Below are 56,257 nucleotides of genomic sequence, written 5' to 3'. Positions count from 1 at the left end.
GACAGAGTTGTCTACACGCCTTCACTTAGGAGATAAACATGAGCATTAAACCCCCATTGCCGCCTTTTACCCGCGAATCCGCTATCGAGAAGGTGCGGCTGGCGGAGGATGCCTGGAATAGCCGCGATCCCGAACGTGTATCGCAGGTGTATTCCCTCGATACCCACTGGCGTAACCGCGCGGAATTTGTCGATGGGCGCGCGGCGGTGGTCGGCTTTTTGCAACGCAAGTGGGCGAAAGAACTGGAGTATCGGCTGATTAAGGAGCTGTGGGCGTTTGACGGCGCGCGCATCGCGGTGCGTTTTGCCTATGAATGGCGCGACGATTCCGGCAACTGGTATCGCAGCTTCGGCAATGAGAACTGGGAGTTCAATCAGGAGGGGCTGATGATCAACCGTCACGCCTGCATCAACGACATGCCGATCCGCGAACAGGATCGGCGTTTTCATTGGCCGCTCGGCCGGCGCCCGGACGATGTCCCGGCCCTGAGCGATTTCGGTTTTTGAATCTGATGGGATGCTGCGATGGCCTTTTGAGAGCAAAAGCGCACCGATCGACAAAGGGGAATTTGTAGAAAAGCCTTCCCGCTTCTAGACTTAGGGAACAACAAATGCACTCCAAGAGGACAAGCTATGACGAAGAAGTTGGTTTTGGCCGTCGGCACTGCGGCGGTATTCTCCATTCTTGCCGGTTGTACCACCTATGATCGCGCAGCCAGCTATGTCAATGAGCCGGTGGTCAGCGATGTCAAAGTAGGGATGACCAAGCAGCAGGTGCGGGCTATCGCGGGTCCACCGTCAACCACTGCCACACTGGTTCATGCGCAGGGCACCTGCGACACCTATGCGGTGGCGCCGCGCGACGGCAAGGTGCAAACCTACTTTGTCAGCTACAACGACACGGGCCATGTCATGAACAAGGGCTATCAAACCTGTTCAGACTACGATTCTCAGCCGAAATAATCGCGTTTCGGCCGACCAAAAAAGCCTCGCTTGCGCGGGGCTTTTCATTTTTTAAGCGTTTAAGGCCTGAAGTTTAGGCAACTGCACCGGTTGTGCCATTTTTTTGCATCAAAACGATAGACATTTCATAACGGTATCGCTAATATCAGCGCCCATTGGAAGGATGGCCGAGTGGTTTAAGGCAACGGTCTTGAAAACCGTCGAGTGTAACAGCTCCCAGAGTTCGAATCTCTGTCCTTCCGCCAAATTCAGCCGGCTTAGCTCAGTAGGTAGAGCAACTGACTTGTAATCAGTAGGTCACCAGTTCGATTCCGGTAGCCGGCACCATGACAGAGGCCCCAGCAGCGATGCTGGGGCTTTTTGTTATGGTATTGGTGCGCTAGAAAAGTGCACACTGCAGCAGTGTGCGCTTCGAATAGCATCGATATTAACATTAACCAACCGATAATCGGATGGGGGAGGCACCGCGTCAATCCCATTAGCCAAGGGCTGAACGTTTGCATATACTGGCGGAAATATAGCCGGTGGGCGAGTCCGGCTATCAGACAGGGTTCAAATATCAGTGACCAGCCACTGATCCGCTTCTTCGAACATCTCTTCCAACATTCGGTTCAGCTTCTCACGATCGCTTTTGCTGGCGTCGGAGTTCAGGCCGTTGGCCTGCATCGGCTTCACGCGCACCTCCGCCTCCGGGAACAGCACATGCACGCGTTTTTCCAGCTCGTTGCGAATAATCTCGGCGGCGTTGGGTAGCCCAGCGACGTTGCGCTTGTCGTACACTAATTCTACAAACATGACTCACCTGTAAACACTGATTTAATGTACAGTATTCTGGCCTGAGGAAGGCGGGTTGGCAAGAGGGGGGCGCAATTTTGCATAAGGCGTTTATTCTTACTTGCGCAGCGGGCTGCCAAGCCTGCCACTGAATCTTTTCTTTACGTCTGGCCAGTGGTCTGCATTTTCCTCGCTCACTTCGTGCGTGAATATTCAAAGGGCACGATTATCCTCCGCAACCTACATTTTTCTCCCTTACTAATCAGTATGTAAGGCGGTGGCGTCGGGCTGGGGGCTCCCTGGTGTTGGGGGCCCGACGCCACCTTTCTGGTCGCCGTTCTTGGCATAATATCGATCAATGCAGGTATGCGCCGGAACTCGGCGCTACGGGCGCTGACGCAGCTTCTTCGCGTTCTGACAGAGAAAAATCCCGAGTATTGGCCAATGGTCGCTCGAAGAGCGATGAATAAAGCACTCATCTCATTTCCTTTAAAATTATCGAACCGGGATGCGGTTTGCTCTCCAGGTTGGCTTCTGTGCGTTAAATTGCTGCGGGGTTAATGTTTAGCATTTTGGGTTTCTCCCGCGTCGGCTATGGCGTGAATGCGATGAAGATATCCCGGGCGTTGTAAAGCGCCTCTGATGTTTGATGAACGGGCATATGAGTTAGCCTGTGCAGACAGCATTTTTATAAGTAAATTGAATCATTTAAAAGGCAGCCAGTCATGTTCGGCAAGACCGGTGATTTACAATAAAATTATTATATTACAATGTATTATATTTATATTTCGTATACAAAAGGCCCCGAGTCATTGTCATAGCCACCCTAGAAGTGGTTTAATGTTTTTAATTCACTTTAATGACACTAAAGTATAGGTTTAAAACATTATAATGCAACCAAACAACATTAAAATATCAGAAGAAAATGGTATGTCATTGAAAATGATAGGTGAAAACCTTACTTACCTCATGCGCATGCACGGGATTGACGCCAGTCGGTTGAGCAGCGAAACAGGGATAGGTATTGCCACGATCAATAATCTGAGGAAAGGCGTGGGGAATCCCACGATCTCTACGCTTGCGTCCATTGGTGAATTTTTCAGCGTAAAAGTAGGGGAGCTGACTGACAAGGATTTAAGCGTCACGGGAGAGGCCAAACACAATGTGAGATCGCTTCCGCTCATTAGCTACAGCGATGTAGAACGTTTTCTGGCCAACACGATCAGAACGGCAGATACCTATACGACAGAAGTCGATGACATGACGGACGATTCGCTGTTTGTGGTAGAGATAACGAATAATTCACTGTCGCCTGAATTAGACCGTGGAACGTATTGTGTGATCTCGCTCAAGGAGCCATTTTGCGATGGCGATATCGTCCTGGTTAAGCTGAAAAATTACCCAATATGCTTAAGGCGAGTTTTTGTTTCCGACGGCGACTTGTTGTTTACAAACATCTCATTAGATTCAGATAGCAGTGTGAAGTCCTATAGCGATTATGCGATCGTCGGTGTTCTATTGAAAACGATAAAGAGGCTGAAATAAATGGACTTATTTAACATAATGAGAAGGTTAAGAAAAATATACTCTCCCAGTTACCTCTATACGTTAGATCGTAGTGTGATCCGAACGGCGGATGGATATTGGCTTTTCAAAGAGTTTGGCACCCATACTTTCGTGAAAAAAAACTGGGGGCAACTCATCGAGGGCGATTTTCTCAGGCATGTTAACCCGAAAGATATCGCTTTTATCGCCGAGACCGAATCTAAAATAAAAATCGCCTCGGCCAAACTGTCGATTCATGAAGAGAAACGAAACTGTATGTGGACGTTGAAAAACGATGTTGACTCGATATCAATATCAGGGGCGGATTTTCTAAGGGATCGCGATCTTGTCGACAAAACCGAGTCCTTGGATGCGACGAAAATAGCCTTCTATGCCGGGGTAAAGGAAGGCAGAGCACTCTCTGCCTCATTGAAAAATGCTAAGAAAAGCGACAGATCTAAAAAAACAATACTGACGTTGATTAAATAAACCAGGGTTCGACGTGAATATGCTCATCGAACGTAATCACGCTGAAGGCCGAATTGTCTATGCTGCTGACAGCGCTTGTGCCGTTCTTCCATTGCGAACAAATCGCTGGGGAAACAGAGACTAAGGTTTCCCCCAGCTTTCTTTGGAATAGCGTATGTGCATGGCCTGAGCCGATAAACTTAACGTTTAATCGTTGGCAGAGGCTCAAAAACTCCTCGGCATTGTTTAACATACAGCTATCAACAATCGGGGTGCCTACCGGAATAGGGTGATGATGCAAGAAGACGGCGACCTTTTTATTGTCACTTGCGACGATGGCTTTTTCAAGCGTGTCGAGCGATTGCGTCGAGATTCTGCCGAAATCTTCATTATCAACCACCGAGTCGATGCTGAGCATGCGCCATTCGTCATCTTCAAACGAGTTTATATCGTAGCTGCCACCCTGCTTACGGGCTGCATCGTCCAGGTTCTTTTTGTTGTCGTGGTTGCCTGGGAAAAAATAGAAAGGTAAGGAAGTGCGGTTCATTATCTTAAAGAAGCGCTCATAAGAGGGGATATCGCCATCATGAGAGATGTCACCCGTCACAATGATTAAGTCGGCATTGATTTTATCGGCATTGGCATTAATGAAGTCAATGGCCCTGTCGAAATTAGCAAGATGCTTCGAAGCCAGCGCGTTTTCATTAGGCATAATATGTATGTCGCTAATCTGAATTACTTTCATGCGAGACCCTGTTGATATTACTTAAATGGATTGTATGAGGTGCCCCAATCATAATGATCGGTGTTTTCTATCTTCTTCACCCACTCGACTAAGGCGATGGCGAGCGGCAGTAATACAATAGAGACGACAACTTTATAAGACCACGTCGTGCTTATGATATTAACCAACTCCATGAAGGTGTATTTTCCTGAAAGACTGATCGGATAGGCTGTCAGCAACAGGGCGGCCTGTGTAGACATGGAGCCAACAATATATCGGATAAAGAAGTATTTGCCGGAGAAGATAATCTTCATCTTTGAAATAATAAAACCATTGACGAAATAAGCGACCGGAACGGACACCCAGGTGCCTATCATGACTCGCCAGAATTCATGGTATAAAGAATAATAGTGTGTGGCGATATCGTTGTTTTCTGGCTGAATAACGGCTGAGAGATTAAGTATTATGACATATAAACTTTGGCAGAACACCATGATCCATATTGCTCTTACCGACAATTTATAGCCATAAACCTCAGTCAGCAATGTGGATATCAAGAAACACAAGGAGAATACAATGCCGCTTGCCGTTATTTTAAAACCATAGATATCAAAGACCTTATAAACCAACGTGTCGCAGGTGATCATAATGGTCACCGTCAGGCCAACAAAAAGGCCATAGAGCTTGAGATTTCCTTGCATTTTTATTCCTTATTTAGTCCGTATTCTTCTGTTATTCATAATCCGTACTTATTTAAAACGTTAACCGGATGGCCAGATAGTGGCGTAATGATGCTCGAGCCATGTTGCATGGCCATCATTTCTCTTCATTCAAGGCAACGCCCCTTCTTTCCCTCACGGGGTTCCTGAAGGCGAGAGCGCTACGCTGGGTTTTGCGGAGAATGCTGATAGCCTGTTGGTTGAGAAAAGGTGATCTCACCGTAATTCATTAATATTTCTAATAAATATATTGCCTGGATCGCGCTGTGTCAATCAAGGAAAGAGGAATACGGGACGTTAGCTTGATGAGGGCTTTATGCATTCACTCCCGGGGCGTGGGCGGTAGAGCCTGCAGCTGAATCACCAATTCCGCCAGGCTGGCGGCCTGCATTTTCTCCATCACTTTTGCCCGGTGAACCTCTACGGTGCGCAGGGCGATATTCAGCCGCTCCGCCATTTCCCGATTCATCATGCCCCGCACCACCAGCTGCGCGATGTCGCGTTCTTTCGGCGTGAGCGTGCGGTAGCGGCCGCAAGTTTCATGGCGCTGCTGGGCTTTGGCCGAGACCTGCTGTGCCCGTTCGAGGGCGGCGATCAGCGGTTCTGCGGCGATCGGTTTTTGCAGGAAATCCACCGCGCCGTACTTCATCTGCTCCACCGCCATCGGCACGTCGCCATGGCCGGACAGGAACACCACCGCCAGCGTGCTGCTGCGGCGGCGCAGCTCAGCGTAGGCCTGGTGCCCATCGAGTTTCGGCATCCGCATGTCCAGCAAGACGATCCCGGTCTGAAACAGGTCGGCCCGCGCCAAAAAGTCGGCGCTGTCATTCCAGCACTGCACGTCGTGGCCGAGGCTGGTCAGCAAAAAATGGCAGGCGTCGGTGACGGCGGCGTCATCGTCCACCAGATGAATTAGCGACATGGTTTTCCTCATCGTTCAATATGAAATGCAGCGTTATGCACAGCCCATTGCGGCTGTCGGGGGCGGGGCGGTTAGCCAGGCGGATTTCGCCGCCGCCGTAGCGGGCCAGGCGCCGGCAAATGGCTAACCCCAGCCCCATGCCGCCGGCTTTGGTGGTGTTGAAGGGGCGAAAAGCCTGTTCCAGCCCGGCCGTTGTCATGCCGCCCGCGTTGTCCTGCAGATGCAACTCGATCGCCCGTTCGCTCTGGACGGCGGAAAGCCAGACGGCGTTGGCTCCGGCCTGCGCCGCATTCAGCAGCAGGTTCGCCAGCAACTGTTCCAGCAGCGCCGGCGGCAGGGTTAGCGTCAGCGAAGGCGCCACGTTGTTGAACAGTTTCAGGTCGGGATAGCGCTGCGTCAGGCGCAGCAGCGTCCACACCCGCTCGGCGGTTTCGCTTACCGCCGCGGGTCGCCAGCGTGTTTGGTCTATCGCCTCAGCGGTGGGCTGCACCCACTGGCGCAGGTTATGAATCGTCTCGCCGCCGCGCTGCGCCTGTCGGTCGATATTTTCCAGCGGACCCAACAGCGGATGCCCGGCGTCCGTTTTGCGCAGTTGGATCAGGCATCCCTGCGCATAAAGGCGAATAGCCGCCAACGGTTGATTGAGCTCGTGCGCGAAGCCGGAGGCCATTTCCCCCAGCACGTTCAGCTGCCTGGCGTTCTCCAGCGCCTGCTCCTGCCGCTGCAGTTGCTCTCCGGCATGGAGCAACTGCCGCCCGCGCCGGCGTACCAGCAGCGCGATCCAGATATGGTTGACGATCAACAGCGCCAGCACCGCCAGCGACAGGCCGACGGCCGTCTGATGCTGGATCAGCCAGCTCTTGATATCCAGCCACAGCCGCCGCTGTTCCGGGTGTTGATTGACGGCGCGCAGCAAGGCTTCCACCTCGCTGGTCGAGACCGGTGCGCCCCATTGAAAGGGAGACTGCGGAGGTGCGGTCAGCAAGGCTCTTGCCACCGCATCCACCAGTGAGTTATCCAGGCCGGGCAGGGCGGCGAACGACCAGTTGGGGTAAAGTGGCGTGCTGCTGACGCAGGGAACCGATGTGGGCCGTTGCAACAGCGGGCGAAAATCCGCCGGGTTGATCAGGCCTTCTCGATCCATTTTCTCCAGCAGGCAGACGGGGACGATGGCGGCCTGAATGGCGCGCTCGCGCAACAGATAGAGCAGGGCATCGGCAGGGAAACCGGTAAAGCGCAGGTGGAAATCGCGATCGGGCCGCATACCGGCATCGCTGAGCGCCTTATAGCCGGTCAGATAGCCGCCGAAGGCCTGCGGATCGATGGCGCCCACCGTTTTGCCCATCAGCGCCTGCGGCGTCGTGATGCCGCTGTCGCGCCGCACCAGAATCACGCTGCCGATGATGTTGCCCGTTGCCCGATCGCCGTTGGCGGCGCGCAACGATGCCAGCCAGCGCAGATGATAGCGGCTGTTCAACTGCACGAACTGCGCCGGATTAGTGACCACGAACTGCACGCTGCCCCGATTGACCGCTTCGCGCATCTGCGCCAGATCGAGCGGCTGCAGGCGGAAGCGCTCACCGCCGACACTGCCGTTGAGGCTGTCGATCAGCGGCTGCCAGTCACGCGCGGTCGCCGCATCGCCGCGCATCGCCAGCACGCCGACCGACCACTCTCCCGCCTGTGCCGCCATCCCCCAACCGAGACTGAACAGCAGTAATAACACGACCCTCACAGCCCCTCCTGATGGGCAATTTGCCTGCCGCCACTTGTTTTAGATCAACGTTGGGGCCGGTATGTGGTTAACCACAATAGAGCGCCATCGATGCCATTTTTACACTGTAAATCATCGACATTGTTTATTCATCTAACGGGCATCAATAGCGTGATCGGGGTGATGCCCAGGGCGTGGGAGAGGCGCATGGACTTCAGTAAACGGCAGTTTTTGCAGCAGCTGGGCGTGTTGACGGCGGGGGCTTCGCTGATCCCCGTGGCGGAGGCCGGGCTGACGTTAGCGCCGACGCGGCGCGAGGGGGATGCGAGCCGCCGCTACGCGATGCTGATCGATCTGCGGCGTTGCGTCGGGTGCCAGGCCTGTACCGTGAGCTGCGCCATTGAAAACCAGACGCCGCACGGCGAGTTTCGCACCACGGTAAACCAGTACCAGGTCAGCCTCGAAGGTGAAGCGGTGGCGACCAACGTGCTGCTGCCCAGGCTGTGCAACCACTGCGACAACCCACCCTGCGTGCCGGTGTGCCCGGTACAGGCCACTTTCCAGCGTGAGGACGGGATCGTGGTGATCGACAACACGCGCTGCGTGGGGTGTGCCTATTGCGTGCAGGCCTGCCCGTACGATGCCCGCTTTATCAATCACGCCACCCAAACGGCGGACAAATGCACCTTCTGCGTGCATCGGCTGGAGGCGGGATTGTTGCCGGCGTGCGTGGAGTCGTGCGTGGGGGGAGCGCGGATCATCGGCGATATGCGCGATCCGCACAGCACGCTGAGCAAGATGCTGCGGCGCCACGAGGCCGAGATCAACGTCCTCAAGCCGGAGAACCAAACCGCGCCCCATGTGTTTTATCTGGGGCTGGATGACGCCTTCGTCACGCCGCTGCCGGGGCGGGCGCAGGTTGCCTTATGGGGGGAGGGACGATGAGTCGCCAACTGATGATCGCAGAAGTGCTGGGCCAACCGCAGGCGGTGAGCTGGCTGCCGTGGGCCGTGCAATATTTCTTCTTTATCGGCATCGCTGCCTGTGCTGCGCTGCTGGCCTGCGTGTGGCGCTGGCGCGGTGGAGAAAACGCCGCGCATCTGGAGCGCATGGCGCTGTTTATTGGGCTGACGTGCGCCATCACCGCACCGCTGGCGCTGACCGCCGACCTGCATCAAACCGCCCGCTTCTGGCATTTCTACGCCTACCCGACGCCCTGGTCGTGGATGCTGTGGGGCGCGCTGTTCTTGCCGCTGTTTACCCTGCTGATCGGCCTGTGGTTTCTCGCTCTCGAATTTGCGCGGCTGACGGGTAGGCCGGTTGCGCTGCTGCGTGGGATTGCGCCCGCCTGCGCGCTGGTGGCTATCGGCCTGCTGTTGTACACCGGGCGTGAGGTTTCCGTCGTGCGTGCCCGCCCAATCTGGTTCAGCTACGCATTTCCGATCGTGATGTTCCTCAGCGCGCTGCAGGCGCTCTTGGCCTTGCTGCTGCTGACATTGCGCGAACGGCCCGGTCTGCAGGCGCCGCTGGCGCGCGGGATGCTGCTGACGTTACTGCTGCTCGGCGGGGCGATCCTGCTGTGGGTATGCGGCGATACGTTATCCGGCGCGGCGGTACGCCACTGGCTGCAGACGCAGGCGATGGCGCGCCGGTATGCCGTGGGATGGATTGCGCTGTGGGGGCTGACGCTGGCGTGCGCCGCTTGGGCCGGTTCTCGGCGCTTGCCGCGCGGCGGTACGACGCTGCTGGTGGCCGGCGCTCTGGGGCTGAGTTGGCTGATGCGCTGGACGCTGTTGATCGAGGTGCAAACCATCCCGAAATACAACGCGACGTATTCCCCTTATAGCCTGCCGCTCGGCACCGATGGCTTGCTGGCGATCGTCGGCACTTTCGGGTTGTGGCTGGCGTTAATGATCATGGTGCGTGAAGCACAGGCGTTTTTACTGCGGAGAAAACAACATGGCTAAACTCACCCGGCGTCAGTGGTTGAAAGTGGGCCTGGCCTTCGGCGGATTGTCCGCCTTTGGCCTGAGCTATCGCGAGGTCGCCAAACGGGCGATCGACGGCTTGATTCACGGCACTTCAGGGCGGGTGACCCTGGATCGCATCAACGGCAACTCCCTGCCGCCCGAAGGGCGGGCAAGGCCGGAATGGCAAGGCAATCCGCAGCAGGCCATCTCGATGACCCAGTGTTTCGGCTGCTGGACGCAATGCGGCGTGCGGGTGCGGGTGGACAGGCAGACCGACCGGGTATTGCGCATTGCCGGCAACCCGTATCATCCGCTGTCTCAGGAACGGCACGTCGACTCGGCCTTGCCGCTGCAGGACGCGTTGGCGCAGCTGGGCGGCGAAAGCGGCCTCGACGCCCGCTCCACCGCCTGCGCGCGCGGCGCCACGCTGCTGGAAGGGCTTTACAGCCCGCTGCGCGTGCTGGAGCCGATGAAGCGCGTCGGCAAACGCGGCGAGGGCAAGTGGCAGCGCATCAGCTTCGAGCAGTTGATCGCTGAAGTGGTGGAGGGCGGCGATCTGTTCGGCGAGGGGTATGTGGACGGCCTGCGGGCGATCCGCGATCTGGAGACGCCGATCGATGCCCGACAGCCGGGGCTGGGGCCGAAAGCCAATCAGCTGCTGGTGACCAACGCCGGTGACGACGGGCGCGACAGCTTCCTGCGGCGTTTCGCCCAGAACAGTTTCGGCAGCAAAAACTTCGGCGCGCACGGCGCTTACTGCGGGCTGGCCTACCGTGCCGGTTCCGGTGCGTTGATGAACGATCTGGACAAAAATCCGCATGTAAAGCCCGACTGGGAACAGGTCGAGTTCGCGCTGTTTATGGGGACCTCGCCCGCGCAGTCCGGCAACCCATTCAAGCGGCAGGCTCGGCAACTGGCCAGCGCCAGATTGCGCAGCGAGTTCCGTTATGCGGTAGTGGCGCCGGCGCTGCCGCTGACCACCACATTGGCGGACGATCATGGCCATTGGATCCCGATATTGCCGGGCACCGACTCGGCGCTGGCGATGGCAATGATCCGTTGGATCCTCGACCACCGGCGTTATCAGGCCGGTTATCTCGCCATCCCGTCCGAGGCCGCCATGCAACGTGCCGGCGAGAAGAGCTGGACCAACGCCACGCATCTGGTGATCGCCGAGAGCGAGCATCCGCGGGCGGGGCAGCATCTGACGTTGGCCGATCTGAATGGCGCCGAGTCGGCGTCGCCGTTGGTGGTCAACGGCGCGGGGGAACTGGTGGCGGCCGAGGCGTGCGACAGCGCCGAGCTGTGGGTAAGCCGTACGGTGACGCTGCACGACGGCGTGCAGGTGGGGGTGAAAAGCGGCTTCCAGTGTTTGAAAGAGGCCGCCGACAAGCTGTCGCCGGAGGCGTACAGCCGGCAATGCGGCGTGCCGGTGGCACGCATCGCGGCACTGGCCGAGGCCTTTACCGCCCACGGGCGCAAGGCGGCGGTGATCGCCCATGGCGGGATGATGGCGGCAAACGGGTTTTACAATACCTGGTCGGTGATGATGCTTAACGTGCTGATCGGCAACCTGAGCCTGGCGGGGGGCGTGTTCGTCGGCGGCGGAAAATTCAACGGCTTCGCTGAGGGGCCGCGCTATAACCTGGTCGAGTTTCCCGGCCTGGTAAAACCGAAGGGGCTGAATATCGCACGCAGCAAGGCCGCCTATGAAACCTCCGACGAGTACCGCGAAAAAGTGGCGGCGGGCGTTTCCCCCTGGCCGGCCAGGGCGCCCTGGTATCCGTTCGTCGCCGGGCAACTGACCGAGCTGCTGACATCGGCGTTGGCAGGGTATCCGTACGGGCTGAAAGCCTGGATCTCGAACATGACCAACCCCTTGTACGGTATCGCCGGGTTGCGTAGCGTGGCGGAGGAACGATTGAAAGATCCGGCGCGTTTGCCGCTGTTTATCGCTATCGATGCGTTTATCAACGAAACGACGGCGCTGGCCGACTATATCGTCCCGGACACCCATAACTTTGAGAGCTGGGGGTTCAGCGCCCCCTGGGGCGGCGTCGCCAGCAAGGCCACTACCGCGCGCTGGCCGATAGTGACGCCGGCGACCGCGAAAACGGCGCAAGGGCAGCCGATTTCCATGGAGGCGTTTTGCATCGCCGTCGCTAAACGCCTGGCGCTGCCGGGGTTCGGCGATCGCGCTATCGGCGACGGCCAGGGCGGGCTGCTGCCGCTCAACTGCGCCGAGGATTATTATCTGCGCGCCGCCGCCAACGTGGCGTTTGCCGGCAAGGCGCCGGTGCCGGCCGCGAGGGCGGACGAACTGACGCTGAGCGGTGTCGATCGCTTGTTGCCGCAGCTTGCGCAGACGCTGCGCGCCGATGAAATCGACCGCGTGGCGTTTATTTACAGCCGCGGCGGCCGGTTCGCCGTTCACGACAGCGGCCGCCGCGACGGCAGCGTGGGCAACCGCTGGGAGAAACCGCTGCAGATCTGGAATGCGGAAGTGGCGAAGCACCGGCATGCGATCACCGGTGAGCGTTTCAGCGGCTGCCCCACCTGCTATCCGGCGCGTTTGTCGGACGGCCGCGCGGTGGAAGCGCTCTACCCTGAGCAGCAGTGGCCACTGCGCCTGATGTCCTTCAAATCCAACGTGATGAGCAGCTCCACCGCGGTGATCCGGCGCCTGCACGACGTGAAACCGGTGAACCTGGTGGCGCTGAATCCGGCAGACGGGGCGCGTTTCGGCATTCAACACGGCGACCGGGTACGTATCAGCACGCCGGGCGGCAGTCGAGAGGTGCGGATCAGTTTACTGGCAGGCGTGATGCCCGGCGTGATCGCGGTGGAACACGGCTACGGCCACCGGGAGATGGGGGCCAGTCAGCACTACCTGGACGGTGAACCGCTGGCGATGGATGAGCGCATTGCCGCCGGCATCAACCTCAACGATTTGGGCTTTGCCGATCCGACGCGCGAAGTGCCGAATACCTGGCTGGATTGGGTGACCGGAGCGGCGGTGCGTCAGGGGATCCCTGCGACCATCGTCAAGCTTTCCGCGTAGGCGCAGCCGTAAATCTGCTGTGGCTGCAGGTGGGGGTGTTAAGCCTGCGTCAGCAGCTGCAAAAAGCGGCTCAGCGCGGTAAAAGGCGGTTCGCTGTTGCGCCAGAAGACGCCCACGCTGCCTTTCTGCTCTATCTTCGGCAGATTCAGGATCGCCAGCTGCCCCTGGCTGGCATAACGCTGCGCCAGCCGTAGGGAAAGAATGGAGATCATATCGCTGCTTTGCAGCAGGTTGGTACTGACGTTCATGGATGCCGATTCAACCGTGTTTTCGGGCAGCATCACGCCGTTATCCGCCAGCGCATTATCAATGCTGAGGCGGATGGGCGTGCCGGTCGGCCAGACAATCCAGCGCCAGTGGGTGAGATCGCGCCAGCTGAGGGAGGCGGATTCTGCCAGCGGATGGTGAGGGCGGGCAACAAAGCATACCGGTTCGGTGTAGAGCACTTGATAGTTGAGCGGCAGTTGCAGCGCCCGCCCGCCAACGCGGCCCACGACGACGTCCACCGCGCCCGCGATCAGATCGTGCAGCAGCGGGGTCATCACCTTTTCCTCAATATTGAGATGCAGCGTTGGCATTTCCTGCAGCAGGCTCAATATGGCCTGCGAAACGCAGTCGGTGGCGACCGGCGAACAGCCGATTTTCAGGCTTCCCACCAGCCCGCCTTGCTTAAAGCGGGCGATTTCAGACTGCGAACGCTCGAGATCGTTGACCAAGCGCTGCGCATGCTGAAGCAGCAGTTTCCCCCCCTCGGAGGGGCGCAGCCCTTTGCTATGCCGCTCAAACAGCGTGATCCCAATCTCATCTTCGAGCTGTGACAACCATTTTGACAGAGCGGGTTGGGAGATGTTCATCATCCGGGCAACGTGGGTCAGATTTCCCTGCTCACCCAACGCCACCAACATTTGCAGATGGTGAAGTTTCATTTTCTGCGCCCAGTTCGCCATTTGCTATAACCCTCCGGTTATGTCTCTGCCTGAAAAGCCATTGTACATTTTATCGCTAAGGATACAAATTCGTAACATACCTAAAACAAGACAGACATCTCCCTACCTGCACCGAGGCGCTCACTATGACTCAACGGCGTGATTTACAAGCACTGATCGATGCTGCTCCCATCGGTAAGACGCAGTGGCGCGTTATCATCTGCTGCTTTTTGGTGGTGATGTTCGATGGTTTTGACACCGCCGCCATTGGTTTCATCGCACCCGACATCCGTACCCAATGGCAACTGACCGCCGGCGAACTGGCACCGCTGTTTGGCGCGGGGCTGCTGGGGTTGACGGCGGGCGCACTGCTTTGCGGCCCGCTTTCTGACCGCTTTGGCCGCAAGCGCGTCATCGAACTTTGCGTGGCGCTGTTTGGCACGCTGAGCCTGATTTCGGCCTTCTCCCCCGATATGCCAACGCTGGTCATTTTACGTTTTCTCACCGGCCTGGGGTTGGGGGGCGCGATGCCGAACACCATCACGATGACCTCTGAATATCTGCCTGCTCGCCGCCGTGGTGCGCTGGTCACGCTGATGTTCTGCGGTTTCACGCTCGGTTCAGCCCTGGGCGGGATCGTCAGCGCCCAACTGGTGCCGGTGATGGGGTGGCACGGCATTTTGGTGCTAGGAGGCGTTTTGCCGCTGATGCTCTTTGTGGTGCTGCTGTTTGCCCTGCCGGAATCCCCGCGCTGGCAGGTCCGCCGCCAACTGCCGCGCAAGGTGATTGCCAAAACGGTCAGCGGCATCACCCGAGAGTGCGATGAAGAGACCCATTTTTACCTCAACGAAGCCGCTACGGCGGCCAAAGGGAGCATCAGCCCGCTGTTTGCCGGCCGCCAGCTGCGCATTACTCTCATGCTCTGGGCGGTTTTTTTTATGAGCCTGTTGATTATCTATCTGCTCTCCAGTTGGATGCCGACGCTGCTTAACCATCGCGGTATAGATCTGCAGCATGCCTCTTGGGTGACCGCCGCTTTCCAGATGGGCGGAACGTTGGGGGCGCTGGGGCTGGGCGCGTTGATGGACAAATACAATCCCTTCCGGGTGTTGGCGGCGAGCTACGCCCTGGGCGCCGCGTGTATCGTCATGATTGGTCTGAGCGAGAACGGCCTGTGGCTGATGGCGCTGGCCATCTTCGGCACCGGCATCGGCATCAGCGGTTCGCAGGTTGGGCTGAATGCCTTGACCGCCACGCTCTATCCGACACAAAGCCGGGCGACCGGCGTCAGCTGGTCCAATGCCATTGGCCGCTGCGGCGCGATTGTCGGCTCGCTTGCCGGCGGCGTGATGATGGCGATGAATTTCTCATTCGATACGCTATTTTTCATTATTGCCGTGCCGGCGGCGATCAGTACGGTGATGTTAATGCTGCTGACGGCTGTTGTTCGCCAGTCTGCTCCAGCCCCTGATACGTTGCCTCGCGCAGCGTCGTGAATGAAAAGGAGAATCCCTATGCCTGAACGCAATCAGGATGTTAATCCCAGCCGCCAGCAGTTCTACCGGCATATTTCCGGGCAGAACCTGACCCCATTGTGGGAGTCGCTGCACCATTTGGTGCCGCAAACGCCGAATGCAAACTGCGCTCCGGCTTACTGGAACTATCAGGCGATTCGCCCGCACCTGCTGGCCAGCGGCGAGTTGATTGGCGCCAAAGAGGCGGTTCGCCGCGTGCTGGTGCTGGAAAACCCGATGCTGCGCGGACAGTCCTCCATCACCCCGACGCTGTATGCCGGATTGCAGTTGATCATGCCGGGCGAAGTCGCGCCGAGCCATCGCCATAATCAGTCGGCATTGCGTTTTATCGTCGAAGGGAAAGGGGCATTTACCGCCGTTGACGGTGAACGTACGCAAATGCATGAAGGCGACTTCATTTTGACGCCGCAGTGGCGCTGGCACGATCACGGTAATCCCGGCGAGGAGCCGGTGGTATGGCTGGACGGGCTGGATCTGCCGCTGGTGAACCTGCTGGGTTGCGGTTTCGCGGAAGACTATCCGCAAGAGCAGCAGCCCGTGACGCGCCAGGAGGGGGATTATTTACCGCGCTATGCGGCCAATATGCTGCCGCTGCGCCATCAGAAAGGCAACTCATCGCCCATTTTCAACTACCGCTACGATCGCAGCCGGGAAGCGCTGCACGACCTCACCCGCATGGGGGACGCCGACGAGTGGGACGGCTACAAGATGCGCTACGCCAACCCGGTGACCGGCGGCTATCCCATGCCCTCGATGGGCGCCTTCCTGCAGCTGCTGCCGAAAGGCTTTTCCTCACGGAAGGCGCGCACCACGGACAGCACCATTTACCACGTGGTGGAAGGGCGCGGCCAGGTCAGCATCGGCAGCGAAACCCTTCACTTTTCGGCAAAAGATATCTTCGTGGCGCCGACCTGGTTCGACGTGTCGTTTCAGGCGGACGAAGACACCGTGTTATTCAGTTTCTCGGACAGGCCGGTTCAGGAAGCCCTAGGACTGTTCCGCGAAGCACGTTATTAATTTGGGAGAGACAAAATGACGCAATACGTATTTGCACCGCAAGCCCCTGTGACGGTTCCTGTTGTGGGGAGTGATAAACAGTTTCCCGTGCGCCGTGTCTACTGCGTCGGGCGTAACTATGCTGCGCATGCCCGCGAAATGGGCTTTGACCCGGATCGTGAGCCACCGTTTTTCTTCTGCAAGCCTGCCGATGCGGTGGTGCCGGTGGCGGCCGGCGAAACGCTGGCGTTGCCGTATCCGTCGCAAACCGACAACTATCACTACGAAATCGAACTGGTGGTGGCGATTGGCAAACGGGGGAGCGATATTCCGCTGGAAAAGGCGCATGAATACATTTGGGGATATGCCACAGGCCTGGACATGACCCGCCGCGATCGGCAGATGGACATGCGTCAGATGGGGCGCCCATGGGAAATCGGCAAGTCGTTCGATCTTTCTGCGCCCATCGCGCCATTGCATAAAGCCGGCGACAGCGCCGACGTGAACAACGCGCCTATCTGGCTGCAGGTCAACGGCAGCGATCGCCAGCGCAGCGACATCCGCCATCTGATCTGGTCGGTGAATGAAACCATCAGCTATCTGTCCGGCTTTTTTGAGCTGCAGCCCGGCGATCTGATTTTTACCGGGACGCCGGAAGGGGTGGGCGCGGTGGTGAAAGGCGATGTGATTACCGGCAATGTAGAGGGGCTAACCCCAATCGCCGTGAAGATTGTCTGAGCCGATTCAGAGGTGAATGATGAAGCTGTACAGTTTCTTTAATAGCTCAGCGTCCTACCGCGTGCGCATTGCGCTGGCGCTGAAAGGCCTCCATTACCAGACGGTGGGGGTCAATATTCGCATCGGGCAGCAGAATGAGCTGGCATATCGGCGAATGAACCCGGTCGGACTGGTGCCGACGCTGCTCACGGACGACGGTGAGTCTCTCAGCCAGTCGCTGGCGATTATTGACTGGCTGGATCGCCATTTTCCTCAGTCGCCGCTGTTACCGATGGCCGATCCGGCGCGCAGCCGGATACTGGAAATCGTTTATGTTATTGCCTGCGATATTCATCCGGTAAATAACCTGCGGGTTTTACGCTACCTGAGTGAAGAGCTGAAGGTGAGTGAGGAAGAGAAAAAACGCTGGTATGCGCACTGGATCCGGCAAGGGCTGAGCGCCGTAGAACAGCTGTTGCTCCAGAGGCCGCCAGGACCCTTCTGCGTTGGCGATACCCCGACGTTGGCGGATTGCTGCCTGATCCCTCAGTGGGCGAATGCCCTGCGGATGGGGTGCGATCTGAGCGGGTACCCGCGCTGTAAAGCGGTTTACGACGCCTGTACTCGTCTCCCGGCGTTCATCGCCGCGGCGCCCGAAAACCAACAAGACAAAATCTCAGCCTGAGCCCGAAAGGAGGAAAACAATGGCTAAAGTGATGCGCGCAATTATCGTCGGGGGAGGCATTGGCGGCGCAGCGACTGCGCTCTCGCTGGCTCGCCAGGGCATTAAAGTGATGTTGTTGGAAAAGGCGCACGAGATTGGTGAGATTGGGGCGGGTATTCAGCTCGGCCCCAACGCCTTTTCCGCGCTGGATAGCCTGGGTGTGGGCGGCGTAGCGCGTCAGCGCGCCGTCTTTACCGATCACATTACCCTGATGGATGCGGTCAATGCCCAGGAGGTGGTGCATATTGAGACCGGGCAAGCATTTCGCGATCACTTTGGCGGTCCCTATGCGGTTATCCATCGGGCGGATATCCACGCCTCTGTTTGGGAAGCGGTATTGACCCATCCGGATGTGGAATACCGTACCTCAACGCAGGTGGCGGGTATCAGCCAAACGGTGGACGATGTGACGGTATTTGATGAGCAGGGTAATCGCTGGACGGCGGATATTCTTATCGGCTGCGATGGCGTGAGGTCGGTGGTGCGGCAGTACCTGCTGGGCGATGCGCCGCGGGTGACCGGACATGTGGTTTACCGCGCCGTGATTAATTGCGATGAGATGCCGGAGGATTTACGCATTAACGCGCCGGTACTGTGGGCGGGGCCGCACTGCCATCTGGTGCATTACCCGCTGCGCGGCGGGAAGCAGTATAACCTGGTGGTGACGTTCCATAGCCGTCAGCAGGAGGAATGGGGTGTGAAGGAGGGCAGTAAAGAGGAGGTACTTTCCTATTTTTCCGGTATTCACCCGCGTCCGCGCCAGATGCTGGATAAGCCGACCTCATGGCGCCGCTGGTCAACCGCCGATCGTGAACCGGTGGAGAAATGGGGCAACGACCGTATCACGCTGGTGGGAGACGCAGCGCACCCGGTGGCACAGTATATGGCACAGGGAGCCTGCATGGCGCTGGAGGATTCGGTAACGCTGGGTAAAGCGCTGGAAGAGCATGGAGGGGATGCGGCAAAAGCGCTTGCCCTGTACGAGTCGGTACGTATTCCACGCACGGCGCGCATCGTCTGGTCAACCCGTGAGATGGGCCGTGTTTATCACGCCGCAGGCGTTGAGCGCCAGGTGCGTAATCTGTTATGGAAAGGCAAATCTCAGGCGGAATTTTATCGCGGAATGGAATGGCTGTACGGCTGGAAAGAAGAAAACTGCCTGCAGCCGCGCTGAGAGAGAGGCCCTGCCCAGGCCTCCGCTAGCGCATGGGCCAAATCGGTGCGGCCTAATCCTCTCAATATGCAGACGAAAAAAAACCTGCTGTAACAGCAGGTTTTCTTAAATTTGGTCGGCATGAGAGGATTATGCGCATCTTCGATGCTTGCCCTGCGGGCCGTTGTTAAAGCAACGTGGTCTCACTACGTTCGGCTCAAACCTCCTTCGGAGATTCTCATCCTCTCGACGTGCAGACGAAAAAAAACCTGCTGTAACAGCAGGTTTTCTTGAGTTTGGTCGGCATGAGAGGATTATGCGCATCTTCGATGCTTGCCCTGCGGGCCGTTGCTAAAGCAACGTGGTCTCACTACGTTCGGCTCAAACCTCCTTCGGAGATTCTCATCCTCTCGACGTGCAGACGAAAAAAAACCTGCTGTAACAGCAGGTTTTCTTGAGTTTGGTCGGCATGAGAGGATTCGAACCTCCGACCCCCGACACCCCATGACGGTGCGCTACCAGGCTGCGCTACATGCCGACGCTATGAAAAATCATACTACCGATTCCCGATGTTAATGCAAGCGCCTCGCCACTTGATTGCTTTAGTTTTAAGCAGTTAGTTGGCGATAAAGCGTTTTACATCGGTCAGCACCTGCAGCAGCAGAGCAAGCTGCGGTTTCTCGTCTTTTATTTCTTCGCCGTTCTGATCGTAGACGCGATAGTTGCCGCTGTTGTCCAGCATCAGCGTCTGCGTCGGCGTAGTGATCACCAGCTGATTGCCATCGCCGGTGGCGATCCAGTCGTTGCGGCGCTGGGCGGTGAACAGATCTTCGCCCTGCGAATAGTCTTTCGGCGCGGTTTTCACGTGCAGCAACCGTTGCATCAAGGTGCGCATCACGTCGTTATGGCCGGTCAGCTTGCTGATGGTCTGCGCCGGGGTGCCCGGCCAGTGGATCACCAACGGCACCTGCAGTTGCGCCTGGTTGAAGGCAGTGCCGGCGCCCCATTGGCCTTTGCCGCTGTCGTTGAATTCGACGCCGTGTTCGGCGGTGATCACCACCACGGTTTTGTCCAGCAGACCGCGCTGTTTCAGGGTATCCAGCACCTGGGCTATCTGGGCATCCACGTCTTGCGCGCCGGTGCGATAGCGTTGGATAAAATCGGCCGGCGCCGGGGTTTTGTCGCCTTCGGCCGGCTCGGCGCCGCTGAAGTTGATATAGGAGAACCACGGCTCTTTGCCGCCCTGATCCGTCAGCCAGCGCTGCCATTGCTGCGTGGTTTGCGCGTCGCTTTGCGGCGCCGGCGTCGGCAGCGAGAAGTCGGTCAACAGGGCCTGGCGGTACAGGCTGGCGTTGAAACCGTCGGAAGAGAACAGCCCCAGTTGGTAGCCCTGATCGCCGAGCGCGTTGAGCAGCGCCGACGGCTTGCGGCCGGCGAGCACGCTGTCCAGATAGGTCGGAGAAATGCCGTAGAACAGGCCGAACAGCCCGGTGTCGGCATGATTACCCGAGCTGTAGTGATCGCTGAAGCGCACGTTTTCCTGGGCGAAGCGCGTCAGCGCCGGCATGTCCTGCGCCACGTCTTTGGCGCGAATGCCGTCCACCACGATCATCAGCAGGTTATAGCCGCTGCCTTTATCGCCGTAGCTGAGATCGCTGAGCGGATACTCCACCGCCACCGCTTCCGGGTTGCCCTGTTGCATCAGGCGGCGCTCATACTCTTGCTGGTCGAGCAGGCCGTGTTTTTCGAGGAACTTGCGCGCGGTCATCGGGTACGAGAGCGGCAGATTGGCTCGCTGCATGGTGATCGGGCGATAGAAGTTGGCGTCAGCCCAAATGTAAATCAGGTGCGACGCGAAAAAGGCGCTGATAAACAGCGCCGCCAGCGGTTTGCCGAAGCGGCGGCGGTTCAGGCTGCGCAGCTTCTGCCAGCTCCAAGTGCCGAACAACATCTCCACCAGGAAGATCACCGGCACGCAGATAAACATCAGCTGCCAGTCGCGCGACAGCTCACTCTGGTCCGGGTTGACCACCAGATCCCACACCACCGGATTGAGGTGCAGGTGGAAATGGGAGAACACTTCACTGTCGACCAGTAACAGCGTGAGCCCGATGGTGGCCAGCGCGGCGGAAATAAATCGCAGCAGCCGCTGCGACATCACCACGAAGGTGAGCGGGAAAATCACCAGCAAATAGCCGGCGAACACGATAAAGCTGAAATGCCCCAGCAGGCTGACAAAGGCATAGACCCGGCCCAGCAGGGATGCGGGCCAGTCGGTAACAAACAGGTAGCGGCTGCCCAGCCCAAGGGCGAGCAGGATGTTGAATAAGGCGAACCAGTGCCCCCAGCTGATCATCTGGGAGACTTTTTCACGATAACGCTGACGGTTTGTCACCATAAGTCAATATTAATGTGCTTTGTCTTCACGGACAGAAGCCTGCAGGGCTTCCGCGAACGATCTTGCCAGGGTTTTCCGCTGCGCGGGGGCAACGCTGGTGTTGATCAAATTAGTGACCATGTTGCCCAGCACCATCAGGGAAAGATCGGTGGGGGTATGGTGTTTTTCCAGAACATTGACCAGCTCTGAGAGCAGTTGTTCAACGTGTTCGTCACTGTAACGGGATGATTGTGGCATAAAATTGCGCTTAGTAATCTGCAAAGTGCCCTATCTTACCGTATAGGGCAGTGATTTTCCGCTCTTTTATCACTTCCTGTCATTTGGGGAAGGGGGCGCCCGTGGCGGGGCTGCTCCTCGCAGCGCCTTTCCGGTTTGCCGCGGTTTTTAGTATTGCAGGTCGGGGCCTTCAGTGTTTGAATACGCGCCTAAAGAACAGGAGGATTTACCATGAGTCTGGATATCGACCAGATCGCTTTGCATCAGTTGGTGAAACGCGACGAGCAAACGCTGGACGTGGTGCTGCGCGATTCCTTGCTTCCTACCAACGCGGCGGTGGAAGAAATGATGACGGAACTGCATCGCGTCTACAGCGCCAAGAGCAAGGCCTTAGGCCTGTTCAACGAAGGTAGCGAGCTGGCGGAAGCGCTGCGCACCTGCCGCAAGGACGATAAGGACTTTCTGGCCTTCAGCCGCGCGGCGACCGGCCGCCTGCGCGACGAACTGGCGAAGTATCCGTTTGCCGAAGGCGGCGTGGTGCTGTTCGGCCAATACCGTTATCTGGCGGTGGAGTACCTGCTGATCGCGGTGCTGAACAGCCGTAACAGCATGCGCGTCAACGAAGAGCTGGATATCAACACCACGCACTATCTGGACATCAACAACGCCGATATCGTCGCGCGCATCGATCTGACCGAATGGGAAACCAACCCGGAATCGACCCGCTATCTGACCTTCCTGCGCGGGCGCGTAGGCCGTAAGGTCGCCGACTTCTTCATGGATTTCCTGGCGGCGTCCGAAGGGTTGGACACCAAGGCGCAAAACCGCGGGCTGCTGCAGGCGGTAGACGACTACTGCGCCGATGCGCAGCTGGACAAGAACGAGCGCCAGTCGGTGCGCCAGCAGGTGTACAGCTACTGCAACGAACAGCTGCAGGCCGGCGAAGAGATTGAACTGCAGGCCTTGTCGCAGGAGCTGTCGCCGCTCGGCGAGAAAGACTTCATGCAGTTCTCCAGCGAGCAAGGGTATGAGCTGGAAGAGAGCTTCCCGGCGGATCGCGGCACGCTGCGCCAACTGACCAAATTTGCCGGCAGCGGCGGCGGCATCAGCCTGAACTTCGACGCCATGCTGCTGGGCGAACGCATTTTCTGGGATGCGGCCACTGACACGCTGACCATCAGAGGCACGCCGCCGAACCTGCGCGATCAGCTGCAGCGCCGGACCGGCAGCGGCAAGTAAGTAAGCGTGCCGAATCGCAGACAATAAAAAACGCCGCAATTGCGGCGTTCTTTATTTCGGCGTCCCGAAAGGTTCGAAAACGTAGCGATTAAACGCGAACGAAGTCGATGTGAGCCAGTTTTGGCTTGAACGGGTGACGCTGTACAGCCTGAACCTTAACTTTGGTTTCTTTACCGTCGATAACCAGAGTTACTGCTTCGCTGTAGAATTCTGGTTTAGCTTCCATGTTCTTAACAGAATCATGGTCCAATTCGATGGAAACTGCAGCTTCTTTGCCACCGTAAACGATAGCTGGGAATTTGTTTGCTGCACGCAGGCGGCGGCTCGCACCTTTACCCTGGTCTTTACGTACTTCTACATTGATAGTGAACATTGTTTTTTCTCTTAAAAGAAAATTTACCCTGCTACAGGCGACCCAAGTAGCAAGTTCGGAAACCCGCTTTAACGCTGGGCAGGCCCAGGTAAAGCGCGCGGCATTTTAACGGAAAGCCGCCCGCAGGGCAACGAAAACCTGCCCAGGTTGGGGACAGTTCGCTCAGGCCAACTGATTGGCGCGGCGGAAACGGCCTTGATAATCGAACACTTTCTCACGCACCTGCCAAAACTGCCCGCGCTTGCGCGCCACCACGAAATCCGGATGGCGCAGCGCCTGCTGTTGCGCCAGCACGTCGGCGGCGGTGTGCCAGGCGAACGGCACGCCCGGCGCGCGCTGATGCGGGCGCAGGAACAGCATCTCGAACGCTTTGCGCTGCGCCGGCGTCTGCAGGCGGAAGCGCTCGCTGGTGCTGGTGCCGTCCTCGTCGTAATAGGTGGCCTTCAGCCATTCGCCCTTGTCGTCGCGGCCGCTCTGCAGTTCCATGCCGCCGCAGCGCAGCACCAGCGCGTCTTTCAGCTTCAGCGCCGCCTTCAGCATGTCATCGGGATCGACCAACACTTCCTGACATTGATGGCAGCGGCGTGCGGCGATATCGTTCTCCGCGCCGCAGTGCGGGCAACTCTTGAACCGGAAGCGGTAATCGCACTGCTCGCGGTGGCCGTCGTCGTCTTCCAGCCAGCCCTGGCAGCGGCGGCCGTAGTGCTCGATGATATCGCCGTTCTCGGTGCACTTGCCCCAGAACAGGTTGGCGAAGCCGCAGGCCGGGCAGAATACCTGCACCGGCTGGCTGTCGCCGTGCGGCTTGCTGACGCCGACCTCCGGCGTGAACAGATCGTGCGGGTTGCCGGCGTAGTCGAGGATCAGGCAATCCTTTTTGTTGGGCGCCAAACGCAGCCCGCGCCCGACGATCTGCTGGTACAGGCTGACGGACTCGGTGGGGCGCAGGATCGCGATCAGATCGACGTGCGGCGCGTCGAAACCGGTGGTCAATACCGCGACGTTGACCAGATAGCGCAGCCGCTGCTGTTTGAACGCGTCGATCAGCGCATCGCGCTCGGCGGGCGGCGTTTCGGCGCTGACCAGCGCGGCTTCGCCGTTCGGCAACAGGCCGTGGATCTCGCGGGCGTGTTCGACGGTGGCGGCGAAGATCATCACGCCTTTGCGATCCTCTGCGTACTCCACGATCTGGCTGATGATGTGCGGCGTGACGCGGTTTTGCCGCTTCAGCTCGCGGTTCAGATCCGCTTCGCTGAACAGGCCGTTGCTCCTGGCCTCCAGCCGGCTGAAGTCATATTGCACGATCGGCATATCCAGCCGCTCAGGCGGCACCAGGAAGCCGTTCTTAATCATGTAGCGCAGCGGCAGCTCGTAGATGCAGTCGCGAAACAGACTGGCGCCGTCGCCGCGGGTGAAGCCATGGTAGTGATACTGGTAAATCCAGCCCTTGCCCAGTCGGTAAGGCGTGGCGGTCAGCCCCAGCAGCCGCAGCTGCGGGTTGGTTTTCTGTAAATGCTGGATGATTTGCTGGTACTGGCTGTCGTCGTCGTCGCTGATGCGGTGGCATTCATCGACGATCAGCAGCGAAAAGGCGCCGTCGAACAGCGGCAGGTTGCGCGCGACGGACTGTACGCTGCCGAACACCACCTTGCCGGCGCTCTCTTTCTGCTGCAGGCCGGCGGCGAAGATATCCGCTTCCAGGCCGTAGGCGCAGTATTTGGCGTGGTTTTGCGCCACCAGTTCCTTGACGTGCGCCAGCACCAGCACCCGCCCGCGGGCGCGCTTCGCCAGCTCGGCGATCACCAGGCTTTTGCCGGCACCGGTCGGCAGCACGATCAGCGCCGGTTCGGGGTGCCGCCGGAAATGGTTGATGGTGGCTTCGACCGCTTCCAGTTGGTAGGGGCGTAGGGTAAAGGCCATAAATGAACGCCGTAGGTTGGAATGGGCCGCCGGGAACCGGTTTTATCACCTCTGTTCCCACAGAAACCGTGACATTTTACGTGCCGGGCGGCCGAAAAATTTCTATTATTATGCCTTCTGCGCGCGCGCGGTGCGAGAAGCGTGAAAATTACCCCTGTCGGGCAACGCGTTGTACCGCTATACTCGTGTGACAGCAATCGCTGTTCCCCCACGCGATTTCCCCCCTGAACCTGCCATTTGCACCCGGTGCAACGGCGGGCGTCATATTTTGGCAATACGATCAATGCGATCATAACAACGACAGGCAAAGCAGATCCCATGCGATTGGACAAGTTTTTATCTCAGCAGTTAGGCATTAGCCGTGCGCTGGTTGCGCGCGAACTTCGGGCTAAACGCGTCACCGTGGACGGTGAGGTGGTGAAGAGCGGGGCTGTCAAACTGACCCCGGAGCAAGAAGTGGCGTTCGACGGCAATCCGCTGCAGCAGCAGAACGGCCCGCGCTATTTCATGCTCAACAAACCGCAGGGTTACGTCTGTTCCACCGACGATCCCGATCATCCGACGGTGCTGTACTTCCTCGATGAGCCGGTCGCGTACAAGCTGCACGCCGCCGGACGGTTGGATATCGACACCACCGGGCTGGTGCTGATGACCGATGACGGCCAGTGGTCGCACCGCGTCACGTCGCCACGCCACCACTGTGAGAAAACCTATTTGGTGACGCTGGAGCACCCGCTGGCGGAAGACACCGCGCAGCGTTTCGCCGAAGGGGTGCAACTGCACAACGAGAAAGATCTGACGCGGCCGGCGACGCTGGAGCAGGTCGACGAGCACGTGGTGCGCCTGACCCTCAGCGAAGGGCGCTACCACCAGGTGAAGCGGATGTTCGCTGCCGTCGGCAATCGGGTGATCGAGTTGCACCGCGAGCGCATCGGCGCCATCGTGCTGGATGACGATCTGGCGCCGGGTGAATACCGCCCACTGACCGAAGAAGAGATCGCCAGCGTGGGCGCGCCGCACCTGCAGGACTGATAACCGATCATCGATTGCGGCCGATTAAGGAGTCGTGGAACGTGCAACAGAACCGAACCTCTCATCTCGGTTTGATTTTCATTCTGGGCCTGTTGTCCATGTTGATGCCGTTGGCCATCGACATGTACCTGCCCAGTATGCCGGTGATCGCCGCCCAGTTTGGCGTCGAGTCCGGCAGCGTGCAGATGACGCTCAGTGCCTATATGCTCGGCTTTGCCTTCGGGCAGCTGTTCTATGGACCGATGTCGGACAGCATCGGCCGCAAGCCGGTGATCCTGTGGGGTACGCTGATCTTCGCCATCGCCGGCTGCGCCTGCGCCATGGCGCAATCGATCGATCAGCTGATCGGGCTGCGTTTCCTGCACGGTTTGGCCGCCGCCGCCGCCAGCGTAGTGATCAACGCCTTGATGCGCGACATGTTCACCAAGGACGAGTTCTCGCGCATGATGTCGTTCGTCATTCTGGTGATGACCATCGCGCCGCTGCTGGCGCCGATGATCGGCGGGGCGCTGCTGCTGTGGTTCAGTTGGCACGCCATCTTCTGGACCATGGGCGCCGCGGCGTTGATCGGTTCACTGCTGGTGGCCCTGTTCATCAAGGAGACGCTGCCGAAAGAACGGCGACAGCGGTTCCACCTGCGCACCACGCTGGGCAATTTCGGTTCGCTGTTCCGCCACAAACGGGTGCTGAGCTACATGCTGGCCAGCGCCTTCTCGTTCGCCGGCATGTTCTCGTTCCTCAGCGCCGGGCCGTTCGTCTACATCGAACTGAACCACGTTTCGCCGCAACACTTCGGCTACTATTTTGCGCTGAACATCGTGTTCCTGTTCCTGACGACGCTGATCAACAGCCGCAACGTGCGGCGGTTCGGCGCGGTCAAGATGTTCAAGCTGGGGCTGCTGGTACAGCTGGCGATGGGGCTGTGGCTGCTGGCGGTGAGCGCTGTCGGTCTGGGTTTCTGGGCGCTGGTGATCGGCGTTGCGGTCTATCTGGGGTGCATCGCGATGATCTCCTCCAACGCCATGGCGGTGATCCTGGATGATTTCCCGCATATGGCGGGCACGGCTTCTTCCCTGGCCGGTACGTTGCGCTTCAGCATCGGTGCGCTGGTGGGAGCGGTGCTGTCGATGGCGCCGGGCAAAAGCGCCTGGCCCATGGTCACCTCGATGGCGCTGTGCAGCATCGTGGCGGTGCTGTTCTATGTTTACGCCAGCCGGCCGCGCGATCGCGCAGCCTGACGTTCTCCCGATTCGGGGCGTTTTGCCCCGCATCGCCTTAGGGTTGCGCCTTGCCATTTCAGGGTGCAACTGGCAATGAAAAATTTGTTGCTAAATATACGCAAGCTAATTAATTGGCCGTTTTCCCCTCTGTGTGCTTTTTGTTAAAAAATTCCGCCATCGTGCCGCCCAATATTCCCCGGGAGGCGCGGCGCTCTGTCGGCTGAACAGCGTGAGCGGTTTGTATTAGGATTGATATAAATCAAGCTATTAGAAGAGACAGTTGCGCTAACGTGGTGGGCTAAATGTTTCTTCATTGTAAAAATATGGCGACGGAAAAGTAGTCGCATTGCAAGAAAAAAGAGTTGAGATCGCTGCGGGAAAGGGTTACATATAACGCAAAAATGCGAGCTGAGTCGCAAAATGCCGTGAAATAACACCGCACGGCGCGCCAAAAAATGGCACGGCATCGGCAAGCACGGGGTCAGGTTAATGGCTAGCGGCAAAATTTACATTTAAATAACATTTGTGCGCGGCAGAGTCGGGAGTCAGCGGCTATAACTTAGTAACCCTGTCAGGTAAAAGTGTTTCACCTTTTCAATCTAGGGATTTCATGTGGAGAGTATCCAACTTTCGGTAGTGCATCGCTTGCCGCAAAGTTATCGTTGGCTATCCGGTTTCACCGGCGTGAAGGTCGAACCGATTCCGTTTAACGGAATAGACGAAGATAACAACCTGATTGGTCTGAAGTTACTCAGCCATGAAGGGGCCGAGGCCTGGCAGGTCATGCAACAGCTCAATCTGTCGCTGCAGGAGATTCAGGTCGACTGCGCGATTGTTGAATGGGAAGGGGAACCTTGCCTGTTCGTGCAGCGCAGCGACGAGAGCGCCACCATGTGCCGCCTGAAAAACGTCGGCGCCGCGATCGCCGAACCGCTCAGCGCGCAATACCCTTTCTAAATTCGCCGCTAGTCCGCCAACTGCAGCAGTTGACGGGTATAGTCGGCGGCGGGCGCCGCGAAAATCGCCCGGCAGTCTCCCTGTTCAACCACTTCTCCCTGTCGCAACACGATGACCTGGTGGCATAGCGAACGCACCACCTGCAGGTCATGGCTGATGAACAGATAAGCCAGCCGGTGGCGTTGCTGCAGCGATTTCAGCAGCGTCAGGATCTGCGCCTGCACCGATTTATCCAGCGAAGAGGTCGGCTCGTCGAGGATCAGCAACTGTGGCTGCAGGATCAGTGCACGCGCGATGGCGATACGCTGGCGCTGGCCACCGGAAAACTCGGTGGGATAGCGGTGGCGCAGCTGCGGGTCCAGCCCGACCTCCTGCAACACCGCGATCACGCGCTGTTCCCGTTGCTCGGCGGTAAGCCGCTGGTGCACTTCCAGCCCTTCGGCGATGATCTGCTGTACGTTCAGGCGCGGGTTCAGGGCGGAATAGGGATCCTGGAAGACGATTTGCATTCGGCTGCGGTAGGGCAGCATCTGCTTCATCGTGAGCGGGTGCAGCGGTTCGCCGTCGAACCAGATGGCGCCCTGAGAGGCCAGCAGGCGCAGCAGCGCCAGCCCGGTGGTGCTTTTGCCCGAGCCGGATTCTCCCACCAGCCCCACGCTTTCCCCGGCGCGCAGCTCGAAACTCAATGACTTCAACGCATAGTGATAATCCACCGTGCGGCGCAGCAGGCCGCGGCGAATGGGGAAGCGCACCTGCAGATTTTCCACCTTGAGCAGCGGCCGCTCGTCGCCGGGGCGCCTGTTGGCTGCGGCAGGCAGCGGCAGCGGTTCACCGACGTCCTCGGCGGCCAGCAGCTGCTGCGTGTAAGGATGTTGCGGCCGGCTGAACAGCTGCGTGCGGGCGTTTTGCTCTACGCAGCGCCCCTGACGCATTACCGCCACGTTATCCGCCAGGCGGCGCACGATATTCAGATTATGGGTGATAAACAGCAACCCCATGCCCATCTCCTGCTTCAGTTCTTGCAGCAGCGTCAGGATCTGCGCCTGGATAGTAACGTCGAGCGCGGTGGTGGGTTCGTCGGCGATCAGCAGTTTTGGGCGGGTCAACACCGCCATGGCGATCATCACCCGCTGGCGTTCGCCGCCGGACAGCTGATGCGGGTAATCCTGCAGCCGGCTCTTGGCCTGACGGATGCCGACGCGTTCCAGGCACTCGACGATCTCTGCGCGCGCGGCTTCGCGCCGCAGGCCGCGGTGCAGCATCAACACTTCCGCCAGCTGTTTTTCGATGGTGTGCAGTGGGTTAAGCGACACCATCGGCTCCTGAAAGATCATCGCGATCTGATTGCCGCGCACCTTGCGCAGCGCCGCTTCCGGCGCATGCAGCAACGAGTCGCCGTTGAACAGGATATCGCCGGCAGGGTAAACCACCGGCGGCGCGGGCAGCAGGCGCAGTATCGACAGGGCGGTGACGCTTTTGCCGGAGCCGGACTCCCCTACCAGCGCCAGCGTTTCCGCCGGCGCGATTTGCAGCGAGAGTTCGTTGACCACCGGCGTGACGGTGTCGCCCTGGCGGAAGGCGATGCTGAGATCTTGAATTGCGAGCAAAGGAGTGGCCATATCAATGCGCCTTGCTGGGGTCAAAGGCGTCGCGCACCGCTTCGCCGATAAAGATTAATAACGACAGCAGCACAGCCAATACCAGGAAGGCGGTGATGCCGAGCCACGGCGCCTGCAGATTGTTTTTGCCTTGCAGCAGCAATTCGCCGAGCGACGGCGAGCCTATCGGCAGCCCGAAGCCGAGGAAATCGAGCGACGTCAGGGTGGTGATCGAGCCGCAAAGGATAAACGGCAGGAAGGTCAGCGTCGCCACCATGGCGTTGGGCAGCATATGGCGGGACATGATCACCCGATCCGGCACGCCCATGGCGCGCGCGGCGCGGATGTAGTCAAAATTGCGGGTGCGCAGGAATTCGGCGCGCACCACGCCGACCAGGCTCATCCAGCCGAACAGGATGGTGATGCCGAGCAGCCACCAGAAATTGGGTTGGACGATGCTCGACAGCAGAATGATCAGAAACAGCGTCGGCATGCCCGACCACACTTCGATAAAGCGCTGCCCCCACAGATCGAAACGCCCGCCGTAATACCCCTGGGTCGCGCCGACGCACACGCCGATCAGACTGGAAAACAGCGTCAACGCCAGGCCGAACAGCATCGAGATGCGAAAACCGTACAGCACCCGAGCCAGCACATCGCCGCCGTTGCTGTCGGTGCCCAGCAGGTTATGGCGCGAAGGCGGCGAAGGGAAGGGCACCTCGGTGGCGAAGTTGATGGTGTCGTAGCTGAAACGGATCGGCGCCCAGACCGCCCAGCCGTGCCGTTCGATCTGCCGCTGGACGAACGGATCCTGATAGTCGGCTTCGGTATTCAGTTCGCCGCCGAAGGCGGTTTCGCTGTAGCTAATCATAAACGGCAGGTATAACCGGCCTTCATAACGCACCAACAGCGGTTTGTCGTTGGCGATCAGATCGGCGGCCAGACTCAGGGTGAACAGCACTAGAAAGATCCACAGCGACCAGTAGCCGCGGCGGTTGCGGCGAAAGCGCGCCCAGCGCGCCTGGTTGATTGGGCTAAGGCGGCTCATTGGCGGGCCTCGAAGTCAATGCGCGGATCGACCAGGGTGTAGGTGACATCGCTGAGGATGTTCAACAGCAGGCCGATCAAGGTGAAGATATACAGCGTGCCGAACATCACCGGGTAGTCGCGCTGCAGCGTGGCGTCGTAGCCCAGCAGCCCTAGGCCGTTGAGCGAGAACATCACCTCAATCAGCAGCGAGCCGGTAAAGAACATGCTGATAAAGGTGGCCGGAAAACCGGCGATCACCAGCAGCATGGCGTTGCGGAACACGTGGCGGTACAGGATCTTTTTTTCGTCCAACCCTTTGGCGCGGGCGGTGGTGACGTACTGTTTGCGGATCTCATCGAGGAACGCGTTTTTGGTCAGCATGGTCAGGGTGGCGAAGCCGCCGATCACCGTCGCCAGCACCGGCAATGTGATGTGCCAGAGGTAGTCGGCGATCTTCGCCGGCCACGAGAGGGTGTCGAAGTTGCTGGACACCAGGCCGCGCAGCGGGAACCAGTCGAGGTAACTGCCGCCGGCGAACAGCACGATCATCAGGATAGCGAACAGGAAAGCCGGAATGGCGTAGCCGATGATGATCAGCGTGCTGCTCCAGGTATCGAATGCGCTGCCGTTGTGGACGGCCTTGCGGATGCCGAGCGGGATCGACACCAGATAAATGATCAGCGTGCTCCAAAGGCCCAGCGTGATGGAGACCGGCAAACTCTGGCTAATCAGTTGCATCACCGAAGCGCCGCGAAACAGGCTGTCGCCGAAGTCGAAGCGCATATAGTTCCACAGCATGGTGAAGTAACGCTCATGCAGCGGTTTGTCGAAGCCGTACCGTTGGGTGATCTCGGCGATCACCTCCGGATCCAGGCCGCGCGAACCGCGATATTGGCCGTCGCCTGCCGCGATGCCCGTCCGGGCATGGCCCAGGCCTTCGCCGACACCGCCGCTGCCAAAACCGCTGCCGTGCCCCAGCTCGATGGCGGCGATGGCCTGATCCACCGGGCCACCGGGCGCGATTTGCACGATAAAAAAGTTGATGGTGATGATCGCCCACAGCGTGGGGATCACCAATAACAGTCTGCGTATCAGATAGGCCGCCATTCCGACTCCTTATTGCCGCTGAGCCGGTAAGCGCGCCGCCTTGTTGACGTCGTACCACCAGTTGTCGAAGCCGATCGCATAGGCCGGGCGGATCGACGGCGTGGAGAATTTGTCCCAATAGGCATAGCGATCGTGGTTGGAGTACCACATCGGCAGCATGTAGTTGTTCCAGGTCAGCACCCGGTCCAGCGCGCGGCCGAGCGGCAACAGGGCTTTTTCATCGCCCTGATGGGCGGCGATTTGCCTGACCAGGCTGTCAACCGCCGGGTCCTTGACGCCGGGGGTGTTATAGCTGGAGTTGATGTACTCCGAATCCCAAATGATGCGTAAATTGGCGGTGGGGAACGGCATCGCCATGTACACCGTCGGCATCATATCGAAGTCGCGTTCGCGCATGCGGCGGGTGTACTGCGAGGCGTCAATCTCGCGGATTGCCATATCGATGCCCAACCGCTGCAGGTTGTGGCGGAACGGCAACACGTACTGGAAGTTGCTGCCGCTCAGCAGCATCAGCTCAAAGGTGAACGGCTGGCCGGTTTTCGCGTTGACTAAATTTTGATTTTTGACCACCCAACCGGCTTCTTTCAGCAGTTGGGTCGCCTTCAGCAGGTTTTGCCGATCGTTGCCGCTGCCGTCGGAGGAGGGCGGTTGGTAGATGCTGGTAAACACCTCTGGCGGTATCTGGCCTTTGAGCGGCGCCAGCAAGGCCAGTTCAGCGGCGTCCGGGTAGCCGCGGGCGGCGTAGGCGGTGTTTTGGAAATAGCTGTCGGCGCGCTGATAGGCGTTGTAATACAGCGCTTTGTTCATCCAGTTGAAGTCGAAAGCCAGGCCGATCGCTTCCCGTACCCGACGATCGGCGAACAGCGGTTTTTGCAGGTTAAACGCCAGCCAGCGGGTATTCTGTGCCGCCTGATTGGTTTCGTCCTGTTTGATGATGTAGTTGCGCGCGAAATTACCGCCCTGATACTGGGTGGCCCAGCTCTTGGGCGACGGCTCGATGCGGAAATCATAAGCGCCGGCCTTGAAGGCTTCCAGCGCCACTTTATCGTCCAGGTAATAATCGTAGCGAATGCTGTCGAAGTTATAGCGGCCGCGATTCACCGGTAGGTTGGCGGCCCAGTAGTCGCGCACCCGCTGATAGGTGATGTACTGGCCGAGGCGGTAATCGCCGATTTTGTACGGGCCGCTGGCGAGCGGCGGGGTGCTGAGCGGTTCGTTGAGCTTATGGTTTTTCCAGAAGCTTTCCGGCAATACGCGCAGGCTGAGCAGGCTGAGGATTTGATCGCGATTTGCCTTAGGCAGCTCGATGCGCACCGTCAGCCGGGAAATGGCCTTGACCGTGACGCCTTTGTAAAAGGAGCGAAACTGCGGTACGCCTTCGGTCATGAATTTATTGAAAGTAAAGGCCACGTCGGCGGCGGTGATCGGGCTGCCGTCCTGGAAGCGGGCGCGGGCGTTGATATCCAATTCCATCCAGCGCATGTCGGCCGGGAAACGGGCCGATTCGGCAATCAACGGGTAATAGCTGCCGGGTTCGTCGTCGGAGTTGGTGAACAGCGTATCGTACAGCTCCATCGTGCGCTCGCCGGGTACGCCGCGGGTAGCGAAACGGTTGAAGTTGTCGTAGGTGCCGATGGCCGCCAGCCGTACGTCGCCGCCTTTGGGCGCAGCCGGGTTGACGTAGTCGAAATGGCTGAAGTCGGTGGCGTATTTCGGTTCACCGAGCAGGGCGAAAGCGTAGCTTTCGTTGAGGGCTTCGGCCTGCAGACCGAAACTCAGTGCCGAGAGCACCAGAGCAGCGAAAATGCGCACGGACATCGGACGGTAAGCTCCTGCTGTGGAATAAGGTACAACCTGCGCCCAGCATAACATTCTTCGGGTGGGCGCAGGGTAAAGTTGCCTAAAGATTAACTATTTTTTTCCTGATAATCAAAGACCTGATTAGCATTGCAGTAAGCGACGAAATCATCGATGCTCAGCGGCTTGCTGAAGTAGTAGCCCTGCATGAAGTTGACGCCGTGTTCTTGCAGGAACTGCATCTGCTCGGCGGTTTCCACGCCCTCGGCCACCGTCAGCATTTTCAGCTTTTTCGCCAGTGAGATCACCGCATCCAGCACCGGCGCGGTGACCGTATCCTGGCCGATGGTGTTGACGAAGCCGCGATCGATCTTCAGGTAATCCATGGTGAAGCGCTCAAGATAGATCAACGCGCTGTGCCCGGTGCCGAAATCGTCCACCGCGATCTCGATACCCTGTTTGTGCAGCCAGTCAAACTCCGCCAGCGCGCTCTCTTCTTCCACCATGCCGCGTTCGGTGATTTCAAACACCAGCGTAAAGTAATCGCCCGGCAGCTGCGTCAGTAGTTCATACACGTCCTGATGGAACGACGGCGCGCTAAGGTGGGCGGGGGAAATATTGAGACCGACTTTGCCTCCCCGTGGCAGCGCTTTGGCGAGCTGCGGCGCATCTTCGGCGATCAGCCTGAACAGATGGCGGGTAAGCGGCACGATCAGCCCGTTGCTTTCGGCGTAGGGGATAAAGACATCGGGCGGGATGCGGCCCTCGAGCGGATGCTGCCAGCGGATCAGCGCTTCCAGCCCACCAATGCTGTTGCTGTCGGTATGGAACACCGGCTGGTATTCGATAAAGAACTCGTTGCGCTTGATGCCGCGCAGCAGCGCGCGCTCCGGGCTTTGCCGCAACAGCAGCATATAGTAGCAGAGCACGCCAATCATCAGCGACAGCACCAGGCTGCCCAGCAGCGTCAGGCGAATGTCATTGGGCGTCAGTTTCTCGTTGTAGAACAGGATGGTCAGCGGCAGATTGGGCATCGTCAGGGTATCCGCCTTGCCTTTCGGCAGTTGATCGACCGGCATCAGGTTTGGGCTGAAGGTGGTCAGGGCGCGGTTGCCCATCACGATGGCGATGCCCGGCGCCTGTTCGTCATGCGAGGTGAACAGTAAGTAGGGCATCAGATCGATGTCCAGCGTAGCGAGGATGCCGGTGGCCTTTTCGCCGGGATGCCGCAGCCAAACCGCAACCGCCGGTTTGTTCGGTACGATCGGCGTGCCCTGCTGCAGCTTCAGATCCAAAGGCAGATCCCAGTCGATTTCCTGGTAGAGATTTTTCATCGGCAACATCATGTCACCGGTGGCGGAAGAGCAATAGGCGTAGCCGCCTTTTACCAACAAGAAGGTGCGCACGCCGCTGGTAAAGGCCGCTTGGTAGGTAATATCCGACTGGCTGGAGAGGCAAGGCTTGTCCAGTAGCGGCATCATTTGCTGCATCACTGCCGTCAGGTGCGAGATATAACCCAGCGTGAATTTTTGCGTACGCGCTTCGACCTTGTGTTGATATTGCGTGCGCTGGTGGTTGATCAAAGAAAGCGTGACCGCAGTGAAGAGCGTAAAAAATACCAGGGCAGCGACACCGCTTTTAGCCAGGCTGCGCTGTCGGTGAGACACGCTGCGGGCAAAAGCTCTTTTCAAGCCCATAACCGAGTCCTCTGCAACCGGGCGTCAGGGGTGTCGCACAGCCAGTTAATGGATTGTGCCAACGGCTTTTTTTTCATTTTTGACTTTTTATCCCGAACCAACCGGCGGCGCCGTTTAAATACGCGACGTCGCCGACAGAAATATAATGCGCCTATTTTAAGCGGAAACGTTTTAAATAACGCCGGGGCGCCGTTGCCGTCATCTGACGATAATAGGCGAGTTTTTCCTCGATGGCGCGATTTCCTGCCAACAGTTTATCAAAATAACGACGTGCGGCAGTGTTAAGTGGGGAACGGTGACGATAAGGCAGGGATCAATCTTGATGATACCCATTCGACAGCCAAAAAAAACGCCGCCCGTAGGCGGCGCTTATCGCTCGTTTGGTATTCAGGATCTTCAGGGCGTTGCGCCGTCAGCCGTTGGTCAACACTCGGCGTGCTTCTCGATAACGTTTATTCCAATAGTTATCGGTCAGCTTGGAAATCATGACGCCACTGCTGGTAGAAGCGTGAACGAACTGATCGTTACCTAAATAGATGCCGACATGGCGCCCGGTAGAACCGGCGCGGAACAGCACTAAATCGCCGGCGCGCAGCTTGGTGCGCTGGATTTTCTTGCCGAGATCTTCCTGTTCATAGGTAGAACGCGGTAAATCCATACCGAACTGTTCGCGGAAGGTGCGCTGTACAAACGCCGAGCAATCGATGCCGCGCTTGGTGTCACCGCCTAAGCGGTAGCGAACGCCTTTCCAGTCCGCGTACTGATCCATAATCTTTGACTTGACGTCAACGTTGCGGACCATCGCTTCGAATTCATCCTGAGAGGCTTGCAGTAAAAGACCGTCTTTGTCATTAACTGCACGCATCTCAGTTTGTGCGTTATTCAAGTTCGAAGTGTGAGTCGAGCTGCACGCTGACAGCATAACCGCAGCGGCAATTGCAGGGACTACCCGCAAAAAATATCTCAGAAACGGTTGAGATTTGACCATTGTTGTTGTTTTCCCTTGAAGTCCTTAACGACGAAAGTCGCTACCTGAAAAATGCCAAACGGAACGAGCCTAGTCCGCACCTGTTGCATCGACAACCAGTTACCGTTGAAAACGTGCGAGAACGCACATTTTTATCGGATTCCATACTGATTCGACTTAAACCAGGCACAAACGCATCTGAGATTACCGGAACAAATAGGGGATTGCGAGCCTTTTTCCCGTCTTTTTTATATGAATTTGTGATGTAACATAATGTAAATCTTCATATAAAAAACGCCAATTGTCCGATGTATGAATCTGGCGTGAAATCAGGTTGCAAAAGCGTTAACGACTGGTGGCGACATTTTGCGCTCGGCGAAGGGGGAAAGGCCGGGAGGTGGGCACCTCCCGGTATGAGTCATAAATGCATATTATGGTTGGCTGGGACGGTGCTTGCCGGGCAACAGGCGGTTCAACCGATCGACGATCCAGTCGCTGCAAGGCGTCATCAGCACCCAGCTGGCACCAACCAGCACCACGGACAGCGAGCCGACGGCGATATCGGTAAACCAGTGGGCGCCAATCATCACGCGTGGCAATGAGAAGACCAGCGTAATCAGCAGGGCGATGGCAAAGGCGCCGCGGCCGAAATAGCGCAGCATAAAGCAGGAAAAAATAATCAGCATCATTCCGTGGTCGCCGGGGAAGCTGTCGCCGGAAGCGTCCTTAGTGGGGATGCCGGTCAGTTCGCTGACGCGATTGATATTGTCAAAGGTCAGGGTGGGGCTCGGATGCTTCACCGGCAGCAGATGGCCAAGCTGGTTCAGCACCACGGCGGTCAGCAGCATCACCACGCCGGTGATCACCAGACGGCGGCGGCCGGCGGCGTCCTGCTTCAGATAAAAGTACAGATACAGCAGCCCCATGGCGAGCAGCGAGATCGCGTCGAACGCGCGGTTGTTGGTGATGGCGACCAGGTGCAAAAACGCCGGGTCGGTGGCCAGATGGCGGTTAAAGAAGAAGAAGATCGCCGAATCCAGGGTAAACCAGCCGCCGTGATTGGCCGGCAGGAACCAGGACAGAAACAGCGCAACGCCCAGTAAATTGAAAAAGAGAATGAAGGGTAAATTGCGGCGTGTCATGACATAAACCTGTTGGAAAAATGAAAACGAAACAAAACCCGGTTGCCCTGCGACAACCGGGGGGCAACGGTACGGGGTTTAACTTAAACGAATCTTAAACAAGGCGGATTGCAGGGCGTTCCAATCGGCATTTTCGCTGTGGATCAGTTCAATTCGGCTGTCGAGCGGTGCGAGCGGGCGGGTTTCGATGTTGAGATCCTGCCCCTGGCGATTGATCAGCAATGTGCCTTCGGGGATGCGCACCACGCCTTTGATTCGTTCGACCGGCGCCAGCCGCACCCACTCCATGAAACCGACGGTATCGAACCGGGTGTCGCCGTCAAAAATCCAGCCGCAGCTGGTGAAGCCTTGCCCTTCGTTCAGCGCTCGCCGCCAACGGGCGTGTTCCGGCAGCCGCAGCGCCGCCAGCCCCTGCTTTTTCGCCTGACCATGATGATGCTGCGCGTCCGGCAATTCTGTACGATTTGTGCGAGGAAGTGACAACAGCGCGACATCTGCTTCGCCTTGCGCGATGGCGTAGCAGGGCCGCTGCAGCGAATCTTGCGCCCTCCAGGCTTCCAGCGCCAGTCTGTCTTGCGGTTGATAGGTGTCGTTTTTGCTGGCCAGAATAACGTCGGCCGCGGCCAGCTGATCGCGGAAATTTTCGTTGTCGCGGTAGCGGGGTTGGCTAAGCTGGCGGGCATCCAGCAGGCACAGCGTGGCCTGCAGATCGATCCAGCCGGCATAGCTCTCCTGGGTCAGCAGTGACAGGATTTGCTTCGGGTGTCCTAGCCCGGTCGGCTCGATCAGCAGCCGGTCCGGTTTGGCCTGTTGCAACAGCATATTCAAGCCCACCTGCATCGGCAGGCCGTTGACGCAGCACATGCAACCGCCGGGGATCTCTTTGAGCACCGCGCCGCTGTCCGCCAGCAGCGCGCCGTCGATGCCGATCTCGCCGAATTCATTGACCAATACCGCCCAGCGTTCATGTTCGGGTTTATGAGCCAGCAAATGGCGGATAGTGGTGGTTTTACCGCTGCCGAGGAAACCGGTAATCAAATTGGTTTTGGTCATTAATCATTCCTGGCGCAAAAATTAACCTGCTTAATAAATGAGTTACGCAGCCGTATCGGTGAAACGACCGCGATTTAATTTGTGCTCTATCTCGCAAATTTTGCACGTCACCCTGCGCTTTTCAACCGATAAAATCCACCTTTCTTTGCAAGAAAATTCTTAGATAAAACCCTGTATTAGATACGGTTAACTTTTGTTAGTAGCTTGTTTTTACATTGTTAATGACGCGATTAACGATCAAATCCTGTCCCTTTCCTTGCGATTATTCCTAACAAGATCCTCTATGGTTAAATTGGCTTAACTAAAAATGAGGTTGCCATGAATACCTTTCGGTTATTTTTGATCGTAGGAATGTTGTTTTCATGGACGGCAGTGAGTCAGGCAGGCGTGGCCGGCGGGGTAATTCGCTTCGTCGGCTCTATCGTTGAAAGTCCTTGCACGGTCAAGATTGCAGATTCTAAGGCGAATACGCAATGTTACCGCAACGGCCAGCATTATCAGGCCCAGCAAGCGTTGTCAGGTTTTGATACTACACGCAAAGAACTTCCGCTGAATCTTGGCACAACCGAAATGAAGTGGGTAGACCAACAGAAGAAACTTGCTGTTATGACGGTCGTTTATCGTTAAGTCGTTCCGCCATGCCGGCGTAACGTTACGCCGGCATGGTTATTCTCGGTCTTGCAGGCTCCTCACCGCATCACCCAATGCTTTACCGTTTCACGCGCACCGCGATCGCGCAGTGACAAATAGGCTTGCGTCACTGCGTCGGTAAACCCCCCATGCGTCGCCAGCGCTTCGCCGAACACCGGTTTGAGCGCCAGCAGCGCCGTTACGCGCCGCCGATCGTCCGGCGTGGCGGCGACAGTCTGTTGCAGCACATCTGCCAGCGGATCGCGAATGTCGATCGGCTGTCCGGCGTCATCGACGCCGCCGATGTAACGCATCCAGCCCGCCACGCCCAGCGCCAGCCCGCTATAGTCGCCGCCGTGCCGCAGATGCCAGCGCACGGCGTCCAGCAGACGCTGCGGTAGCTTCTGCGAACCGTCCATGGCGATCTGCCAGGTGAGGTGTTGCAGCGCCGGATTGCTGAAGCGCGCGATAAGCTGTGCGGCGTAGTCGGCCAGACTGATGCCGGTGACGCTCAGCGTCGGGGCCTGTTCGTCCAGCATCAATCGCAGGGCGGCGCGACGGTAGTGCTCATCCGCCATGCACTCGTTGATATAGCGGTAGCCGCCCAGGTAGCCGAGATAAGCCAGGAACGAGTGGCTGCCGTTCAGCATGCGCAGCTTCATGTGTTCAAACGGCAGCACATCGCTGACCAACTGGGCGCTGGCCAGCTCCCACGCCGGGCGTCCGGCGACGAAGTGGTCTTCCACCACCCATTGAATGAAGGGCTCGCAGGCGATAGCGCATTCGTCGCGCACGCCGCCCAGCGCGGCGGCGATCTCATCCAGCGTAGTCGGCGTGGCGGCCGGCACGATGCGGTCCACCATGGTGCAGGGGAAGGTGGCGGCGGCGGCGATCCAATCGGCGAGCGACGGATCCCGCGCCTGCGCCAGATCGAGCACCGCCCGGCGCAGCACGTGGCCGTTCTCCGGAATATTGTCGCAGGAGAGCAGGGAAAAGGCGGGCAGGCCGCGTTCGCGCCGCAGCCGCAGCGCCTCTACCACAATGCCGGGCACAGTCTGCGGCTGATGCGGCGCCGCCAGATCGGCGACGATCCCCGGATGCTGCCAATCCAGTTGCCCGTTGCCGGGCTCGATGCAGTAGCCTTTTTCGGTGATGGTCATCGAGACGATTGCCACCTGCGGCTCTGCCAGCTTCTCCAGCACTGCGGCGATGCCCTCCAGCTTGCGGTGCAGGCTTTCATGCACCGCGCCGATCACAATGGCCTGATGGCCGTCCGCGCCTTTCTCCAGCACGCTGTACAGATGATCCTGCTGCCGCAGCGCCTCAAACAGCGGCACGCCGCCAGACAGGCTGATTTCGCAAATGCCCCAGTCGCCGCCCTGGGCGTTCAATACCCGATCCGTCAGTAGCGCTTGATGTGCGCGGTGGAAAGCGCCGAAACCCAGGTGCACGATACGGCTGCGCAGGGCACGGCGATCATAGTTCGGTTGCCGGACGGTGCCCGGTAGCGGGGTGTTGGCGATCGTTTTCATCTCATCTCCAAAGCGTGTAGGACAGCTGGCGGGCCACTTGCATCAAGTTAGCGGACCAGTTTGCCGCCGTATGGGCAGGGTGGCGCCGGCGATAAAAAACTGCGACCAGTGTAGGTCTGTCGACAAGTTAAAGGAATTGGCCAGTCCAAAATAAGCCAAAATCGTGAAGTGGATCAACCAATGCGCGGTTCACTTTTGACAGCGCGTTGCGAAAGAGTACCTTAAAGGTAACTGACATCTACGTTAAACTGGTATAACAGCATCGCGATGCGAGACAGGCATAAGGACAAAACATGGAACAAACATGGCGTTGGTATGGCCCGAACGATCCGGTCTCTTTGGATGATGTGCGTCAGGCCGGGGCGACCGGAGTCGTGACGGCGCTGCATCATATCGCGAACGGCGAAGTCTGGCCGATTGATGAGATCCGCGCGCGCCAGACGTTACTGGCGGAAAAAGGACTGGTGTGGTCGGTGGTGGAGAGCGTGCCGGTGCATGAGGAAATCAAAACTCACAGCGGTGACTGGCAGCGGCATATCGCCCATTACCAGCAGACGCTGCGCAACCTGGCGGTCTGCGGCATCGATACCGTCTGCTATAACTTCATGCCGATCCTCGACTGGACGCGCACCGATCTGGCCTATTCGCTGCCGGACGGCGCCAAAGCGCTGCGTTTCGATCAGATCGCCTTCGCCGCGTTCGAGCTGCATATCCTGCAGCGCGCCGGCGCCGAGGTGGACTATACGCCGCAAGAGCGCAGTCAGGCGGCAGCCTATTTCGCCGCCATGAGCGAGGAGGAGAAAGCCACGCTGACCGGCAATATCATCGCCGGCCTGCCGGGAGCGGAAGAAGGCTATACGCTGGATCAGTTCCGCCGCCGCCTGGCGGAATACGACGGCATCGACAAGGCGCAATTGCGCGAAAACATGGCGGTCTTTCTGCGCGCCATCGTGCCGGTGGCGGAAGAGGCCGGCATCCGGCTGGCGGTGCATCCCGACGATCCGCCGCGGCCGATCCTCGGCCTGCCGCGCATCGTCTCCACGATTGAAGACATGCAGTGGCTGAAGCAGACCGTCGACAGCATTCATAACGGTTTCACCCTGTGCACCGGTTCCTACGGCGTGCGCGCCGACAACGATCTGGTGCGGATGATTGAAACCTTCGGCGATCGCATTCACTTCACCCACCTGCGCGCCACCTGCCGCGAGGAGAACCCGAAAAGCTTCCACGAGGGGGCGCACCTGCAGGGCGATGTGGACATGGTGGCGGTGATCGAAGCGATCCTGACCGAAGAGCTGCGTCGGCAACGGGCCGGCGATCGGCGGCCGATCCCGATGCGCCCCGATCATGGGCATCAGATGCTGGACGATTTGAAAAAGAAAACCAATCCGGGCTATTCGGCCATCGGGCGGTTGAAAGGGCTGGCGGAGTTGCGCGGCGTCGAGCTGGCGCTCAAGCGGCGTTTTTTCCCGGAGTTGCCGTAGCGGAAAATGAAACGGGGCCAAGACTCGGCCCCGTTGGCACCGACTAGTCGGCGCGGCTCATGTAGCGGCGTTCGGCGATATGAATGCGAATTTTGTCGCCGGCGCTGAGGTATTCCGGCACGTGGATCACCAGACCGGTCGCCATGGTGGCTGGTTTGTTGCGGGCGCTGGCGGAGGCGCCTTTGATGCCCGGCGCGGTCTCGACGATTTCCATATCTACGGTCTGCGGCAGCTCCAGCGCCAGCACCTGGCCATCCAGCGTCAGCACCTGCATGCCCGGCAGGCCGCCTTCCGGAATGAACAGCAGCTCGTCTTCGATCTGGTCTTTCTTGAAGATGTACGGCGTGTAATCTTCGTCATCCATAAACACGTATTCTTCGCCGTCGATATAGGAGAAGTTCACCTTGCGGCGCGACAGGGAAATGGTGTCCAGGATATCGTCGCCCTTGAAGCGTTCTTCCACTTTCAGGCCGGTGCGCACGTCGGAGAAGCGCATTTTGTACAGGGTGCTGGCGCCGCGGGCGCTCGGGCTCTGCACGTCGATATCTTTTACCAGCAGCAGCTTGCCGTTGTAGCTGATCGCCATGCCGCGTTTAATTTCGTTAGCTCTTGCCATTTCAATTCATCCGCAATGAAGAGTATTAGAGAAGTTGCGACAAGGTACTCGCGCCACCGATTTCAGGCAATAGCCCGGCGCAAAAACAGTGCGGGAAAGGGAGGGCGGCCGCCCTCCCGTCGGGGATTAGTGGAAGACCGGCAGCAGGCCGAAAAGCGACAGAATATGCGCGGCGGCGTTGATCAAGCCGAACAGGATGACGAACAGGATCACGCCGTTACCGCCCGGTGCGCGGTAACCCGCCTGCGGATAGCGGCGGCGGCTGGCGCGCGCCATCAGCGCCGGCACGATCACCGCCCAGATGGTGGCCGCCAGCCCGGCAAAGCCGATGGCGTACAGAAAACCGTTCGGGAACAGCAGCGCGGCCAGGGTCGGCGGCACAAAGGTCACCAGCGCGGTCTTGCTGCGCCCGACGGCGTCGTCCTTAAACTTGCAGAAGTCCGCCAGGTAGTCGAACAGGCCCAGCGACACGCCGAGGAACGAGCTGGCCAGCGCCATATAGGAGAAGGCGTTCAGCAGTTGGCTGACGGTCTGGCTGCTGGAGACGTTGCCCATTTGCTTGAGCAGGCTGCCGATATTGCCGCCTTCGGCGATCACCTGCTTAAAGGCATCGCGCGCGATATTGCCCTGAATCACATACTGCCACAGGATGTAGATAGCCAATGCCAGCAGGGTGCCGTACACCAGGCTGCGCACCACGGAGCTGCTGTCCTTGTGGTAGTACTTCACCAGCCCGGGAATGTTGCCGTGGTAGCCGAACGAGGTCAGCAGGTAAGGCAGCGCCGCCAGGGCGTAAGGCAGATAGCTGGCCTGGTCATCGCCGGTGTTGAACAGCACCGCGGGCTGCACGTGGGTGAACATGTCGCCCACGGACATCACGAAGGTGATCACCATGCCGCCGATCAGAATGGTGCTCAGGCGGTCGACCGCGCGGGTGGAGAGCCAGACGATAAACGCCACGACCAGTGCGAAGACCAGGCCGGCGGTGGTCTGGCCGACGCCGACGATGCCCTCCAGCGTATGCGCGATAATCGAGCCGCCGGCGGAGATATAGGCGTAGGTCAGGATGTAGAGTACGAACGCCACCGACAGGCCGTTCACGGCGTTCCAGCCCTTACCCAGCAGATCCTTGACCATGGTGTTGAAGCTGGCGCCGCTCGGGTAGTGCAGCGTGGCTTCGAGGATCATCAGGCCAGAAAGCAACATGCAGGCCCAGGTATACACCAGCAGCGCGACGGAGCCGCTGAACCAGACACCGGAAGTGACGATCGGAATGGAAAACATGCCGGCGCCAACGGCGGTTCCGGCAATGATCATCGCGCCGCCGAGGACGGAAGGGCGGGCCAGCTTCTGGATGGTGTCCGTAGACATGCGTGCTCCTGATGGAAGAAGTTCTTTTGTACTAGCTCAATGGTACATTGGTGCATGGCGCATGTAAAGCGGGGGGATTGCACGTTTCACGCGTTTTTGTCTTTAAATTGCGGCTTTTTGGGCGTTTACTCGCCAGGCGGCGAATCAGCCGGGGTAAGACGGTTGCGGGACGAGTGTAAAGATCGCAGGGGCGCAGGGATTCTGCTGGCGGCCACCGCGCGCGGCTGCTATTGTCGCGCTTCTTTTCCCCAGCCCACCAGGAGTAGCGCTGATGGACTGTCGCAGCGACTGCGGCGCCTGCTGTATCGCGCCGTCAATATCCAGCCCGATCCCCGGCATGCCGAACGGCAAGCCCGCCAATACCCGCTGCATTCATCTGGATGAACAGCTGCGCTGCGGCCTGTTTCATTCGCCGCTGCGGCCGAAAGTGTGCGGCAGCCTGCAGCCGAGCCGCGATATGTGCCACGATCACCGCGATCAGGCGCTGATCTACCTCGCCAGGCTGGAAGCGGACACCGCGCCCTAAACTTCCCTCAGCTTCCACAGACACAGCGTCGCACCTGCCGCCATCGCCAGCGCGGCGTAAAATACCGCATGGTAGTTCCAGATTTCCGCCACCGCACCGGCGATGGCGCCGGCAATGACCCAGCCGACCCGAATGGTGTTGGTGAACAGCGTGGTGGCCGTGCCGGCCTGGCCGGGCATCAAATCCTGGAAGTAGAGCATGCCGATCCCCGCCAGCACGCCGATAAACGCCGCATTCAGCAGCTGCAGGGCGATGAGTTGCCAACTGCCGGTGATAAACAGCAGGCTGCAATAGAACAATACGCCGGCGACGGCGGCGCCGCGCATCAAACAACGCTTGCCGCAGCGTTTCGCCACCAGACCGGCGATCAGCATGATCGGGATTTCCAGCCCGGCGGCGGTGCCCATCAGCACGCCGACCAGCCGCTCCGGCAGCCGCAGTTCGTGCACCATATACAGCGGCATGTTGATCAGGTACATGCTGTTGGCGGTCCACATCAAAGTGCTGGCGCCAAACAGCAGTAGCGCATCGCGGCGATGCTGGCGCGGTGCGGCCAGGGGCGCACTCGCCGCGGCAGTTTTCGGCATGGAAGGCAGCCGTTTCCACACCAGCAGGCCGCACAGCACAAAGGCCGCCGCGCCCGCCAGATACATGGCCTTGAAGCCGAAGCCCAGCGCCAGCGCGAAGGCGATCGGCGGGCCAATGACCCAGGCGAGCGAGACCTGGGCGCGCATGATGGAGGTGAACATGACCGCCTCGCGGCCGGTGCGATCGGCGTGTTCGCGCGCCAGAGCGAACATTTGCGGGTTAGCGGTGGAGCCGAAGCTGGTGAGCAGTACGCCGACGAGCAGCAGCAGGTAATAGTTGCGGCTCCAGGCGAACAGCGTGAACCCCAGCGCACCCAGCATGCAACAGAGAAAAATCAGTGATTTGCGGTCGCCTTTTTTATCCGAGCGGCCGGCGAGAAACTGGCTGACCAGAATGCCGATCACCGCGCTGCCGGTAAAGAATAGCCCGACCAGCGCCGGCCGCACCTTGACCTCGGTTTCCAGAAACAGGCTCAGCGTCGGGGTTTGCAGGGCGCCGGCGATGCCGGTAAGAAACGCCACCGCCAAAAAGGCCAGCGAAGTGAGATCGGGCGCGCGTCGCGTTACTGCGGATGAAGTCGGCATGGTGGTTGAGAATTCGTCGAAAAAGGAAGGTCGCGCGCATCATACGCCCGTTGAAATGAAACGCAAACCGCTCCTTTGCGGCGAAGGGTAAACGGATATGTCGCGCGGCGACGAGAAAAAAGGGGCGCGTTGCGCCCCCTTGCTTGCTGGTAAATCAGGCGCCTTGCGGCACCGCGTGCGCGGTATTTTTCAGCGCCGGCCCCTGATATTTCTCGATCTGCAGCTGCGCCATCTGCCCGCAGTTGCCCTGCGCCAGGCTGGAAGAGCCGATGTCGAAGGTCAGGCAGTTGACGTTACCGTTCTTGCACAGCGAGCCGGGCTGCGCCGGATCGGCCGGATCGAACCAGGCGCCTTCGCTGATGCGCACCACGCCGGGCCGCACGTCTTCGCTGACCACCGCGCCCACCAGGATCTGGCCGCGATCGTTGTACGCCCGTACCAGATCGCCGCCAGTGATGCCGCGCGGCTGCGCGTCCTGCGGGTGGATCAGGATCGCTTCACGATCCGCTACCGCGTATTTCTCGCGCAGCGGCGTGTTGTCGAGCTGAGAGTGCAGCCGGTTGGTCGGGTGCGCGGTATTGAGCGACAGCGGATACTTGGCCGCTTCCGGCCCGCGATACCACTCGTGCGGCGGCATCCAGGTCGGGATGCCGGGGCAATCCGCATAATGCATTTTGGCGATCGCGTCGGAGTAGATCTCGATCTTGCCCGACGGCGTGCCCAGCGGGTTCAGCAGCGGGTTGTCACGATAATCGGCGAAGCGCACCCACTGCTTATTGGCCTCGGGCACCGGGAAACGCACGTAGTTATTGGATTGCCAGAACATGTCGAACGGCGGCAGCGCCACCCGCGCGGCGCGCGCCTGGTTTTTCATGTCGTCATACATGCCTTTCAGCCACTGGGTTTCATCCTTGCCCTCGGTAAAGGCCTCCTGCACGCCCAGCCTGGCCGCCATCGCCGAGAAGATGTCGAAGTCACTGCGCGATTCGTGCTGCGGCGGCACGCATTGATGCATCGGGAACACATAGAGCTGCGAATAGTCACCCCCCATCTCCAGATCGTTGCGCTCGTAGCTGGTGGTGGCCGGCAGCACGATATCGGCATGCTTGGCGGTGGCGGTCCAATAAGGTTCGTTGACCACGATGGTGTCCGGCCGCTGCCAGGCTTTGACCAGGTTATTGGTGTCCTGATGCTGGTGGAAGGTGTTACCGCCCGCCACATACACCATTTTCACCTCGGGGTAGGTGACCTTGGCGCCGTTGAAGTCGATGGTTTTGCCCGGGTTGCTCAGGCATTCGGCGATGCGCGCCACCGGGATCGGCGCCGGTGAGTTTTTCGGCGCATTGCCGGCGGAGATGCCGGCGATGATGCCACCCTTGGCGGTTGGGCTACCGCCGGACGAATAGTGGTAGCTGAAGCCGAAGCCGCCGCCCGGCAGGCCGATTTGGCCGAGCATCGCCGCCACCGTCACCAGCAGCCAGTGCTGCTGTTCGCCGTGGTGCTGGCGCTGAATGCCCCAGCCGCCCATGATCATGGTGCGGCTCTTCGCCATCTCGCGCGCCAGCGCGCGCAGCGTGTCGGCATCGACGCCGCTGATGTCGGCCGCCCATTCGGCGGTTTTCGCCACGCCGTCGCTCTCGCCCAGCAGGTAGGCCTGGAACTTGTCGAAGCCGACGGTGTAGGTTTTCAGGAAGTCCGGGTTATGCAGCTTCTCGGTCAGAAGCGTGTGGGCGATGCCGATCAGCATGGCGCCGTCGGTGTAAGGGCGCGGGGCGATCCACTGCGCATTGACGAACTTGGCGCTGTCGTTGTGCACCGGATCGATGCTGATCACCCGGGTGCCTTTTTTCTTCAGCGCTTCGAAACCGGTCTGGCCGACGTGATCCGGCACGTTCCAGCTATTTTTCAGCGTGACCATCGGGTTGCAGCCCCACAGGATCACCAGCTCGCTGTTTTCGATCACGTTCGGCCAGGCGGTCTGCTGTTCGTAGACCTCCATCGAGCCGACCACGTGCGACATGATCACCTGCGCCGCGCCGGTGGAGTAGTCGCCGGCGTAGCCGAGGAAGCCGCCGGTCAGGTTCATCAGGCGCTGCAGCAGCGTGCGGCTGTTGTGCAGCATGCCGACGCTTTTCCAGCCGTAGGAACCGGCGTAGATCGACTGCGGGCCGTGATCTTTCTGCAGGCGGGTGATCTCATTGCACACCAGCTCGGTCGCTTTATCCCAGCTGACGCGCACCCACTCGTCGCGGCCGCGCAGCTCGGTACGGCTGCCGGGGCCGCCTTCCAGCCAGCTTTTACGCACCATCGGGTATTTGATGCGGTTCTCGGCGTGCACCTGATAAGGCGCCATGGTGATCAGCTCATTGGGATACGGATCGTCCTGCACCGGCTGCACGCCGACCATCTTGCCGTCCTGCACGATGGCCTCAAACGCGCCCCAGTGGGCGCCGGTCAGGATGCCTTTTTGCGCCTGACGCAAGACGATGAACTGCGGCAGCGCTTCGCTGATGGCCTGCGCCAGTGCCGCTTTGGGCCATAAGCCCGCCAGCAGCGGGGCGGCGGTCAGCGCGGCGGCGCCGGTCAGAAAGCGGCGGCGGCTCATGGTTAACGGTTGTTGGTTGCTCATTGCGCTTCTCCCTTAAAGCTTGGCCGGTGCGGCAGGTGGCATGTCGCTGGCGTGTTTTTGTACGTATTGTGTCAGCACGCGCAGCTGTTCCTGCGTCAGCGAGGTTCGCGGTGCCATGCCTTTGATGACGCCGATCCATTGGTTGGCGTTGAAGCGATCGAGCGCGGTCAGCCCGTGACAGCCGGTGCAGTTGGCCGACATCATGTCCGCGGCGTAGCGCCAGATTTTTTGCTGATCGTCGATCAGCTGCTTGCGCGGCAGCCACACCTGCAGAGAGACCTGATGCCAGACCAGGCCGGTTTCCGCATCGGTCTGGGTGGACGCGGTCTTCAGCTGTTTGCGCGCGTCTTCACCCAGCAGCACGCTGAGGATGCGCTTGCCCTGCGCGGCGTAGAACACTTCGCTGACCCCGTCTTGCTGCCAGCCGCTCACGGTGGCCAGCACCTTGTCGCCCTCCTGTTTCACCACCTGCACTTCGGTGGACGGCATCAGGTTGCCGGCATTATGGCTGTCGTCTGCGCTGAGGAAGAACGGTTCGGTGGCGATGGTGTAGAGGGTGGTGGCGCCCGGTGCGGTCAGCGCTGCGGCCTTGGCCAGCTCGGCGGCGCCAGCCTGGGTTTCGCCGCTCATGTCCGGCAGGATGTGGGCCACGCCTTTATGGCAGTCGATGCAGGTTTCGCCCTGTTTGATCGCCACCGGGTGCTGCAGGCGCGCCTCAGGGCGCTGGGCGGTGATGTCCATGGCGTCGTAGCTGTGGCAGGAACGGCAGGTGGCCGAATCGTTTTCTTTCAGCGTCTTCCAGACCGACTGCGCCATCGCCAGCTTGTGCGCTTCGTATTTTTCCGGCGTATCGATGGTGCCGACCATCTCGCCGTAGATGTCTTTTACCGCGCGGATCTTGGTCCACAGGTAATCGATCGGCTGATGGGGGACGTGGCAGTCGGCGCACTCGGCGCGGATGCCCTTGGTGTTTTGGAAGTGGACGCTGCCCTGATATTCGGCCAGCGGTTGTTGCATGGTGTGGCAGGAAACGCAGAAGGCGGTATCGCTGGTTTTATGGAATACGGTGGCAGTCCCGGCCAACAGCGCCGCGCCGAGGATAATCCCCAGCAGCAAAAGCCATAACCATCCCCACCGGCGCTTTTTTTCAAAGCCAGTCAGTTTTTTGCTCATGGTAAACCCGCTTATAATTATGAATTTAAAATAAAATCTTGCCAAAAGGCCACCGACCGGAGGTCAGAATGCCACGTCGATTGCAGGGGTAATAATAGAAGAGGGTTAACCCCATGGGGTTATCCGTAGTCAAAAAAATGGTTTATATCGCAAAAAATAGCGTTATATTCTAATTTATATAGCGGTGGGGCGGCGCAGCACGCGCTCGCGATGGGTCAGGCCGTGGGCAGATAGGCCTGGCCGCTCAGCCACAGGCGGATCGCTGTGCGGCTGGCTTCGAAATGGGGTTCCGGCAGAGAGTCTGGCGCGCACCAACGCCATTCGGCGCATTTTTCGGGTTCTTTCAGCTCCGCTTCGCCGCCGGGGTGATCCACCTGCAGGCAGATAGACACGGTGTGTTTGCCTTCGGCGTGCCAGGTTTGCAGATTGTTGCTGACGCCAACGAAGCGCGGCGGATCGATGATCAACCCGGTTTCTTCGGCAATTTCGCGCTGGGCGCACTGCTCGAAGGTTTCACCGGCATCCAGATGCCCGCCGGGGATCGACCAAAAGGGCGCGTGGGAGCCGCAGCGTTTGCCCAGCAAAATCTCGCCTTGCGGGTTGACGATGATCACCCCGACGCCCGTCACTACGTTCATGCTTTTCTCCGTCAGCAAAGTTTCAGCACAGTATGTCATTTTGCCCCGGCGCTGACCAATGCGCCGATGAAAGTGTGCGTAAGCTCAAAAATCTGCAATGGCGAAAGGGAGAAAGCTTGCTTTCATCTTGCGCTGCTTACACACTCCTTGAAACGTTTCAGCGTTATCCGACCGCTTGTGGGCAGCGGGTAACGCTCCTTTTTCTCAATAAAGCTGAAACGATTCAATTCAGCAGGAGAGGAGAATCATGTTCCAGTTGTCACCGCAAGACATTCATCTGGGCGCCGCTGCCGCCGATAAGCAGGGGGCCATCCGTCAGATGGCCGCCGCGCTGACCGAAGCCGGCTGCGTCAGCGCCGGTTACGTGGACGGCATGCTGCAGCGCGAACTGCAGACGTCCACCTACCTGGGCAACGGCATCGCCATTCCGCACGGCACCACCGATACCCGCGATCTGGTGTTGAAAACCGGCGTGCAGGTGTTCCAGTTCCCGCAGGGCATCGCGTGGGGGGAAGGCCAGACCGCTTATGTGGCGATCGGCATCGCCGCCCGTTCCGACGAGCATTTGGCACTGCTGCGTCAGCTCACCCACGTGCTGAGTGATGACAGCGTGGCGGAGCGGCTGGCGAAAACCACCTCCGCGGAAGAGCTGCGCAGCCTGTTGATGGGCGAACAGCAGAGCGCTGAATTCCAGTTCGACGTTTCGCTGATTGCGCTCGACGTCGCGGCCGACAGCCTGATGACGCTGCAGGCGCTGAACGCCGGCCGTCTGCAAAAAATTGGGGCGGTCAACGCGCAGTTCGTCAGCGATGTCATCACCCGCAGGCCGCTGAATCTGGGGCAGGGCATTTGGCTGAGCGACAGCGTTGAAGGCAACCTGGCCAGCGCGGCCACCGTCAGCCGCCCGGCGCAGGCTTTCGTGGAAGACGGCGAGCCGGTGGCGCTGCTGCTGACGGTGTCGGTCGCCGACGCGCAGCCGCTGGCGGTGCTCAACTACCTCAGCGATCTGCTGCTGGCCAACAAAGCTGAACGCTTGCTGAAGGCGGATGCCGCCGGGGTGCTGGCGCTGCTGACCAGCGACGTGGCGGAAGAGAGCAGCGTGCTGAGCGCCGAATTCGTGATCCGCAACGAGCATGGCCTGCACGCGCGGCCGGGCACGGCGCTGGTCAACGTGATCAAAAGTTTCAACAGTGACATCACCGTCACCAACCTGGACGGCAGCGGCAAGCCGGCCAACGGGCGCAGCCTGATGAAGGTGGTAGCGTTGGGCGTGAAGAAAGGGCATCACCTGCGCTTTACCGCCAATGGAGAAGATGCTGAAGCCGCGCTGAAGGCGATTGGCGAAGCGATTAATGAAGGACTGGGCGAGGGCGCAGCATGAGCAGAAGAGTAGCAACAATCACCCTGAACCCGGCGTACGATCTGGTGGGTTTCTGCCCGCAGATCGAGCGCGGGGAAGTCAACCGGGTAAAAACCGCCGGCCTGCACGCCGCCGGTAAGGGCATTAACGTCGCCAAAGTGTTGAAGGATTTAGGCATCGACGTCACCGTCGGCGGCTTCCTGGGCAAAGACAATCAGGACGGTTTCCAACTGCTGTTCAGCGATCTGGGGATCGCCAATCGCTTTCAGGTGGTGCCGGGCCGCACCCGCATCAACGTCAAGCTGACGGAAAAAGACGGCGAGGTGACCGATTTCAACTTCTCCGGCTTTGAAGTGACATCACAGGACTGGGATCGCTTCGTCAGCGACTCGCTGAGCTGGCTGGGCCAGTTCGACATGGTGGCGGTGAGCGGCAGTCTGCCGGCCGGTGTCGATCCCGACGCCTTTACCGACTGGATGACCCAGCTGCGCGCCAAGTGCCCGTGCATCATTTTCGACAGCAGCCGCGAAGCGCTGGTCGCCGGGCTGAAGGCCTCGCCGTGGCTGGTGAAGCCGAACCGCCGCGAGCTGGAAATCTGGGCCGGTCGCCCGCTGCCGACGCTGGCGGACGTGGTCGAGGCCGCGCATGCGCTGCGTGAACAGGGCATCGCCCACGTGGTCATCTCCCTCGGCGCGGAAGGCGCGCTGTGGGTTAACGCCTCCGGCGCCTGGATCGCCAAACCGCCGTCCTGTGAGGTGGTCAGCACCGTGGGCGCCGGCGATTCGATGGTCGGCGGCCTGATTTACGGCCTGCTGATGCGCGAATCCAGCGAACACACTCTGCGTCTGGCCACGGCGGTAGCGGCGCTGGCGGTCAGCCAAAGCAACGTCGGCGTGACCGATCGTCCCCAGTTGGCCGCGATGATGGCGCGCGTCGATCTGAAACCTTTCAATCAATAGCAGGAGGCAGAATGAAAACGCTGCTGATGGTAGACAGTTCGCTGGGGCAGGCCCGTGGCCACCTGGCGAAACGCATGCTGGAGGCCGCCGCGGCCAAAAACGGCCTGACGCTGGTCGAGTCACTGCAGGACGCCGAACTGGTGGCGGTGGCGGGGCAGTCTGCCCCTGCTGACGCCGGGCTGAACGGTAAATTGGTGTATGTGGGCGATGTCGAACAGGCGGTGCGGGAACCGGACGCTTTTCTGGCGCGTGCCAAGGCCGAAGCTGAAACCTATCAGGTGCCGCAGGCGGCGGCACCGGTGAAAGCCAATGGGCAAAAACGCATCGTGGCGATCACCGCTTGCCCAACCGGCGTGGCGCATACCTTTATGGCGGCCGAAGCCATTGAAAGTGAAGCCAAGAAACGCGGCTGGTGGGTGAAGGTGGAAACGCGCGGTTCCGTCGGCGCCGGCAACGCCATCACCCCGGAAGAAGTGGCGGCGGCGGATCTGGTGATCGTCGCGGCGGACATCGAAGTGGATCTGGACAAGTTTGCCGGTAAGCCGATGTATCGTACTTCCACCGGTCTGGCGCTGAAGAAAACCGCGCAGGAACTGGACAAGGCGCAGGCCGAGGCGGAGGTGTTCCAGCCGCAGCAGCGCGGTAGCGCGGCGCCGGCGGCGAAAAAGAAAGAGGGCAGCGGCCCGTATCGCCACCTGCTGACCGGCGTGTCCTACATGCTGCCGATGGTGGTGGCCGGCGGTCTGTGCATCGCGCTGTCGTTCGTGTTCGGCATCAAGGCGTTTGAAGTCAAGGGCACGTTGGCGGCGGCGCTGATGCAGATCGGCGGCGGCTCCGCCTTTGCGCTGATGGTGCCGGTGTTGGCCGGTTTTATCGCCTTCTCCATCGCGGATCGTCCGGGCCTGACGCCGGGCCTGATCGGCGGCATGCTGGCGGTGAGCACCGGCGCCGGGTTCCTCGGCGGCATCATCGCCGGCTTCCTGGCGGGTTATGTCGCCAAGGCGATCAGCAGCAAGCTGCGCCTGCCGCAAAGTATGGAAGCGCTGAAGCCCATCTTGATCATTCCGCTGGTCGCCAGCCTGATCACCGGCCTCATCATGATTTACGTGGTCGGCACGCCGGTGGCGAAAATCATGGAAGGTCTGACCCATTGGCTGCAATCGCTGGGCACCGCCAACGCCGTACTGCTGGGGGCAATCCTCGGCGGCATGATGTGTACCGACATGGGCGGCCCGGTGAACAAAGCGGCCTACGCGTTCGGCGTGGCGCTGCTCAGCTCTTCGGTGTATGCGCCGATGGCGGCGATCATGGCGGCGGGCATGGTGCCACCGCTGGCGATGGGTCTGGCGACGCTGCTGGCGCGCCGCAAGTTCCCGAAATCCGAACAGGAAGGCGGCAAGGCGGCGTTGGTGCTGGGGCTGTGCTTCATCACCGAAGGGGCGATTCCGTTCGCTGCCCGCGACCCGATGCGCGTGCTGCCGTGCTGCATCGCCGGCGGGGCGCTGACCGGCGCGCTGTCGATGGCCTTCGGCGCCAAACTGATGGCACCGCACGGCGGGCTGTTCGTGCTGCTGATCCCGGGCGCGATTTCGCCGGTGTTGCTGTACCTGGTGGCGATCGCCGCCGGTACGCTGCTGGCGGGCGTAGCTTATGCCCTGCTGAAACGTGCGGAAGTACCGGTTACCGCCGCGGCGTAAGCCTCGCGATATCGCAAAACGCGCAGCCCCGAGCTGCGCGTTTTTGTTTGTGCCTTAGGTAGTTAGCACGATTTACCCCTGGTCAGAAACCACAACGCTTTCTAAGCTGATAGCGCGACTTTGTTCCTGCGAACAAGCAATGACTCAAGGAGATTCATCCGTGGCTAAAAAAGTGGCGATCGTACTCACACCCGGTTTCGCCGATTGGGAATACGCGCTGATTGCCGGCGTTGGCGGCCCGTTTTATGGGCTGGAGGTGGCGTTTTTTGCGCCGCAGGCCGGAACGCTTCGCTCACAGGGCGGGCTGACGGTCGAGGTTGAAAAAAGCGTGGCCGAACTGGCGGATTGGCGCCCCGAGGTGCTGGTGGTGGTCGGCGGCACCCTGTGGGAAACCGAACGGGCACCGGATATCCGCGCGTTGCTCAACGAGCAGTTTCAACGCGGCGCAACCCTGGCGGGCATTTGCGGCGGAACGTTGGCGTTGGCGCGCGCCGGTCTGTTGAACGGCAGGGCGCATACCTCCAACGCTGCCGAGTTCTTGACGCGCAACGTTGAGGGCTACAGCGGGCAGCGCCATTACGTTGCGAGCGCCGTCGCCGTTGTGGATGACTGTGTCATTACGGCACCGGGATCGGCGCCGGTCAGCTTTACCACCGCAGTGTTCAGGGCGGCTGGCCTGGAGGCAGAGACGCTGCGCCAGTTCGGCGCCATGCTGGCGGCGGAGCACACGGTGGGGGAAACCGCTCGCGCATAGGCGAGCGGCCAAGGGAGGGTTACTGCTGCGCCTTCAGCCAGGCGATTTCTTCCGCCCAGATGTCCGGGTTTACCGTTTCCAGAATCAGCGGAATATTGTCGAAGCGCGGATCGCGCATGATGTAGCTGAACACCGTTTTGCCGATGTTGCCTTCCCCCAGGCTGTGGTGGCGGTCGACGCGGCTGTTGAACTCGCTCTTGGCGTCGTTCAGGTGCATGCCGCGCAGGTAGTTGAAGCCGACGATGTCGCCCAACTGCTTGAAGGTGTGCTCGCAGTCTTCTTCGGTACGCAGATCGTACCCGGCGGCGAAGGCGTGGCAGGTGTCGATGCAAACGCCGACGCGGCTCTTATCTTCCACGCCGTCGATGATCGCCGCCAGGTGTTCGAATTTGAAGCCCAGGTTGCTGCCCTGGCCGGCGGTGTTTTCGATCACGGCCGTCACGCCGGCGGTTTTATCCAGCGCGATGTTGATCGATTCGGCGATGCGCGCCAGGCACTTGTCTTCATCGATTTGCAGCAGGTGGCTGCCGGGATGGAAGTTCAGCAGCGTCAGCCCCAGCTGTTCGCAGCGCTGCAGCTCGTCGATAAACGCCTCGCGCGATTTTTCCAACGCCTCGGCTACCGGGTGGCCCAGGTTGATCAGGTAGCTGTCGTGCGGCAGGATCTGCCCCGGCCCGAAGCCGTACTGGGCGCACGCGCTCTTGAACTTATCGATCACGTCGGCGGCCAGCGGTGCGGCCTTCCATTGACGCTGATTTTTGGTGAACAGGGCGAACGCGGTCGCCTCCAATTCGTGCGCGCGGATAACCGCCTGATCCACGCCGCCTGACGCGCTGACATGTGCACCGACAAACTTCATCTTCATTCTCCTGTGTTATCGGTGACATTATGGCATTGATGGCAGGCGGATTGAATGGCGAAAAGCGGCGGCCCGCCGAAGCGGGCCGCCGAGGGGGATTACAGCAGGTGTTGCACCAGTTGGTTTATCGCGCCGCCGCCGACCAGCAGCCAGACGAACAGCAGCGTCGCCAGCAGAATCGGTTTCATCCCGGCCTGGCGAA

At 59.4% G+C, this 56,257-nt stretch carries 50 protein-coding genes, 3 tRNA genes and 2 other RNA genes (1 of these 55 running past the window's edge); 25 read left to right on the top strand and 30 right to left on the bottom strand.

The genetic code is table 11. The annotated features are described in order from the left end of the window. The first annotated feature begins 38 nt into the window (after positions 1 to 38). The 4 genes from GUC32_RS16880 (at position 39) to GUC32_RS16865 (ending at position 1,289) form a co-directional block, all read left to right on the top strand. Entirely contained in the window at positions 39 to 506 is a 468-nt protein-coding gene (locus GUC32_RS16880; RefSeq protein WP_025303631.1) for a nuclear transport factor 2 family protein, read from the top strand. A gap of 126 nt (positions 507 to 632) precedes the next feature. Continuing rightward, complete coding sequence (gene osmE / locus GUC32_RS16875) at positions 633 to 962, top strand: osmotically-inducible lipoprotein OsmE (RefSeq protein WP_025303630.1); 330 nt, start codon at positions 633 to 635, stop codon at positions 960 to 962. A 157-nt stretch (positions 963 to 1,119) separates the two neighbouring features. Next, positions 1,120 to 1,207: transfer RNA gene (locus tag GUC32_RS16870), tRNA-Ser, on the top strand. Positions 1,208 to 1,213: 6 nt separating this feature from the next. Then, positions 1,214 to 1,289 (top strand) — tRNA-Thr (locus GUC32_RS16865). 225 nt (positions 1,290 to 1,514) lie between these two features. Here the strand turns inward: GUC32_RS16865 and GUC32_RS16860 are convergent. Further along, complete coding sequence (locus GUC32_RS16860) at positions 1,515 to 1,757, bottom strand: DinI family protein (protein ID WP_025303629.1); 243 nt, start codon at positions 1,755 to 1,757, stop codon at positions 1,515 to 1,517. Between the two features lie 870 nt (positions 1,758 to 2,627). Here GUC32_RS16860 and GUC32_RS16855 point away from each other — a divergent pair. Together GUC32_RS16855 and GUC32_RS16850 are read left to right on the top strand one after the other, a co-directional pair. After that, the gene (locus GUC32_RS16855; protein ID WP_043136493.1) at positions 2,628 to 3,281 is read left to right on the top strand and encodes a helix-turn-helix domain-containing protein; all 654 of its coding nucleotides are present in this window, start codon (positions 2,628 to 2,630) and stop codon (positions 3,279 to 3,281) included. Next, positions 3,282 to 3,770 (top strand): hypothetical protein, encoded by a 489-nt coding sequence (locus GUC32_RS16850; RefSeq protein WP_043136490.1) that lies wholly within the window; start codon positions 3,282 to 3,284, stop codon positions 3,768 to 3,770. On the opposite strand, the gene GUC32_RS16845 is transcribed toward GUC32_RS16850, so the two are convergent. The 4 genes from GUC32_RS16845 to ttrS form a co-directional block, all read right to left on the bottom strand. Beyond that, positions 3,763 to 4,494 (bottom strand): metallophosphoesterase, encoded by a 732-nt coding sequence (locus tag GUC32_RS16845; protein ID WP_369435343.1) that lies wholly within the window; start codon positions 4,492 to 4,494, stop codon positions 3,763 to 3,765. The genes GUC32_RS16850 and GUC32_RS16845 overlap by 8 nt on opposite strands. Positions 4,495 to 4,511: 17 nt before the next feature. After that, positions 4,512 to 5,174: a VUT family protein gene (locus GUC32_RS16840; protein WP_025303625.1), complete on the bottom strand. Its 663-nt coding sequence runs from the start codon at positions 5,172 to 5,174 to the stop codon at positions 4,512 to 4,514. 340 nt (positions 5,175 to 5,514) lie between these two features. Next, on the bottom strand, positions 5,515 to 6,114 hold the full coding sequence (gene ttrR, locus GUC32_RS16835) for a tetrathionate respiration response regulator TtrR (RefSeq protein WP_025303624.1): 600 nt from the start codon (positions 6,112 to 6,114) through the stop codon (positions 5,515 to 5,517). Next, positions 6,086 to 7,807 (bottom strand): tetrathionate respiration histidine kinase TtrS, encoded by a 1,722-nt coding sequence (gene ttrS / locus GUC32_RS16830; protein WP_245393397.1) that lies wholly within the window; start codon positions 7,805 to 7,807, stop codon positions 6,086 to 6,088. Before ttrS ends, ttrR begins: the two co-directional genes overlap by 29 nt. A 228-nt stretch (positions 7,808 to 8,035) precedes the next feature. Here ttrS and ttrB point away from each other — a divergent pair, with 228 nt between their 5' ends. The 3 genes from ttrB to ttrA are packed head-to-tail and all read left to right on the top strand — an operon-like array spanning position 8,036 to position 12,859. Beyond that, complete coding sequence (gene ttrB, locus GUC32_RS16825; RefSeq protein ID WP_049208488.1) at positions 8,036 to 8,773, top strand: tetrathionate reductase subunit TtrB; 738 nt, start codon at positions 8,036 to 8,038, stop codon at positions 8,771 to 8,773. After that, positions 8,770 to 9,795 (top strand): tetrathionate reductase subunit TtrC, encoded by a 1,026-nt coding sequence (ttrC, locus tag GUC32_RS16820; protein WP_369435342.1) that lies wholly within the window; start codon positions 8,770 to 8,772, stop codon positions 9,793 to 9,795. The genes ttrB and ttrC overlap by 4 nt, the downstream gene beginning before the upstream one ends. Continuing rightward, entirely contained in the window at positions 9,788 to 12,859 is a 3,072-nt protein-coding gene (gene ttrA / locus GUC32_RS16815) for a tetrathionate reductase subunit TtrA (protein ID WP_025303620.1), read from the top strand. The genes ttrC and ttrA overlap by 8 nt, the downstream gene beginning before the upstream one ends. A gap of 38 nt (positions 12,860 to 12,897) precedes the next feature. Here the strand turns inward: ttrA and GUC32_RS16810 are convergent, their stop codons facing one another. Next, positions 12,898 to 13,806, bottom strand: coding sequence for a LysR family transcriptional regulator (locus GUC32_RS16810; protein ID WP_147824042.1), 909 nt, complete (start codon positions 13,804 to 13,806; stop codon positions 12,898 to 12,900). A gap of 125 nt (positions 13,807 to 13,931) precedes the next feature. On the opposite strand from GUC32_RS16810, the gene GUC32_RS16805 reads away from it, so the two are divergent. The 5 genes from GUC32_RS16805 to GUC32_RS16785 are packed head-to-tail and all read left to right on the top strand — an operon-like array spanning position 13,932 to position 18,931. Next, on the top strand, positions 13,932 to 15,281 hold the full coding sequence (locus GUC32_RS16805) for an aromatic acid/H+ symport family MFS transporter (RefSeq protein WP_025303618.1): 1,350 nt from the start codon (positions 13,932 to 13,934) through the stop codon (positions 15,279 to 15,281). Positions 15,282 to 15,299: 18 nt separating this feature from the next. After that, positions 15,300 to 16,337 carry a gentisate 1,2-dioxygenase gene (gtdA, locus tag GUC32_RS16800; protein ID WP_049208494.1) on the top strand — a complete coding sequence of 346 codons (1,038 nt, stop codon included), beginning with the start codon at positions 15,300 to 15,302 and terminating at the stop codon, positions 16,335 to 16,337. A gap of 15 nt (positions 16,338 to 16,352) precedes the next feature. Further along, positions 16,353 to 17,054 carry a fumarylacetoacetate hydrolase family protein gene (locus tag GUC32_RS16795; RefSeq protein ID WP_025303616.1) on the top strand — a complete coding sequence of 234 codons (702 nt, stop codon included), beginning with the start codon at positions 16,353 to 16,355 and terminating at the stop codon, positions 17,052 to 17,054. 19 nt (positions 17,055 to 17,073) lie between these two features. Continuing rightward, complete coding sequence (gene maiA / locus GUC32_RS16790) at positions 17,074 to 17,718, top strand: maleylacetoacetate isomerase (RefSeq protein ID WP_197771039.1); 645 nt, start codon at positions 17,074 to 17,076, stop codon at positions 17,716 to 17,718. A gap of 19 nt (positions 17,719 to 17,737) precedes the next feature. Then, positions 17,738 to 18,931 carry a 3-hydroxybenzoate 6-monooxygenase gene (locus GUC32_RS16785; protein WP_167324463.1) on the top strand — a complete coding sequence of 398 codons (1,194 nt, stop codon included), beginning with the start codon at positions 17,738 to 17,740 and terminating at the stop codon, positions 18,929 to 18,931. Between the two features lie 112 nt (positions 18,932 to 19,043). On the opposite strand, the gene GUC32_RS16780 is transcribed toward GUC32_RS16785, so the two are convergent. The 5 genes from GUC32_RS16780 to GUC32_RS16760 all read right to left on the bottom strand — a co-directional run bounded on the left by GUC32_RS16780 (position 19,044) and on the right by GUC32_RS16760 (position 21,545). Then, positions 19,044 to 19,172: non-coding RNA, RtT sRNA (locus GUC32_RS16780), on the bottom strand. A gap of 35 nt (positions 19,173 to 19,207) precedes the next feature. Further along, positions 19,208 to 19,336, bottom strand: a non-coding RNA gene (locus tag GUC32_RS16775) — RtT sRNA. A 35-nt stretch (positions 19,337 to 19,371) separates the two neighbouring features. Continuing rightward, a tRNA-Pro gene (locus tag GUC32_RS16770) sits at positions 19,372 to 19,448 on the bottom strand. A gap of 78 nt (positions 19,449 to 19,526) precedes the next feature. Continuing rightward, positions 19,527 to 21,308 (bottom strand): LPS biosynthesis-modulating metalloenzyme YejM, encoded by a 1,782-nt coding sequence (gene yejM, locus GUC32_RS16765; RefSeq protein WP_025303564.1) that lies wholly within the window; start codon positions 21,306 to 21,308, stop codon positions 19,527 to 19,529. Positions 21,309 to 21,317: 9 nt separating this feature from the next. Then, the gene (locus tag GUC32_RS16760) at positions 21,318 to 21,545 is read right to left on the bottom strand and encodes a YejL family protein (RefSeq protein ID WP_004935782.1); all 228 of its coding nucleotides are present in this window, start codon (positions 21,543 to 21,545) and stop codon (positions 21,318 to 21,320) included. 210 nt (positions 21,546 to 21,755) lie between these two features. Between GUC32_RS16760 and yejK the strand changes: the two genes are divergently transcribed. Beyond that, on the top strand, positions 21,756 to 22,763 hold the full coding sequence (gene yejK, locus GUC32_RS16755; RefSeq protein ID WP_025303563.1) for a nucleoid-associated protein YejK: 1,008 nt from the start codon (positions 21,756 to 21,758) through the stop codon (positions 22,761 to 22,763). A gap of 88 nt (positions 22,764 to 22,851) precedes the next feature. On the opposite strand, the gene rplY is transcribed toward yejK, so the two are convergent. Both rplY and GUC32_RS16745 read right to left on the bottom strand, forming a co-directional pair. Further along, positions 22,852 to 23,136: a 50S ribosomal protein L25 gene (gene rplY, locus GUC32_RS16750; protein ID WP_019453645.1), complete on the bottom strand. Its 285-nt coding sequence runs from the start codon at positions 23,134 to 23,136 to the stop codon at positions 22,852 to 22,854. A gap of 162 nt (positions 23,137 to 23,298) precedes the next feature. Further along, on the bottom strand, positions 23,299 to 25,056 hold the full coding sequence (locus GUC32_RS16745) for a DEAD/DEAH box helicase (RefSeq protein ID WP_043136446.1): 1,758 nt from the start codon (positions 25,054 to 25,056) through the stop codon (positions 23,299 to 23,301). 318 nt (positions 25,057 to 25,374) lie between these two features. Here GUC32_RS16745 and rsuA point away from each other — a divergent pair, with 318 nt between their 5' ends. The 3 genes from rsuA (at position 25,375) to GUC32_RS16730 (ending at position 28,265) form a co-directional block, all read left to right on the top strand. Continuing rightward, entirely contained in the window at positions 25,375 to 26,088 is a 714-nt protein-coding gene (gene rsuA / locus GUC32_RS16740; RefSeq protein ID WP_025303560.1) for a 16S rRNA pseudouridine(516) synthase RsuA, read from the top strand. Between the two features lie 41 nt (positions 26,089 to 26,129). After that, positions 26,130 to 27,326 (top strand): Bcr/CflA family multidrug efflux MFS transporter, encoded by a 1,197-nt coding sequence (locus GUC32_RS16735; RefSeq protein WP_025303559.1) that lies wholly within the window; start codon positions 26,130 to 26,132, stop codon positions 27,324 to 27,326. 594 nt (positions 27,327 to 27,920) lie between these two features. Then, complete coding sequence (locus GUC32_RS16730) at positions 27,921 to 28,265, top strand: YejG family protein (protein WP_004935763.1); 345 nt, start codon at positions 27,921 to 27,923, stop codon at positions 28,263 to 28,265. Positions 28,266 to 28,273: 8 nt separating this feature from the next. Here GUC32_RS16730 and yejF read toward each other — a convergent pair whose 3' ends face one another. The 8 genes from yejF to GUC32_RS16690 form a co-directional block, all read right to left on the bottom strand. Further along, on the bottom strand, positions 28,274 to 29,884 hold the full coding sequence (gene yejF, locus GUC32_RS16725; RefSeq protein ID WP_167324462.1) for a microcin C ABC transporter ATP-binding protein YejF: 1,611 nt from the start codon (positions 29,882 to 29,884) through the stop codon (positions 28,274 to 28,276). A 1-nt stretch (position 29,885) separates the two neighbouring features. Then, positions 29,886 to 30,911 (bottom strand): ABC transporter permease, encoded by a 1,026-nt coding sequence (locus GUC32_RS16720; RefSeq protein WP_015378535.1) that lies wholly within the window; start codon positions 30,909 to 30,911, stop codon positions 29,886 to 29,888. Continuing rightward, the gene (locus GUC32_RS16715) at positions 30,908 to 31,999 is read right to left on the bottom strand and encodes a microcin C ABC transporter permease YejB (protein WP_025303556.1); all 1,092 of its coding nucleotides are present in this window, start codon (positions 31,997 to 31,999) and stop codon (positions 30,908 to 30,910) included. Before GUC32_RS16715 ends, GUC32_RS16720 begins: the two co-directional genes overlap by 4 nt. A 9-nt stretch (positions 32,000 to 32,008) precedes the next feature. Next, positions 32,009 to 33,817: an extracellular solute-binding protein gene (locus GUC32_RS16710; RefSeq protein ID WP_369435341.1), complete on the bottom strand. Its 1,809-nt coding sequence runs from the start codon at positions 33,815 to 33,817 to the stop codon at positions 32,009 to 32,011. Between the two features lie 89 nt (positions 33,818 to 33,906). After that, a complete protein-coding gene (locus GUC32_RS16705; protein WP_025303554.1) occupies positions 33,907 to 35,493 on the bottom strand; it encodes a cyclic di-GMP phosphodiesterase in 1,587 nt (528 codons plus the stop codon). Positions 35,494 to 35,905: 412 nt separating this feature from the next. Further along, positions 35,906 to 36,481 (bottom strand): bifunctional murein DD-endopeptidase/murein LD-carboxypeptidase, encoded by a 576-nt coding sequence (gene mepS / locus GUC32_RS16700; RefSeq protein WP_025303553.1) that lies wholly within the window; start codon positions 36,479 to 36,481, stop codon positions 35,906 to 35,908. Between the two features lie 410 nt (positions 36,482 to 36,891). Next, the gene (locus GUC32_RS16695; protein ID WP_025303552.1) at positions 36,892 to 37,602 is read right to left on the bottom strand and encodes a phosphatase PAP2 family protein; all 711 of its coding nucleotides are present in this window, start codon (positions 37,600 to 37,602) and stop codon (positions 36,892 to 36,894) included. A 78-nt stretch (positions 37,603 to 37,680) separates the two neighbouring features. Beyond that, positions 37,681 to 38,655, bottom strand: a complete 975-nt coding sequence (locus GUC32_RS16690) for a GTP-binding protein (protein WP_025303551.1) — start codon at positions 38,653 to 38,655, stop codon at positions 37,681 to 37,683. A gap of 318 nt (positions 38,656 to 38,973) precedes the next feature. On the opposite strand from GUC32_RS16690, the gene GUC32_RS16685 reads away from it, so the two are divergent. Next, positions 38,974 to 39,282 carry a type 1 fimbrial protein gene (locus tag GUC32_RS16685; protein WP_004935734.1) on the top strand — a complete coding sequence of 103 codons (309 nt, stop codon included), beginning with the start codon at positions 38,974 to 38,976 and terminating at the stop codon, positions 39,280 to 39,282. A gap of 62 nt (positions 39,283 to 39,344) precedes the next feature. Here GUC32_RS16685 and GUC32_RS16680 read toward each other — a convergent pair whose 3' ends face one another. Beyond that, positions 39,345 to 40,817, bottom strand: a complete 1,473-nt coding sequence (locus GUC32_RS16680; protein WP_197813416.1) for a mannitol dehydrogenase family protein — start codon at positions 40,815 to 40,817, stop codon at positions 39,345 to 39,347. Between the two features lie 293 nt (positions 40,818 to 41,110). Between GUC32_RS16680 and uxuA the strand changes: the two genes are divergently transcribed. Then, the gene (uxuA, locus tag GUC32_RS16675; RefSeq protein ID WP_025303549.1) at positions 41,111 to 42,301 is read left to right on the top strand and encodes a mannonate dehydratase; all 1,191 of its coding nucleotides are present in this window, start codon (positions 41,111 to 41,113) and stop codon (positions 42,299 to 42,301) included. A 43-nt stretch (positions 42,302 to 42,344) separates the two neighbouring features. Here uxuA and yeiP read toward each other — a convergent pair whose 3' ends face one another. Further along, a complete protein-coding gene (yeiP, locus tag GUC32_RS16670) occupies positions 42,345 to 42,917 on the bottom strand; it encodes an elongation factor P-like protein YeiP (RefSeq protein WP_004935725.1) in 573 nt (190 codons plus the stop codon). A gap of 126 nt (positions 42,918 to 43,043) precedes the next feature. Next, complete coding sequence (mtr, locus tag GUC32_RS16665; protein WP_025303548.1) at positions 43,044 to 44,288, bottom strand: tryptophan permease; 1,245 nt, start codon at positions 44,286 to 44,288, stop codon at positions 43,044 to 43,046. Between the two features lie 271 nt (positions 44,289 to 44,559). Here mtr and GUC32_RS16660 point away from each other — a divergent pair, with 271 nt between their 5' ends. Beyond that, positions 44,560 to 44,814: a YkgJ family cysteine cluster protein gene (locus GUC32_RS16660; protein ID WP_019453627.1), complete on the top strand. Its 255-nt coding sequence runs from the start codon at positions 44,560 to 44,562 to the stop codon at positions 44,812 to 44,814. Here the strand turns inward: GUC32_RS16660 and GUC32_RS16655 are convergent. From GUC32_RS16655 to GUC32_RS16640, 4 genes are all read right to left on the bottom strand, one after another. Then, entirely contained in the window at positions 44,811 to 45,986 is a 1,176-nt protein-coding gene (locus GUC32_RS16655; protein ID WP_043136428.1) for a sugar efflux transporter, read from the bottom strand. The two genes, GUC32_RS16660 and GUC32_RS16655, sit on opposite strands and share 4 nt — an antisense overlap. 154 nt (positions 45,987 to 46,140) lie before the next feature. Continuing rightward, positions 46,141 to 48,615 carry a trimethylamine-N-oxide reductase TorA gene (gene torA / locus GUC32_RS16650; RefSeq protein WP_025303546.1) on the bottom strand — a complete coding sequence of 825 codons (2,475 nt, stop codon included), beginning with the start codon at positions 48,613 to 48,615 and terminating at the stop codon, positions 46,141 to 46,143. Positions 48,616 to 48,627: 12 nt separating this feature from the next. Beyond that, positions 48,628 to 49,788 (bottom strand): NapC/NirT family cytochrome c, encoded by a 1,161-nt coding sequence (locus GUC32_RS16645; RefSeq protein WP_043136424.1) that lies wholly within the window; start codon positions 49,786 to 49,788, stop codon positions 48,628 to 48,630. A gap of 215 nt (positions 49,789 to 50,003) precedes the next feature. After that, positions 50,004 to 50,426: an NUDIX hydrolase gene (locus tag GUC32_RS16640; protein WP_043136420.1), complete on the bottom strand. Its 423-nt coding sequence runs from the start codon at positions 50,424 to 50,426 to the stop codon at positions 50,004 to 50,006. A 247-nt stretch (positions 50,427 to 50,673) separates the two neighbouring features. Here GUC32_RS16640 and fruB point away from each other — a divergent pair, with 247 nt between their 5' ends. The 4 genes from fruB to GUC32_RS16620 all read left to right on the top strand — a co-directional run bounded on the left by fruB (position 50,674) and on the right by GUC32_RS16620 (position 55,196). Then, on the top strand, positions 50,674 to 51,807 hold the full coding sequence (gene fruB / locus GUC32_RS16635) for a fused PTS fructose transporter subunit IIA/HPr protein (protein ID WP_369435340.1): 1,134 nt from the start codon (positions 50,674 to 50,676) through the stop codon (positions 51,805 to 51,807). Beyond that, positions 51,804 to 52,745, top strand: coding sequence for a 1-phosphofructokinase (gene fruK / locus GUC32_RS16630; protein WP_043136417.1), 942 nt, complete (start codon positions 51,804 to 51,806; stop codon positions 52,743 to 52,745). Before fruB ends, fruK begins: the two co-directional genes overlap by 4 nt. An 11-nt stretch (positions 52,746 to 52,756) precedes the next feature. Beyond that, positions 52,757 to 54,442, top strand: coding sequence for a PTS fructose transporter subunit IIBC (gene fruA, locus GUC32_RS16625; protein WP_049205266.1), 1,686 nt, complete (start codon positions 52,757 to 52,759; stop codon positions 54,440 to 54,442). A gap of 160 nt (positions 54,443 to 54,602) precedes the next feature. Next, positions 54,603 to 55,196 (top strand): DJ-1/PfpI family protein, encoded by a 594-nt coding sequence (locus tag GUC32_RS16620; RefSeq protein WP_213928349.1) that lies wholly within the window; start codon positions 54,603 to 54,605, stop codon positions 55,194 to 55,196. A 19-nt stretch (positions 55,197 to 55,215) separates the two neighbouring features. Here the strand turns inward: GUC32_RS16620 and nfo are convergent, their stop codons facing one another. Beyond that, on the bottom strand, positions 55,216 to 56,055 hold the full coding sequence (gene nfo / locus GUC32_RS16615; RefSeq protein WP_049205268.1) for a deoxyribonuclease IV: 840 nt from the start codon (positions 56,053 to 56,055) through the stop codon (positions 55,216 to 55,218). Positions 56,056 to 56,153: 98 nt separating this feature from the next. Next, a protein-coding gene (locus GUC32_RS16610) for a YeiH family putative sulfate export transporter (RefSeq protein WP_369435339.1) crosses the window boundary here: on the bottom strand, positions 56,154 to 56,257 show its 3' portion. Its footprint extends 970 nt past the window's final position; only the last 104 of its 1,074 coding nucleotides appear in the window; its start codon lies beyond the right edge, outside the window; its stop codon occupies positions 56,154 to 56,156.

It is taken from the genome of Serratia sp. NGAS9 (genome assembly GCF_009905295.1).
Classification (GTDB): domain Bacteria; phylum Pseudomonadota; class Gammaproteobacteria; order Enterobacterales; family Enterobacteriaceae; genus Serratia; species Serratia bockelmannii.
This window is presented reverse-complemented; position numbering and strand designations above follow the sequence as displayed.

Excerpts from the sequence above, each read along its gene's own strand:
- GUC32_RS16880 (WP_025303631.1), top strand. The coding sequence starts at position 39 with ATGAGCATTAAACCCCCATTGCCGCCTTTTACCCGCGAATCCGCTATC.
- osmE (WP_025303630.1), top strand. The coding sequence starts at position 633 with ATGACGAAGAAGTTGGTTTTGGCCGTCGGCACTGCGGCGGTATTCTCC.
- GUC32_RS16860 (WP_025303629.1), bottom strand. The coding sequence starts at position 1,757 with ATGTTTGTAGAATTAGTGTACGACAAGCGCAACGTCGCTGGGCTACCC.
- GUC32_RS16855 (WP_043136493.1), top strand. The coding sequence starts at position 2,628 with ATGCAACCAAACAACATTAAAATATCAGAAGAAAATGGTATGTCATTG.
- GUC32_RS16850 (WP_043136490.1), top strand. The coding sequence starts at position 3,282 with ATGGACTTATTTAACATAATGAGAAGGTTAAGAAAAATATACTCTCCC.
- GUC32_RS16845 (WP_369435343.1), bottom strand. The coding sequence starts at position 4,494 with ATGAAAGTAATTCAGATTAGCGACATACATATTATGCCTAATGAAAAC.
- GUC32_RS16840 (WP_025303625.1), bottom strand. The coding sequence starts at position 5,174 with ATGCAAGGAAATCTCAAGCTCTATGGCCTTTTTGTTGGCCTGACGGTG.
- ttrR (WP_025303624.1), bottom strand. The coding sequence starts at position 6,114 with ATGTCGCTAATTCATCTGGTGGACGATGACGCCGCCGTCACCGACGCC.
- ttrS (WP_245393397.1), bottom strand. The coding sequence starts at position 7,807 with ATGGCGGCACAGGCGGGAGAGTGGTCGGTCGGCGTGCTGGCGATGCGC.
- ttrB (WP_049208488.1), top strand. The coding sequence starts at position 8,036 with ATGGACTTCAGTAAACGGCAGTTTTTGCAGCAGCTGGGCGTGTTGACG.
- ttrC (WP_369435342.1), top strand. The coding sequence starts at position 8,770 with ATGAGTCGCCAACTGATGATCGCAGAAGTGCTGGGCCAACCGCAGGCG.
- ttrA (WP_025303620.1), top strand. The coding sequence starts at position 9,788 with ATGGCTAAACTCACCCGGCGTCAGTGGTTGAAAGTGGGCCTGGCCTTC.
- GUC32_RS16810 (WP_147824042.1), bottom strand. The coding sequence starts at position 13,806 with ATGGCGAACTGGGCGCAGAAAATGAAACTTCACCATCTGCAAATGTTG.
- GUC32_RS16805 (WP_025303618.1), top strand. The coding sequence starts at position 13,932 with ATGACTCAACGGCGTGATTTACAAGCACTGATCGATGCTGCTCCCATC.
- gtdA (WP_049208494.1), top strand. The coding sequence starts at position 15,300 with ATGCCTGAACGCAATCAGGATGTTAATCCCAGCCGCCAGCAGTTCTAC.
- GUC32_RS16795 (WP_025303616.1), top strand. The coding sequence starts at position 16,353 with ATGACGCAATACGTATTTGCACCGCAAGCCCCTGTGACGGTTCCTGTT.
- maiA (WP_197771039.1), top strand. The coding sequence starts at position 17,074 with ATGAAGCTGTACAGTTTCTTTAATAGCTCAGCGTCCTACCGCGTGCGC.
- GUC32_RS16785 (WP_167324463.1), top strand. The coding sequence starts at position 17,738 with ATGGCTAAAGTGATGCGCGCAATTATCGTCGGGGGAGGCATTGGCGGC.
- yejM (WP_025303564.1), bottom strand. The coding sequence starts at position 21,308 with ATGGTGACAAACCGTCAGCGTTATCGTGAAAAAGTCTCCCAGATGATC.
- GUC32_RS16760 (WP_004935782.1), bottom strand. The coding sequence starts at position 21,545 with ATGCCACAATCATCCCGTTACAGTGACGAACACGTTGAACAACTGCTC.
- yejK (WP_025303563.1), top strand. The coding sequence starts at position 21,756 with ATGAGTCTGGATATCGACCAGATCGCTTTGCATCAGTTGGTGAAACGC.
- rplY (WP_019453645.1), bottom strand. The coding sequence starts at position 23,136 with ATGTTCACTATCAATGTAGAAGTACGTAAAGACCAGGGTAAAGGTGCG.
- GUC32_RS16745 (WP_043136446.1), bottom strand. The coding sequence starts at position 25,056 with ATGGCCTTTACCCTACGCCCCTACCAACTGGAAGCGGTCGAAGCCACC.
- rsuA (WP_025303560.1), top strand. The coding sequence starts at position 25,375 with ATGCGATTGGACAAGTTTTTATCTCAGCAGTTAGGCATTAGCCGTGCG.
- yejF (WP_167324462.1), bottom strand. The coding sequence starts at position 29,884 with ATGGCCACTCCTTTGCTCGCAATTCAAGATCTCAGCATCGCCTTCCGC.
- GUC32_RS16720 (WP_015378535.1), bottom strand. The coding sequence starts at position 30,911 with ATGAGCCGCCTTAGCCCAATCAACCAGGCGCGCTGGGCGCGCTTTCGC.
- GUC32_RS16715 (WP_025303556.1), bottom strand. The coding sequence starts at position 31,999 with ATGGCGGCCTATCTGATACGCAGACTGTTATTGGTGATCCCCACGCTG.
- GUC32_RS16710 (WP_369435341.1), bottom strand. The coding sequence starts at position 33,817 with ATGTCCGTGCGCATTTTCGCTGCTCTGGTGCTCTCGGCACTGAGTTTC.
- GUC32_RS16705 (WP_025303554.1), bottom strand. The coding sequence starts at position 35,493 with ATGGGCTTGAAAAGAGCTTTTGCCCGCAGCGTGTCTCACCGACAGCGC.
- mepS (WP_025303553.1), bottom strand. The coding sequence starts at position 36,481 with ATGGTCAAATCTCAACCGTTTCTGAGATATTTTTTGCGGGTAGTCCCT.
- GUC32_RS16695 (WP_025303552.1), bottom strand. The coding sequence starts at position 37,602 with ATGACACGCCGCAATTTACCCTTCATTCTCTTTTTCAATTTACTGGGC.
- GUC32_RS16690 (WP_025303551.1), bottom strand. The coding sequence starts at position 38,655 with ATGACCAAAACCAATTTGATTACCGGTTTCCTCGGCAGCGGTAAAACC.
- GUC32_RS16685 (WP_004935734.1), top strand. The coding sequence starts at position 38,974 with ATGAATACCTTTCGGTTATTTTTGATCGTAGGAATGTTGTTTTCATGG.
- GUC32_RS16680 (WP_197813416.1), bottom strand. The coding sequence starts at position 40,817 with ATGAAAACGATCGCCAACACCCCGCTACCGGGCACCGTCCGGCAACCG.
- uxuA (WP_025303549.1), top strand. The coding sequence starts at position 41,111 with ATGGAACAAACATGGCGTTGGTATGGCCCGAACGATCCGGTCTCTTTG.
- yeiP (WP_004935725.1), bottom strand. The coding sequence starts at position 42,917 with ATGGCAAGAGCTAACGAAATTAAACGCGGCATGGCGATCAGCTACAAC.
- mtr (WP_025303548.1), bottom strand. The coding sequence starts at position 44,288 with ATGTCTACGGACACCATCCAGAAGCTGGCCCGCCCTTCCGTCCTCGGC.
- GUC32_RS16660 (WP_019453627.1), top strand. The coding sequence starts at position 44,560 with ATGGACTGTCGCAGCGACTGCGGCGCCTGCTGTATCGCGCCGTCAATA.
- GUC32_RS16655 (WP_043136428.1), bottom strand. The coding sequence starts at position 45,986 with ATGCCGACTTCATCCGCAGTAACGCGACGCGCGCCCGATCTCACTTCG.
- torA (WP_025303546.1), bottom strand. The coding sequence starts at position 48,615 with ATGAGCAACCAACAACCGTTAACCATGAGCCGCCGCCGCTTTCTGACC.
- GUC32_RS16645 (WP_043136424.1), bottom strand. The coding sequence starts at position 49,788 with ATGAGCAAAAAACTGACTGGCTTTGAAAAAAAGCGCCGGTGGGGATGG.
- GUC32_RS16640 (WP_043136420.1), bottom strand. The coding sequence starts at position 50,426 with ATGAACGTAGTGACGGGCGTCGGGGTGATCATCGTCAACCCGCAAGGC.
- fruB (WP_369435340.1), top strand. The coding sequence starts at position 50,674 with ATGTTCCAGTTGTCACCGCAAGACATTCATCTGGGCGCCGCTGCCGCC.
- fruK (WP_043136417.1), top strand. The coding sequence starts at position 51,804 with ATGAGCAGAAGAGTAGCAACAATCACCCTGAACCCGGCGTACGATCTG.
- fruA (WP_049205266.1), top strand. The coding sequence starts at position 52,757 with ATGAAAACGCTGCTGATGGTAGACAGTTCGCTGGGGCAGGCCCGTGGC.
- nfo (WP_049205268.1), bottom strand. The coding sequence starts at position 56,055 with ATGAAGTTTGTCGGTGCACATGTCAGCGCGTCAGGCGGCGTGGATCAG.